40 protein-coding genes and 1 pseudogene are annotated in these 41,723 nt (G+C 65.5%); 14 read left to right on the plus strand and 27 right to left on the minus strand.

Features of this window, described 5'->3' with window-relative positions; genetic code table 11:
* The 5 genes and pseudogenes from ABWP50_RS06725 to ABWP50_RS06745 form a co-directional block, all read right to left on the minus strand.
* A pseudogene (locus ABWP50_RS06725) lies at positions 1–608 on the minus strand (hypothetical protein); the annotation flags it as partial.
* Complete coding sequence (gene tatC / locus ABWP50_RS06730) at positions 605–1,393, minus strand: twin-arginine translocase subunit TatC (RefSeq protein WP_353217227.1); 789 nt, start codon at positions 1,391–1,393, stop codon at positions 605–607. The pseudogene ABWP50_RS06725 and the gene tatC, both read right to left, overlap by 4 nt.
* Positions 1,390–1,866, minus strand: a complete 477-nt coding sequence (tatB, locus tag ABWP50_RS06735; protein ID WP_353217228.1) for a Sec-independent protein translocase protein TatB — start codon at positions 1,864–1,866, stop codon at positions 1,390–1,392. Before tatB ends, tatC begins: the two co-directional genes overlap by 4 nt.
* Before the next feature lie 54 nt (positions 1,867–1,920).
* Positions 1,921–2,157, minus strand: coding sequence for a twin-arginine translocase TatA/TatE family subunit (locus tag ABWP50_RS06740; RefSeq protein WP_353217229.1), 237 nt, complete (start codon positions 2,155–2,157; stop codon positions 1,921–1,923).
* A gap of 87 nt (positions 2,158–2,244) precedes the next feature.
* The gene (locus tag ABWP50_RS06745) at positions 2,245–3,267 is read right to left on the minus strand and encodes an NADP-dependent oxidoreductase (protein WP_353217230.1); all 1,023 of its coding nucleotides are present in this window, start codon (positions 3,265–3,267) and stop codon (positions 2,245–2,247) included.
* Between the two features lie 32 nt (positions 3,268–3,299).
* Here ABWP50_RS06745 and ABWP50_RS06750 point away from each other — a divergent pair, with 32 nt between their 5' ends.
* Positions 3,300–3,725 carry a VOC family protein gene (locus ABWP50_RS06750; protein ID WP_353217231.1) on the plus strand — a complete coding sequence of 142 codons (426 nt, stop codon included), beginning with the start codon at positions 3,300–3,302 and terminating at the stop codon, positions 3,723–3,725.
* Positions 3,726–3,738: 13 nt separating this feature from the next.
* Here ABWP50_RS06750 and ABWP50_RS06755 read toward each other — a convergent pair whose 3' ends face one another.
* The 10 genes from ABWP50_RS06755 to ABWP50_RS06800 form a co-directional block, all read right to left on the minus strand.
* Complete coding sequence (locus ABWP50_RS06755; protein WP_353217232.1) at positions 3,739–4,029, minus strand: type II toxin-antitoxin system RelE/ParE family toxin; 291 nt, start codon at positions 4,027–4,029, stop codon at positions 3,739–3,741.
* Positions 4,022–4,267: a type II toxin-antitoxin system ParD family antitoxin gene (locus tag ABWP50_RS06760; RefSeq protein WP_353217233.1), complete on the minus strand. Its 246-nt coding sequence runs from the start codon at positions 4,265–4,267 to the stop codon at positions 4,022–4,024. The genes ABWP50_RS06755 and ABWP50_RS06760 overlap by 8 nt, the downstream gene beginning before the upstream one ends.
* A 68-nt stretch (positions 4,268–4,335) precedes the next feature.
* The gene (locus tag ABWP50_RS06765; RefSeq protein ID WP_353217234.1) at positions 4,336–4,866 is read right to left on the minus strand and encodes a P-loop nucleotide/nucleoside kinase family protein; all 531 of its coding nucleotides are present in this window, start codon (positions 4,864–4,866) and stop codon (positions 4,336–4,338) included.
* A complete protein-coding gene (locus tag ABWP50_RS06770; protein ID WP_353217235.1) occupies positions 4,866–5,363 on the minus strand; it encodes a CinA family protein in 498 nt (165 codons plus the stop codon). Before ABWP50_RS06770 ends, ABWP50_RS06765 begins: the two co-directional genes overlap by 1 nt.
* Before the next feature lie 43 nt (positions 5,364–5,406).
* A complete protein-coding gene (locus ABWP50_RS06775) occupies positions 5,407–5,715 on the minus strand; it encodes a type II toxin-antitoxin system RelE/ParE family toxin (protein WP_353217236.1) in 309 nt (102 codons plus the stop codon).
* Positions 5,712–5,957, minus strand: coding sequence for a type II TA system antitoxin, ParD family (locus tag ABWP50_RS06780; RefSeq protein ID WP_353217237.1), 246 nt, complete (start codon positions 5,955–5,957; stop codon positions 5,712–5,714). Before ABWP50_RS06780 ends, ABWP50_RS06775 begins: the two co-directional genes overlap by 4 nt.
* A gap of 55 nt (positions 5,958–6,012) precedes the next feature.
* Complete coding sequence (locus ABWP50_RS06785) at positions 6,013–9,324, minus strand: error-prone DNA polymerase (protein WP_353217238.1); 3,312 nt, start codon at positions 9,322–9,324, stop codon at positions 6,013–6,015.
* On the minus strand, positions 9,324–10,853 hold the full coding sequence (locus tag ABWP50_RS06790) for a DUF6504 family protein (RefSeq protein ID WP_353217239.1): 1,530 nt from the start codon (positions 10,851–10,853) through the stop codon (positions 9,324–9,326). Before ABWP50_RS06790 ends, ABWP50_RS06785 begins: the two co-directional genes overlap by 1 nt.
* Positions 10,774–11,619, minus strand: a complete 846-nt coding sequence (locus ABWP50_RS06795; RefSeq protein ID WP_353217240.1) for an ImuA family protein — start codon at positions 11,617–11,619, stop codon at positions 10,774–10,776. Before ABWP50_RS06795 ends, ABWP50_RS06790 begins: the two co-directional genes overlap by 80 nt.
* A 441-nt stretch (positions 11,620–12,060) precedes the next feature.
* Positions 12,061–12,672, minus strand: coding sequence for a 2-hydroxychromene-2-carboxylate isomerase (locus ABWP50_RS06800; protein ID WP_353217241.1), 612 nt, complete (start codon positions 12,670–12,672; stop codon positions 12,061–12,063).
* A 41-nt stretch (positions 12,673–12,713) separates the two neighbouring features.
* Between ABWP50_RS06800 and ABWP50_RS06805 the strand changes: the two genes are divergently transcribed.
* Together ABWP50_RS06805 and ABWP50_RS06810 are read left to right on the plus strand one after the other, a co-directional pair.
* On the plus strand, positions 12,714–14,207 hold the full coding sequence (locus tag ABWP50_RS06805; protein WP_353217242.1) for a hypothetical protein: 1,494 nt from the start codon (positions 12,714–12,716) through the stop codon (positions 14,205–14,207).
* Positions 14,208–14,242: 35 nt separating this feature from the next.
* Entirely contained in the window at positions 14,243–14,635 is a 393-nt protein-coding gene (locus ABWP50_RS06810; protein ID WP_353217243.1) for a hypothetical protein, read from the plus strand.
* 114 nt (positions 14,636–14,749) lie between these two features.
* Here ABWP50_RS06810 and ABWP50_RS06815 read toward each other — a convergent pair whose 3' ends face one another.
* From ABWP50_RS06815 to purB, 3 genes are all read right to left on the minus strand, one after another.
* On the minus strand, positions 14,750–16,285 hold the full coding sequence (locus ABWP50_RS06815; RefSeq protein WP_353217244.1) for an acyl-CoA synthetase: 1,536 nt from the start codon (positions 16,283–16,285) through the stop codon (positions 14,750–14,752).
* 310 nt (positions 16,286–16,595) lie between these two features.
* Positions 16,596–16,925: a hypothetical protein gene (locus tag ABWP50_RS06820; RefSeq protein ID WP_353217245.1), complete on the minus strand. Its 330-nt coding sequence runs from the start codon at positions 16,923–16,925 to the stop codon at positions 16,596–16,598.
* Positions 16,926–16,959: 34 nt separating this feature from the next.
* The gene (gene purB, locus ABWP50_RS06825) at positions 16,960–18,270 is read right to left on the minus strand and encodes an adenylosuccinate lyase (protein ID WP_353217246.1); all 1,311 of its coding nucleotides are present in this window, start codon (positions 18,268–18,270) and stop codon (positions 16,960–16,962) included.
* A gap of 45 nt (positions 18,271–18,315) precedes the next feature.
* Here purB and ABWP50_RS06830 point away from each other — a divergent pair, with 45 nt between their 5' ends.
* Positions 18,316–20,532 carry a primosomal protein N' gene (locus tag ABWP50_RS06830; RefSeq protein ID WP_502951002.1) on the plus strand — a complete coding sequence of 739 codons (2,217 nt, stop codon included), beginning with the start codon at positions 18,316–18,318 and terminating at the stop codon, positions 20,530–20,532.
* On the opposite strand, the gene ABWP50_RS06835 is transcribed toward ABWP50_RS06830, so the two are convergent.
* Entirely contained in the window at positions 20,517–21,365 is an 849-nt protein-coding gene (locus ABWP50_RS06835; protein ID WP_353217247.1) for a LytTR family DNA-binding domain-containing protein, read from the minus strand. The two genes, ABWP50_RS06830 and ABWP50_RS06835, sit on opposite strands and share 16 nt — an antisense overlap.
* An 89-nt stretch (positions 21,366–21,454) precedes the next feature.
* Between ABWP50_RS06835 and ABWP50_RS06840 the strand changes: the two genes are divergently transcribed.
* Complete coding sequence (locus tag ABWP50_RS06840) at positions 21,455–21,952, plus strand: DUF2306 domain-containing protein (RefSeq protein ID WP_353217248.1); 498 nt, start codon at positions 21,455–21,457, stop codon at positions 21,950–21,952.
* 13 nt (positions 21,953–21,965) lie between these two features.
* On the opposite strand, the gene ABWP50_RS06845 is transcribed toward ABWP50_RS06840, so the two are convergent.
* Both ABWP50_RS06845 and ABWP50_RS06850 read right to left on the minus strand, forming a co-directional pair.
* Positions 21,966–23,504 carry a lipopolysaccharide biosynthesis protein gene (locus ABWP50_RS06845; RefSeq protein WP_353217249.1) on the minus strand — a complete coding sequence of 513 codons (1,539 nt, stop codon included), beginning with the start codon at positions 23,502–23,504 and terminating at the stop codon, positions 21,966–21,968.
* Entirely contained in the window at positions 23,494–23,919 is a 426-nt protein-coding gene (locus tag ABWP50_RS06850) for a flavin reductase family protein (RefSeq protein ID WP_353217250.1), read from the minus strand. Before ABWP50_RS06850 ends, ABWP50_RS06845 begins: the two co-directional genes overlap by 11 nt.
* Between ABWP50_RS06850 and ABWP50_RS06855 the strand changes: the two genes are divergently transcribed.
* Positions 23,855–24,562 (plus strand): molybdopterin-dependent oxidoreductase, encoded by a 708-nt coding sequence (locus ABWP50_RS06855; RefSeq protein ID WP_353217251.1) that lies wholly within the window; start codon positions 23,855–23,857, stop codon positions 24,560–24,562. The two genes, ABWP50_RS06850 and ABWP50_RS06855, sit on opposite strands and share 65 nt — an antisense overlap.
* A 77-nt stretch (positions 24,563–24,639) precedes the next feature.
* Here the strand turns inward: ABWP50_RS06855 and ABWP50_RS06860 are convergent, their stop codons facing one another.
* The 3 genes from ABWP50_RS06860 to ABWP50_RS06870 all read right to left on the minus strand — a co-directional run bounded on the left by ABWP50_RS06860 (position 24,640) and on the right by ABWP50_RS06870 (position 28,735).
* Positions 24,640–25,518: a UTP--glucose-1-phosphate uridylyltransferase gene (locus tag ABWP50_RS06860; protein ID WP_353217252.1), complete on the minus strand. Its 879-nt coding sequence runs from the start codon at positions 25,516–25,518 to the stop codon at positions 24,640–24,642.
* Positions 25,519–25,698: 180 nt separating this feature from the next.
* Entirely contained in the window at positions 25,699–26,361 is a 663-nt protein-coding gene (gene pdeM / locus ABWP50_RS06865; RefSeq protein ID WP_353217253.1) for a ligase-associated DNA damage response endonuclease PdeM, read from the minus strand.
* A gap of 28 nt (positions 26,362–26,389) precedes the next feature.
* Entirely contained in the window at positions 26,390–28,735 is a 2,346-nt protein-coding gene (locus ABWP50_RS06870; RefSeq protein ID WP_502951003.1) for a ligase-associated DNA damage response DEXH box helicase, read from the minus strand.
* 128 nt (positions 28,736–28,863) lie between these two features.
* Here ABWP50_RS06870 and ABWP50_RS06875 point away from each other — a divergent pair, with 128 nt between their 5' ends.
* From ABWP50_RS06875 to ABWP50_RS06895, 5 genes are all read left to right on the plus strand, one after another.
* The gene (locus ABWP50_RS06875) at positions 28,864–29,871 is read left to right on the plus strand and encodes a ligase-associated DNA damage response exonuclease (protein ID WP_353217255.1); all 1,008 of its coding nucleotides are present in this window, start codon (positions 28,864–28,866) and stop codon (positions 29,869–29,871) included.
* Between the two features lie 32 nt (positions 29,872–29,903).
* Complete coding sequence (locus ABWP50_RS06880; RefSeq protein ID WP_353217256.1) at positions 29,904–30,926, plus strand: quinone-dependent dihydroorotate dehydrogenase; 1,023 nt, start codon at positions 29,904–29,906, stop codon at positions 30,924–30,926.
* Positions 30,923–31,327, plus strand: coding sequence for a GNAT family acetyltransferase (locus tag ABWP50_RS06885; protein ID WP_353217257.1), 405 nt, complete (start codon positions 30,923–30,925; stop codon positions 31,325–31,327). The genes ABWP50_RS06880 and ABWP50_RS06885 overlap by 4 nt, the downstream gene beginning before the upstream one ends.
* 58 nt (positions 31,328–31,385) lie before the next feature.
* The gene (gene ggt / locus ABWP50_RS06890) at positions 31,386–33,122 is read left to right on the plus strand and encodes a gamma-glutamyltransferase (protein ID WP_353217258.1); all 1,737 of its coding nucleotides are present in this window, start codon (positions 31,386–31,388) and stop codon (positions 33,120–33,122) included.
* A gap of 81 nt (positions 33,123–33,203) precedes the next feature.
* Positions 33,204–35,021, plus strand: coding sequence for an AMP-dependent synthetase/ligase (locus ABWP50_RS06895; protein WP_353217259.1), 1,818 nt, complete (start codon positions 33,204–33,206; stop codon positions 35,019–35,021).
* 389 nt (positions 35,022–35,410) lie between these two features.
* Here the strand turns inward: ABWP50_RS06895 and ABWP50_RS06900 are convergent, their stop codons facing one another.
* Together ABWP50_RS06900 and ABWP50_RS06905 are read right to left on the minus strand one after the other, a co-directional pair.
* Entirely contained in the window at positions 35,411–37,372 is a 1,962-nt protein-coding gene (locus tag ABWP50_RS06900) for a transglycosylase domain-containing protein (protein WP_353217260.1), read from the minus strand.
* Positions 37,372–38,964 (minus strand): peptide chain release factor 3, encoded by a 1,593-nt coding sequence (locus ABWP50_RS06905; protein ID WP_353217261.1) that lies wholly within the window; start codon positions 38,962–38,964, stop codon positions 37,372–37,374. The genes ABWP50_RS06900 and ABWP50_RS06905 overlap by 1 nt, the downstream gene beginning before the upstream one ends.
* 199 nt (positions 38,965–39,163) lie before the next feature.
* Here ABWP50_RS06905 and ABWP50_RS06910 point away from each other — a divergent pair, with 199 nt between their 5' ends.
* Positions 39,164–40,210 carry a D-alanyl-D-alanine carboxypeptidase family protein gene (locus tag ABWP50_RS06910; RefSeq protein WP_353217262.1) on the plus strand — a complete coding sequence of 349 codons (1,047 nt, stop codon included), beginning with the start codon at positions 39,164–39,166 and terminating at the stop codon, positions 40,208–40,210.
* A gap of 16 nt (positions 40,211–40,226) precedes the next feature.
* Complete coding sequence (locus ABWP50_RS06915) at positions 40,227–40,616, plus strand: RidA family protein (RefSeq protein WP_353217263.1); 390 nt, start codon at positions 40,227–40,229, stop codon at positions 40,614–40,616.
* On the opposite strand, the gene ABWP50_RS06920 is transcribed toward ABWP50_RS06915, so the two are convergent.
* Complete coding sequence (locus ABWP50_RS06920) at positions 40,606–41,340, minus strand: class I SAM-dependent methyltransferase (protein ID WP_353217264.1); 735 nt, start codon at positions 41,338–41,340, stop codon at positions 40,606–40,608. The two genes, ABWP50_RS06915 and ABWP50_RS06920, sit on opposite strands and share 11 nt — an antisense overlap.
* 87 nt (positions 41,341–41,427) lie before the next feature.
* Between ABWP50_RS06920 and ABWP50_RS06925 the strand changes: the two genes are divergently transcribed.
* On the plus strand, positions 41,428–41,723 hold a 296-nt coding region (locus ABWP50_RS06925), incomplete at its 3' end, for an abscisic acid-deficient protein Aba4 family protein (protein ID WP_353217265.1).

The following is a 41,723-nucleotide window of genomic DNA, read 5'->3' on the forward strand; positions in this document are numbered from 1 at the left end:
GCAACATAGCCATCCGGCGTCAGATCCGCGAGGATCGCCACCGCCCGGCGGGTAATGCGCACCGCCGCTTCGCCCGGCTCCTCTCTGCCCCGGCACGGAATCAAATCCGGATCGTGCAGGAAAATCAGATCGGCATCGGATGAATAATTCAGCTCATGGCTGCCCAGCTTGCCGAGCGCCAGCGCCGTCAGCCCGCGCGGCCCGACCGAAACATCGGCGCCGCGCTCCGCCAGTGCAGCGGTTATGGCGGCATGAATGGCAAGATCAACAAATTCCGACAAGGCCGCCGTGACCTGCTCCAGCGGCCATAACCCGGCCAGATCGGCCAGCGCCGTGACCAGAGCGACATCGCGGCGGGCCGTGCGCAGGCGCGGCATGATCGGCTGCGACTCATCACCGGCCCGGGCCATGGCATCGGCAAAGGCAGCGCTTGGCCCAGCTGCCGCGAATCGCGCCAGTGTGGCCGCGCGGCTGCGAAGCAGGCCTTTCAGGAATGGCGCGTCGGCCCATGCAGCCGCAGCGGCAATTGCCAATTGCGGCGCCAAGCCAGCGGGCAACAGCGCAGCCAGATCGGGCGGCACGGCCCGGTCTGGCAGCTGGAATTTCATTCGGCCGTCACAGCCGCCTTGGCGCGCCGCCGTTCGGTGAACCAGATGGCGATGATCGACAATTCATACAGCAAGATCAGTGGGATGGCCAAAGCCACCTGGCTCCACAGATCGGGCGGCGTCAGCACGGCTGCGGCCACGAATGCCGCCACCACCGAATAGCGCCGGCCGGAAATCAGCATCGCCCGGGTGACGATACCGGCGCGTTCCAGCAGCATCAGCAGCACCGGCAGCAGGAAGGCGATGCCAAAGGCCAAAATCAGGCTCATCACCAGATCGAGATACTCGCCCATCGCCGGCAAGGCTTCGCGATTGATGCCATTTTCGCCGCCAAGCTGCTGGAAACCGAGGAAAAAGCGGAACGCCGCCGGCATCACGCCATAATAGGCCAGCGCCGCGCCGCAGGTGAACAGGATCGGCGTCGCCAGCAGGAACGGCAGCAGCGCCTTTTGCTCGCGGCGGTACAGGCCCGGCGCCACAAAGCGCCAAAGCTCGTTGGCAATCAGCGGGAAGGCAATGCAAAACCCGGCAAAGGCTGCCACGCGGATTTCGACGAAAAACGCCTCATAAAGCTTGGTGTAGATCAACCGCGCATCGCCCCCCGATGCATTGACCAGCGGTTGCACCAGAAAATCGAAGATGCGCGCCGCCTGGCTGAACGACACGCCAAACGCCACCACGAAATAGATCACGCAGCGCAGCAGCCGCCCGCGCAGCTCGATCAGATGATCCATCAACGGCGCCTTGCTGGCGTCGATATCGCTGTGATCGGTTTCCGCGTTCATGCGGCGTCGCTCTGCGGGGTGGCGGCATCGGCAGTATCAAGGGCCGGCTCACCAACAACGATCTTCTTGGCGCGCGGCTTGCGCGGGCGCTTGGCTGGCGCTGGCTTGGCAAGATCGACAGCCTGCACTGCATCTTGGTCCGCCGGCGGTTCCTGGCTTAGCATCACCGTTGGCCAGGGGTCATAGGATGTATCGGTTGCCACCGGGCCAGCAAGATTGGGCAGGCTGTTTTCGGGCAGGGCGGTCGCCTTCATGATGGCTTCGTTCTGTGCCGCCCACAGCTTCTGCATTTCTTCCAGCTCGGTTTCGCGCATCATGGCGTCAAATCCGCTGCGCAGATGCCGGCTCATGGCGCGGCCCTTGGCCACCCACTGGCCCACCCAGCGCATCGCCTTGGGCAGGTCTTTCGGGCCGATGACCAACAAGGCCACCAGCCCGATGACCAGAAGTTCAGACGAATCAATGCCAAACATGGGGCGATGCCAGAATCCTTGCGGCCTTCCTTGCGGTGAGGCCCCTGCAACAGATCAGCGCGGAGCTTCCTCGCCCAGCTTGCTGGGCTGGGGTTGGCCGCCATTGGTCACTTGCGGCGGCGGCGCGGCGGCTCCGGGTGACGGCGGCACGGCATCATCGTTCAGCCCCTTCTTGAAGCTGTTGATACCCTTGGCAAAATCACCCATCAGATCGGAGATGCGCCCGCGGCCGAACAGCAGCACGACGACCAATATGACCACCAGCCAATGGGTGAGGCTGAACGAACCCATGACAATTTTCCTCGGCGAAAAAGACCTACAGCCGCCTTCTACGCCCATGCCTGCCGATATGCCAGCCCAGCCCTTACGGCAGCGCCGTCACAGCCGGATCAGCCGCCGGCCAAAGCTCTGGCCGGTAAACAACCCGCAGAACGCTGCCGGCAGGCTGGCCAGGCCATCGAAAATCTCTTCGCGGTATTTGACGCTGCCCGCCAGGATCAGCGCGGCCAGTTCCGCCTGGGCGGCGGGGAATTGCGGCAGATCATCAAACACCACCAGCCCCTCCATGCGCAGCCGCTTGCCGATGAATTCGCGGGTGTGGTGGATGCCAGGCGCGTCCTGCGGGGTAAGGTTGTAATCCGCCACCTGCCCTGAAATCACGATGCGGCCCTTCATGCGCATCACCGGCAGCGCGCGATCGACGCTGGCATTGCCGACATTGTCGAACAGCACGTCCCAGCCGTCTGCGCTGGCTTCGGCAAAGCGCGCGTCAAAATCGGCAGCCTTGTAATCCAGCGCGTCATCAAAGCCGCATTCGTCGACCAGCCAGCGGCATTTCTCGGTGCCGCCAGCAATGCCGACCACTTTGGCTGCGCCCCACAGCTTGGCCAGTTGGCCGGCGGTCGCCCCCACCGGGCCAGCGGCGCTCGTCACCAGCACGCGCTCGCCGGGCTGCATATTGGCCACACGCTTCAGCCCGAACCATGCCGTCATCCCTGGCACCCCCAGGATGCCGTTCCACAACGACAGCGGCACGCCCAGATCGGGAATTTTCGACAGATAGCCGCGGCCACCCGACACCATGTGCGTCGCCCAACCGGTGCCCATCACCAGATCGCCGGCCGCGAATCGCGGGTGGCGGCTGTCCAGCACTTCACCCACCGCAAAGCCATCGACCATCGCGCCGGCCTTCAGCGGCGGCGCGTAGGACGCGCCCGGCGATAGCCGGGAACGTGTGCCGGGATCACAGCTGATGAAACGATTGGCAATCAGTAGCTGGCCATCGTCCAGCGCCGGGATCGGCAGCGTCTCCAGCTGGAAATCCGCCGGCGTCGGCACGCCAATGATGTGCCGCGCCAACACGATGCGTTGCATTTCAGTGGCCATATTGCTTTCAGTCATGCCATCATCTCCCCAGATCAACGGAGTGCACCATGGACCAACGCATCAGCATCGTCACCCTCGGCACTGACGATCTTCCGCGCGCCGTCGCGTTTTGGGAAGCCATGGGCTGGCCGCGCAAGGCCCGCAAATTCGCCGCCATCGCCATGTTCCAGTGCGGCGGCCTGGCCTTTGCCCTCTACCCGTTCGACAAACTGGCCGAAGATTGCGGGATGACAGACAGGGGGCAGGGTTTCGGCGGCTTCACCCTCGCCCACAATGTCGCCAGCAAAGCCGAGGTGGACGAACTCCTCGCCCGCGCCGTCGCCAATGGCGCCACCCTGCAAAAACCGGCCCACGACGCCTTCTGGGGCGGCTACTCCGGCTATTTCTGCGATCCCGACGGCCATCCGTGGGAAGTGGTCTACAACCCGTTCATGCTGCCAGGGCCGGATGGAGCAGTGACATTGGCGGATTGAGCCCCCCCCCCCCTCACAAGCGGCGCGATGCGTCCATGCGCTGATGCAGGATGCGGATGATAGCGATGCCATCGTCCTGCACCCGGAAATAGATGATGTGCTGTTCGACAGCACGTCGCCGATAGCCGGGTCGGATATGGTCGCATGCAGGGGCCTGATAGGGCGCGGCGGCCAGAGCCGCGCACGCCGCCTCGATCAGATCGGTGTAGCGCATGGCCTGCGCCAGCCCCCAGCGGTCCACGGTATCATCAAACAAGGCTTCAAGATCGCGCTGTGCCCTGGGGCTCAGCCGATACTCAGCCATACTGGGCGGCCTTGCGCTGCTTGAAGGCGGCAAAGTCGAAGCGTTCGGCCGGCCCGCTCTGTTCGCCGTCAATCAGCGCCTGTCTGATCCAGTCCGTCTCCACTGTCCGTTCCTGCGCGCGGCGGATCAGATCGCGGATGGCTTCGCTGTCGTTGGTGTAATGCCCAGCCGCGATTTGGCTGGCTATCCAGTCATCTTGCTGCGCGGTCAGCGTGATGGTCTTGCGCACGGTGGCCATTTCCTGCACTCCTTACCATAATATTGGTGCAGTTTTGCATATTCACGGCATGGTCGCAATCGTGCAGATTACGCTTCTGTTCCGCCAGCAACGCCGGCTCGGGCAGCGGCAATGATGCGGTTGACCGCGTCGGCCACGGCGGTTTGGGCAGTGTCGATCACCAGATCAACCTCCGGCCAGGGTTCAAAGGCAAGGGCCACCACATGCGCCCAGCTGGGCAGGGCATGGCCGGCAATTTCAGCTTTGCGCTGCTCGACTCGGCGGCGATGCTCGGCCCGGTCACTACAAATAATCTCCACCTCCAACAACGCACCATTGCAGCCTGCGGCTCGCCAACCAGCGCGGCTAGCGGCAACCGGGTTCACACAATCGGCCACCACGCCCATGCCCAGCGCAAGATTGGCCGCCGCCAGCGCATAGGCAACGCCATATCCGGCCGCACCGAAATCGGTGCCCGGTGCATGGCGCAGCAGCGCCTGCTCAATCTCATCAACCCGCAGGTAGAAAAGGCCCAATTGCCGGACCGCCGCCTTGGCGATGGTGGATTTGCCAGTGCCCGGCAGCCCGCCGAAGATGATCAGAGGTGACCGTTCCAGCATCAGGGCACTGCCGCCCCCAGCTGCTCCCCCAACAACTCCAGCGCCGCGATCGCAAACACCACCATGTTCCCCTGCCGGTCGCTCGATCCCGTCGCAATCGTTCGCGCCACTTGCACCGGGCCGCTGACGGCCACCACATCGTGCCCGGCGGCATGGCCATAGGGGTTGCCGTTCGGCCCGGCCGCACCAGTTTCGCCGATCCCCCAGCTGGTGCTGTGCTGCTTGCGGATGGTTTCGGCCATAAGCAGCGCGAATGGCTCGGTGGCGGACATGAAGCCGCGCACATCCTCGCGCTTGAGGCCAAGCAGCCGGTGCCGGGCGCGCGGCGTGTAGACCACCGCGCCGGCGATATAGAAGGCCGACGCGCCCGGCACGGCCAGCAGCGCCGCCGAAATCAGGCCGCCCGCCGACGATTCGGCCACCGCGATGGTCTCCCCGCGCGCTTTCAGCCGTTCGGCAATGGTGGCGGCGGTGGCGAACAGGGTTTCCATGGTCATGGGCGCAGCTTCGGTGGTTGCAGCCATGAAGGCAAGACCCGGATCAAGGCAGCGGATGTAACAGACGAGCGAGCAAATCCATGCATTCATGCAGGATCGCCAGAATCAGCGTCGGGCCGCCGTCCATCGGCAAGGCGAAGGTCAGATGGCGGCCGCAGCGGGCAATGCGCACATCAGGGTGCACGGCTGGCAACGCCCGGTGGCGGTGCGGATGATCGACAAGCTGCTGAATGGCCTGCTCGATTGCTCCGGCATAGCTGCGCGCTTGTTCGGTGCCCCATTCATCGCGCGAATAACGGATAACGGCGCGCAAATCGGCTTCCGCGGCCTGCGGAAGCCGCCAGGCCGTCAAGCTCGATCAAGCTCTTGCGCAACGATGTCGGCAAAGCTGCTGGTGGAAATGGCACCGCCCAATGCTGCTGAAATCCGCTGATCGATCAGGGCTTTCAGTTCGGCCAAGGCCGGCCCGTCAACTTCAGAATCGGGGAACAGGCGCTCCAGTGCAAATTGGCGAATACTCTTGCCTTCCAGCGCGGCGAGCGCCTTCAGGCTGTTGTGCTGCTGGTCGCTGAGATCGATGCTGAGGCGGCTCATGTGCGCAATCTGCCACAAGGCGTGCATTTGTGCAAATGTGGTTTTGTGCGGCCCATCAATGAAAATCCCGGCTTTTCGGGATCACGCGCACATCGCGGGGATGGCCGGCGCGGTTGGCGGGTTTGGGCGGCGGCGGTTTGCGGTTTGAGGGCCCGTGCACCAGATCCTCGCTGGCCCGCGCCAGCGGCGGCGTCGCGTCGTGCGCGTCCGACAGGCGGTCCAGCACCGCGCTCATGTCGGTGATGCGCGTCGCCATCAGGTGCATGACGCCTTCCGGGCTGCGCTGCACTTCACCGTCCACCTGCATCAGGCGGCTGGCCATGATCGCCCGGCGATAGCGTTCGAACAGGCGTGCCCACACCACCACATTCACCACGCCGGTTTCATCCTCCAGCGTGATGAAGATGGCGTTGCCGCCGCCTGGCCGCTGCCGCACCAGCACCACGCCGGCCACTGTCGCACGGCGGCCGTTTTTTGTGGCCTGAAACTGCGCAGACGTGCGCGTTTCGGGCAAAAAACGCCGCAAAAGTGCCAGCGGATGGCCACGGAGGGACAGCCGCAGCACCTGATAATCGGCCGCCACCTCCTCCCCCGGCGCCATCAGCGGCAGATCGGCCGCCGCCTCCACGCCCAGATCGCTGGCATCGGCGGCGGCAAACAGCGGCAGGCTGTCCACCGGCGTGCGCAACGCCTGCCAGCCGGCATCGCGGCGATTAAGCCCCAAGGACGCGCAGGCATCGGCATCGGCGAGCAGTTTCAGCCCCCGCGCCGGCAGGCCGGCACGGCCGAGATCCTCCAGGCTGCGCACCGGGCGCGCCGCCGCGATGCGCTGTGCCCATTCCTCGCGAAAGCCGCTGATCTGGCGCAGGCCCAGCCGCAGCGCCAGCCCGGCATCATGGCGCCCGCCCACCTGTTCGCCCGCCCCTTCAAGGGTGCAATCCCAGGCACTGTGGTTCACATCCACCGGCAGCACCTGCACACCGTGCTCAGCGGCATCGCGCACGATCTGCGCAGGGGCATAAAATCCCATCGGCTGCGCATTCAATAGCGCGGCAGCAAACACCGCCGGGTATCGGCATTTCAGCCAGGCCGACACCCACACCAGCCGGGCAAAGGCAATCGCGTGGCTTTCGGGAAAGCCGTAACTGCCAAAGCCCTTGATCTGATTGAAGCACCGCCGTGCAAAATCAAGATCATAGCCGCGCGCCGTCATGCCGCCGACCAGTTTCTCTTCGAAATAATCCATGCCGCCGACGCTGCGAAACGTCGCCATGGATCGGCGCAGGCGATTGGCTTCGGCCGGGGTGAATCCCGCCGCGGTGATCGCCAGCTTCATCGCCTGTTCCTGAAACAGCGGCACGCCCAGCGTCTTGCCGAGCACGATTTTCAGCTCATCAGGGTCATGCGGCGGGCCGGGCGCCGGCAGATGCACCGCTTCGCGCCCCTGCCGGCGGCGCAGATAGGGGTGCACCATGTCACCCTGGATCGGCCCGGGCCGCACGATCGCCACCTGGATGACAAGATCATAAAATTCCGCCGGCTTCAGGCGCGGCAGCATGTTCATCTGCGCCCGGCTTTCAACCTGGAATACCCCAACTGAATCAGCGCGCTGGAGCATGTGGTACACATCCGCAGTGCCGCCGCGCGGCGTGTCGCCGGGCACGCTGTCCAGCGACCAGGCCTGGCCAAGCCGGGTTTCAATGAAATCGAACGCGCGCCGGATGCAGCTGAGCATGCCCAGCGCCAGCACATCCACCTTCATCAGGCCCAGCGCGTCGATATCGTCCTTGTCCCATTCGATGAAGGTGCGATCGGGCATGGCGGCATTGTGGATCGGCACCAGTTCATCCAGCCGGGTTTGCGTGAGCACAAAGCCGCCGACATGCTGCGACAGGTGGCGCGGCATGCCCATGATTTCGCTCACCAATCGCCCCAGCCGCGCAATGGCCGGATTGTCGGGATCGATGCCGGTTTCGGCAAACCGCTCCCGCTCCATCTGGCTGGCGTAACTGCCCCACACCGTGGACGACAGCCGGCTGGTGAGATCTTCGGACAGGCCGAGCACCTTGCCAACCTCCCGCACGGCGCTGCGCGGGCGATAATGGATCACGGTGGCCGCGATGGCCGCGCGTTCCCGGCCATAACGTTCGTAAATCCACTGCATCACCTCTTCGCGGCGTTCGTGCTCGAAATCGACATCGATATCGGGCGGTTCCTTGCGTTCTTCGGAAATGAACCGTGAAAACAACAGATTATGCTCGGCCGGATCAACGGCGGTAATGCCCAGCACAAAGCACACCGCGCTGTTGGCGGCGCTGCCGCGGCCCTGGCACAAGATGCCCCGGCCCTGCGCAAAGGCGACGATATCGTGCACCGTCAGGAAATAGGGGGCATAGCCAGCCCGCGCGATGATGCGAAATTCTTCGGCCAGCAGCGCCGCCATCTTGGGCGGAATGCCATCCGGCCAGCGTTCACGCGCCTTTTGCTGCGTGAGTGTTTCCAGCCAGCCTTGCGGGCTGTAGCCGGCCGGCACCGGCTCGTCGGGATAATCATAGCGCAGCTGATCAAGATTGAAATCGATGCGGGCGAGCAACCGCGCCGGCTCGGCCAGCGCCTGCGGCACATCACGAAACAGGCGCGCCAGTTCGGCGGCAGATTTCAGATGGCGTTCGGCATTGGCCGCCAGCCGCGTGCCCGCCGTGTCCAATGTGCAGCCGTGGCGGATGCAGGTGATCACATCGTGCAGCGGGCGCTGCTGCGGCGCGGCATAGAGCGGCGCATTCAGCGCCAGCAGCGGCACGCCGCACGCCTGCGCCTGCGCCGCCAGTGCCGCCAATTGGCGCCGATCATTGCCGCCATGGCCCATGCTGGCGCCCTGCCACAATCGCCCCGGGCAGGCGTGCGCCAGTGCCGCAAGCTTGCTGTGCTGGCTGCTGCCCGGCGGGAGCATGATCAGCAGCAGCCCATCGGCATGATCGATCAGATCGGGCAGCGACAGGTGGCAATCGCCCTTTTCGGCGCGGCGGTTGCCCAGCGTCAGCAGCCGCGTCAGCCGGCCCCAGCCGGTGCGCGTTGCCGGATAGGCGATAACATCGGGCGTGCCATCGATGAACACCAGCCGCGCGCCGACAGCCAGTTTGAAGCGAGGCGGCTCGCGGCCAGCCTCCTTGGCAGCTTCGGCAAGATCGCGCACCGCCACATGCGCGCGCACCACGCCGGCCAGCGTGTTGATATCGGCGATGCCGATGCCGGCATGGCCCAGCGCCGCCGCTGTCTGCACCATTGCCGCCGGGCTGGAAGCGCCGCGCAGGAACGAATAATGGGTTGCAGCCGCCAGTTCGGCAAAGCCGGGCGCCAGCAGCCCCATCAGGCAAACAGGCCGTGCAGATACCAGCCCGGCGCCGCGGTTTCGCGTTCATAGAGGCCGTGGCGGAACAACCAGAAGCGGCGGCCGGTAGCATCTTCCACCCGCCAGTAGTCGCGGGTCAGGCCGGCGCCGTCCTTGCGCTGCCACCACTGCGCTGCGATGCGTTCCGGGCCTTCATGGGCGGCGACATCATGCACCCGCCCGCGCCAGCGAAATCGGCGCGGCGGGCCATCGGGCACCTCGGCAAGCACTTCGATAGGCTGCGGCGGATCGAACAGGCGAATCGGGCGGGCGGGCGGTTCCCCCGGCACCAGCGACGGCCAGGCTGCCGCCGGACAATCCCGCGCCGTTGCACCCGGCGGCGGGCAATCTGCCAGGCTGCCGAGGAAACTGGCCTGTTCGGGAATATGGGTATCGGCGTGCTCCAGGCGGCGCAGGCGGCCGCGCCCCAGCCGGGCTGTCAACCGGTCAACCAGTTCGGAAAGCTGGGTTTCGGCCAGTGCGCCGCCATCCAGTCCAAGCTGCGATTCGTCCAGCGGCGCGGTGATCGGCACCGCCAGCCGCACCAGATCATAGCCAAAGCCCGGATCGAGCGGATCATTGAGCGCCGCAATGCGTTCATCAAACAGCCGCAGCACGGCCCGCGCATCGCGCTGCGGCTCGGCAGTGTCCACGGCCAGCTGCGCGACATGGCCGTCGCTGCGATACAGAGCCAGGGCAAAGTGCCGGCCGCCCTGGCCGCGCGCACCCAATTGCGCGCCGCAGCGCAGCAACAAACGCTCCAGCACGGCCCGCACCGCATCATGCTGCACAATCGGGCTGGCAAAGCGCTGCTCCGCCATCACCTCGGCAGCCGGTTGCAGCGGGTCCAGCGGCTGTGCCGCCGCCTCGGTCAGGGCATCCAGTGCAGCCAGCAGCGCCTCGCCAAAGCGCGACGCAACGGCAGCGCGCGGCAGCCGCGCCAGATCGCCGACACAGCGCAGGCCAGCGCGGCGCAGGCCGATCTGCACCGGTTCGAGATCGGACAGCGCCGCCAGCGGCAAGTGCGCCGTGCGCTCCACGCCAAAACGCGCCAGCGCCAGCGCCGCAGCCGGTGTGGCCGCCAGCGCCGGCTGCACACTGAAACCCAGGCGGTGCAGGCGGGTGACGATGTCGGCAACCAGGCTGGCTTCGCCGCCAAGCAGATGCGCGCAGCCGCTGATATCGATCACAAATCCGTGCGGCGGCCGCGCCGCCACCATCGGGGACCAGCGCGTCGCCCCCTGCGCCAACCAGTCAAGGCACGCCGTATCAGCCGCCGGATCGTGCGGCAGTGCCCGCAGGCCGGGCAGGCGCGCGCGGGCATCGGCCAGCGCCAGGCCGGGAACAATGCCTTCGGCCAGCGCCGCTTCATTCACGGCACGTATGATCTGGCGGCCGCGATCATTGGCAATCAGCGCCAGCGGCGTATCAGCCGGCGCGGCGCCAGCCCGCACCAGCCGCTCCGCCGGCAACCACGGCAGCGCGAGCGCCAGGATGCGGCGATGCATCGTTGGAGGGGCGCCGGGCAAAGCCAGCGCCGATCGGGGTGATGCCAAAGCGGATGGCATCGGTGTCATGGCGGCTTTCACCGCTTTGGAAGCTGCAACGGTCACGGTTCCACTCCAGCACTTGTTTTATGTCGGCAGGGCCACCGCGTTGACGGGTCAGGCTGATGGTCAGGCGCGGCGGCCCCGGCGCACCGGCCGCCAATTGCCGCGCCGGGGCCGGCTGCGCCTCCCAGCGGCTGCTGCAGGCGCTGGGCCGGGGTTGCCCACTGCGCAGCAGCAGCGTGAACACGCCGTGGGCTGCGGCCGCCAATTGCAGCCGCCGCGTCACCGTCAGATCGATGGCCTTGGCCTCGCCATGGCTTTCGATCACCAGCGTGCCCAGCGCCGCGCAACGCTGCGCTTCGCCAGCCGCACGCAGCATCGGCACCACCCCGCCCGCTGCCACCAGCCACAGCCGCGCCGGATCGCCGCCCAGCTCGGCCAGGCCAGCGCCGTGGAGCATGCCATTGTCGTCCCAGCCATCCGCCACCCACAGGATCGGGCCGGGCCGCGGGCAGGCCAGCGCCAGCATCAGCGCGAACGCCGTGGCCCCAGCCCCCGTCCCTGCCCCGTAAATCTCGTGACACGCCGCCAGCGCCAGCCCGCCTTGCAGCACCGCATCCAGCCGGCCGCCATCCAGCGCCAACCGGTGCATCGGCTTTGCCGGCGCCAGCGGTGGCAGCAGCGGTAGCGGCGGGGGTGGCAACAGGGAGGGGGCGGCAAACATGGGGCAAAGGACGACTCGACTGGACGGAATGTTCCGTCTTTGTTCTAGTTGCAGTCAGCAGCCCGTGCGAGTCAAGCGGCTCTGTTGTGGCAGGTCAGTGTTGCGCTCAGTCCTGAATGCAGCGCGGAGCCAGGCTTGCCCGGACTTGCTATGCCTGCCCCTGCCCGGCACCGGGTTACAGAGGATGGCTGGCAGCTGTCGCCTCGATTGCATTGAAGAAATCGGCGGTGCGCGCACGCTGATGCGCAGCCTGTCCTACACAGGCAATGCCTGTCACCATTGCGTTATCCGATGGTCATACGCGGCGCAAAGGCGGGGACAAAAGGCGGGCTGAAACACGCGAGATGCGTCAGAAGCGTTTAATGTAACCGCCCGAAAATGGCGTGAGATATGTTTGGGGCCTTGTTCTTTGACAGTTAAATCGCGGCGCAAAACAGCGCGCTACCCCGCCCGCGCCGCCGCTTCGCGGACCAGAATGATGCGATCCTGGCCGAAATACATGTCGTCCTTGGCAACATAATAGGTCGGGCTGCCAAAGCCGCCGCGGGCGATGAGTTCGTCGGTGTTGGCGCGCAGCCGGGCCTTCAGATCGGGCGAATCGGCCAGTTCCAGCGCCGCCGCCGCGTCGAGTCCGCCGGCCGCAGCAGCGTCGGCCAGCACATCGGCCTGGCTGATGTCACGGTCTTCGCCCCAGTAGAGCTGGAAGATGCGGCGGGCGACCGCTTCGCAGGCACTGCTATCGGCAGCGACCAGGCACAGCCGCATGGCCCGCGCGCTGTTCACCGGAAAGATGCTGGGCGTCCATTTGATCGCCAGCCCCGAACGGCGGATCCAGTCGTGCATATCCTTGGTGAAATAGCGCGCCTTGGGCACCACGGGTTTTGCGCGCATTTCATACACGCTGGGGTTGACCGTGTTGAACACGCCGCCGACCAGGAACGGCCGCCAGACGATATCAAACCCGTCTTCTGCTGCCGCCGCCACCAGCGCTTCAAAGCCGAGATAGGTCCACGGACTGGAACAATCGAAAAAGAATTCCACCTGTGCCGTCATGACCCTCTCCCCAAACCCGCATATGCAGTTAGTGTGCACGTATGATGCATGTCTTCAAACCGGCCTTTTTACTGGCACCGCTGGCTGCACTGCTGATTGCGGCGGCCCCGACTGCGCCCGCAGAACCGGCACCAATCGAAGATCGCTTGGCGCAAGTGGCCGCGCTTGTCGATGCCGGCAAAAGCGAGGAGGCGCTGGCCATTCTCGATCCGTTGCTGGCCAGCAGCGATCTGCCGGCTGACAAGGGCCGGGTGGAAGGGCTGCGCAGCTTTGCGCTGGCCCGGCAGGGCAAATTCGTGCCCGCACGCGCTGCCATAGAATTTGCCGCCGATGCGGCGCTCAACCCGTCGCTGCTGATCCTGCGCCAATTGTTCGTGCTGCGCGCTATCACCGGCGATGTGCCCGCCGCTGGCCAGGCGCTGCAGTTGATTGCCGTGTCCAATCCCAAATGGCTGAACGAATTGCCGCCTGAACTGATCAGCCAGATATTGGCGGCAACCACCGACAAGAACCGCCAGTTCGATCTCGCCCTGACGCTGGAAACCGCTGGATACACGGCGCCCGGCCAGACAATAGGCTCCGGCGACAATCTCAAGCTGCTGGTGATCAACGGGCTTGCCAGCCGCGACCGGCTTGATGAAGCGCAGCCGCTGGTCGACAAGCTGGTCAACACGGTCAGCCTGGCACGGCTGGCCATCGACAGGCGCTATCAATCGCTGTGGCCGGCGCTGGAAAAGCGGCTTGGCCCCGGCGCCGATCTGGCAGACGGCGTCTATCTGGCCGCCAGCAAGGCCGCGCTGGATGCGCAGCCGGCCGATGCCACGGCCCGGCTGGGCTATGCCAGCGCTCTCAATATCGTGTCGCGGGAACGCGATGCGCTGGCGTTCGCCGACACTGCCAAAACCGCCGAGGCCATGGCCAGCCTGCAGGGCAACGGCCTGTGGCTGGTCAATCTGTCCGCCCAATTGCTGATTGATCTGGGCCAGATCGATGAAGGACTGGCGCGCTACAATCTGCTGGCCGGCCTTGATGCCGAAGGCCGGCCGGAGCTTGCCGGCCTGCTGATCAACCATGCGCTGGTGGCCGATCAGGCTGGCCGCTGGGCGGCGGCGCTGGCTGCGGCCGATCTGGCCGAACGCAAGGCCGGCAAGGACATGAACGATTATGGCATGTTGTTCCTGGCCGCCGTTCGGGCCTGCGCGCATCACCGCCAAGGCAATGCTGCCGCCGCCGCCGCCGCGCTGGCGCCGCTGTTGGCCAAGCCCGATGCCAATGACGATGCTTATGGCCAGGCGATGCTGTGCACCGGGCGCATCGATGCAGCGGCGCGTGCCATGGCCGCAAAGCTGAATGATCCCGAGCGCCGGAGCGACGCGCTGTTTGAGTTGCAGACGTTCATCATTGCCGACCAAAAGGAACTGCCCGGCCGCCGCAGCCGCGCCGATCTGCGTGCCCTTAAGGCGAGGCCCGACGTGAAGGCCGCATTCCTGAAATGGGGCCGTGATCTGCCGGCCGCAGTGGCGCCGCCGCGGTGAACGGCCTGGCGGTGGCGGCTGACCGGCGACCACCTGTGAATTCGCAATTGCCCGGCTTGGTGCTCACTCTGGCGGCGGCTGCGCTAGCAGCGCTGGTGCCGGGTTTGTTTGCCGGGCTGATAATCATCGCTGGGTTCAGGGACGAAAATTGGGGGACGGCACTGACGATTGCCCTGTTCGCTACCGCGTTCGGCTTGCCTTATGCACTGCTTGCGGCAGTTGTCGGGCCAAGATTGGCCACGCGTGCATCAACCGCCGCCGGGCGCATCGCCGTGTGGCTGGGCACCGGGTTTGTGTGCGGATGCTGCATCGTGGCAATCCCGTCGGTGCTGCTCGGCACGGCGCGCGGGCTTGATATCATGGGCTTTTATGGCGGGCTTGGCATGTTGGGGAGCACCGTGCTGATGGCCATGCTGAGCCGGCGCTGACGATCACGACTACGCCGCCACCGGGCCTGATCTGCCGGGCCGGCCTCCAAACCAGTAACAGGGTTCAGGGGTCACCCCTGCCCGCCGAAGGCTCTCGCTCGTGCTAGCTGCGGTTTACCGCCGAAACCGGTCGCGTAATTCGAATTTAAGCACTTTGCCGGCCGGATTGCGGGGCAGCACCGTGACGATTTCCAGCCGGGTCGGCAGCTTGTAGCGGGCCAGTCGTTCGGTCGCCCAGGCGCGCAGGATTTCGATATCCAGTGCAGCGCCGGGCTTCAGCGCGGCGACGGCGGTAACGCTTTCGCCCCATTTTTCATCGGGTTCGCCAAAAATCGCCACTTCGGCAATGGCTTCGTGGGCATAAAGCACGGCCTCCACCTCGGCCGGGTAGATATTCTCGCCGCCGCTGATGATCATGTCTTTCAGGCGGTCGCAGATATACAAAAAGCCATCATCATCCAGATAGCCGATGTCGCCCGAATGGAACCAGCCTTCGGCATCGATGGCCGCCGCCGTGGCTTCGGGTTTGTTCCAGTAACCGCGCATGATGTTGGGGCCGCGCATGATCACTTCGCCGCGTTCGTGCGGCCCCAGCGGCGTGCGGCCATCTTCGCCAACGACGCGCAGATCGACAAAGAACATTGGCTTGCCGGCCGAACCCAGCTTGGCCAGCGCGAAATCCGGGCCGAGATAGGTGCCCGACGGCGCGGTTTCGGTGAGGCCATAGCCCTGATTCAGTGGAATGCCGCGCGCGCCATAAAGGCGCAGCAAAGGCTCCGGCACTGGCGCGCCGCCGCACATGATCACCCGTATGCTGGAAAGATCGGCCGTGGCGAAATCTGGCTGCTGGGCAATGAACAGCAGCATCGCCGGCACAGCGAACGTCGTGGTGACGCGGTGAGCCGCAACATCGGCGAGGAACCGCACCGGATCGAAGCCCTTGTGCAGGATGACATGCCCACCCTTTTGCCAGCAACTGAGCGGAGTGACGTTGAGCCCGCCGATATGGAACAGCGGCGCCATCACCAGCGAGATATCTTTCTCGCTGACATCGGCGCCCATTGCGCCATTGATATTGGCCCACCAGAAATTGCCGTGGGTGAGCATGGCACCCTTGGGCCGGCCAGTGGTGCCCGATGTGTACATGATCACCGCAACATCATCGTCGGCCGTGGCCACGCCGTCAGCCAGCGGCGCGGCATCACCGACGAATTCGGCAATCGGCTGCCATCCATCGGCCGGGCCATCGGCCGACAGGTAACGACGGCAGCACAGGGACAGGCGCACGCCGTCGATCACCGGCCGGTGCGGGCCATCCACCACCAGCGTGTGCACACCGGCATCGTTGATGATGTAATCAAGTTCGGGCCCAGTGAGGCGGAAATTCAGCGGCACAAAGATCGCGCCCAGCCGCGCGGCGGCAAACAGCAGATCGAAATACAGCGGATTGTTCAGCCCGAGATAGCCGACCCGGTCGCCCCGGCAGACGCCGCCGGCCTTCAGGGCCGCCGCCAACCGATTGATCGCATCGCCCATTGCCCGGTAGCTGCGGGTAGCGCCCTCAAAGCTGAGCGCCGGCCGATCCGGCGTCTGCATCACACGCCGGCTGAACCAGCTGTTCAATCCGATATCGGCCTTCACCATCGTCATCACCCTCCCCAGCGCGTGAGCGGCGTTGTGGCCGGCTCGCGGCGCGGCGTCAATCTGCTGGTTCTGGCCAGTTCGGCGCTGGCGGCCAGGTGCGGGGCCAGATCAGCAACCACGCACCATGCGGGCGACCGCCAGCGGGTCAAGCGGCTGCCGCGCCAGCCAACACCCCGGCCGCGGCCAGGATTTGACACTGTTGACGCATCTGGCCGGGTTGCTGGCTGGGGTTCTGAGCCCGTGCAAAGGTGTTGGGTTCAAGCCCCATGCCCGGCAGGGTGACATTCTCTGGCGCTGCAGGACCGGCCCGCCGGGTTTATTTGGCGCTGGCGAGGTCGGCGGCAACCGCTTCCAGCATGGCCTCGGTCAGCTGGCCGCCCGCCATCGGCAGCAGCTCCTTGAGGCTCATCGTCTTGAATTGGTCCAGCATCGGATGGCTGGACAGGCCAGGAATGCGGGCATCGATCACGGCCTTGGCCTTTTCATTGGCGAGCAGTTGCTCGATCGGCGAATCAAGGCCGGCAGCGGGGGCAGCAGCGGGAGCAGCAGCAGCGGGGGCGACCGGCGCAGCGGGCACCGGCGGCGCGGTTTGAGCCAAGGCAGCAGCCGGCAGCGCAGCGAGGGTGAGGGCAATCAGCAGTTTCATCAGGAACACTCCAACGGCAAAAAGGGATCGGATATCAGGTAAACACGCGCGCGAAGATCGTGTCGACATGCTTGAAATGATAAGCAAGGTCGAACAGGCCTTCAAGCTCGGCATTGGACAGGTGGGCCGTCACGTCAGCATCGGCCTTGAGCAGATCCAGCAAGCTCAGGGCGCCATCGGATTCCCACACTTTCATGGCGCCTCGCTGCACCAGCCGATAGCTGTCGTCGCGGGTCAGGCCGGCCTGGGTCAGCGCCAGCAGCACGCGCTGCGAATGGATCAGGCCGCCCATCTTGTTCAAATTCTTCGCCATCCGCTCCGGATAGATCAGCAATTTGTCGATCACGCCGGTCAGCCGCGCCAGCGCGAAATCCAGTGTGATGGTGGCATCCGGGCCGATATAGCGTTCAACCGAACTGTGGCTGATGTCGCGCTCATGCCACAGCGCGACATTCTCCAAGGCTGGAACCACCGCGGAACGCACCATGCGCGCCAGGCCGGTGAGATTCTCCGTCAGCACCGGGTTGCGCTTGTGCGGCATGGCGCTGCTGCCCTTCTGACCGGGCGAAAAATACTCCTCCGCCTCCAGCACTTCGGTGCGCTGCAGATGGCGCACTTCGGTGGCCAGCCGCTCGATGCTGCTGGCGATCACGCCCAGCGTGGCAAAGAACATCGCATGGCGGTCGCGCGGGATGACCTGGGTGGAGACCGGCTCGACTGACAGGCCGAGCTGCGCTGCCACATAGTCCTCCACCTGCGGATCGATATTGGCGAAGGTGCCGACAGCGCCGGAAATCGCGCAGGTGGCGATATCGGCCCGCGCTGCCACCAGCCGGGCGCGGCAGCGGTCAAATTCGGCATAGGCCTGCGCCAGCTTGAGGCCAAAGGTCGTCGGCTCGGCATGAATGCCGTGGCTGCGGCCCATGGTGGGGGTGAATTTATGCTCCAGCGCCCGGCGCTTGATCGCGGCGAGCAGGGCGTCCATGTCGGCGAGCAGCAGATCCGACGCGCGGGCGAGCTGCACGGCGAGGCAGGTATCGAGCACGTCGCTCGATGTCATGCCCTGGTGCATGAAGCGCGCTTCCGGACCGACCTGCTGCGCTACCCAATCCAGAAAGGCGATCACGTCATGCTTGGTCACCGCTTCGATGGCGTCGATGGCGGCGACATCGATGACCGGCTTGGTCGCCCACCAATCCCACAGCGCCTTGGCCGCGCTTTGCGGCACAACGCCCAGATCGGCCAGCTTCTGGGTCGCATGGGCTTCGATCTCGAACCAGATGGCCAGGCGGCTTTGTGGCTCCCAGATGTGGACCATGTCGGGGCGGGAATAACGCGGGATCATGAACGGCCTTTCGTGTCGCCGCGCGCCTAGCATGGCGGCGGTGACTTGCCTATCTACAGGCTGGTGTTCCCGGCCAATCCTGCCCATCCTCAGCGCGTTCGCGTTATCCCGTTTCAGCATGGCCTGGGGCCGCTGGATTATGCCGTGCCGGCCGGCATGACGTTGAACGCCGGGGACGCCGTGGAGGTGCCGCTGGGCCCGCGCCGCATCATCGGCGTAGTTTGGGATCTGGACAGCGCCGCAGCGCCCGAAGTGCCGGCCAGCAAATTGCGCGCCGTGGCTGCGCGGCTGGATCTGCCACCACTGGCTGCACCGCTGCGCCGCCTGATCGATTGGACCGCCGATTATTATGTCGCGCCGCTGGTGCAGGTGGTGCGCATGGCGTGGCCATCGGTGGCGTTCCTGCCGGCGCGGGCGCTGACGGAATATCGCCTGAGCGGCCCGCCGCCGGCACGCATGACGCCGGAACGGGCCAAGGCGCTGGAGCTTCTGGCCGGGCGTGGCACTGGCACCTTGGGCAGCGCCCGCGATCTGGCGCGCATCGCCGGCGTATCCGAGGCGGTGATTCGCGGCCTGGTGGCGGCGGGCACGTTGGTGGCCGAAACTGTCTCTGGCGATGCCAGCCCGCCGCTGCCTGATCCCGATCATGCCGCGCCTGTGCTGTCGCCCGATCAACAGGCCGTAGCCGCCACGCTGGTGGACGCCGTGGACGCCGCGCAGTTCGCGCCGTTCCTGCTGGAAGGCGTGACCGGATCGGGCAAGACCGAAGTGTATTTCGAAGCCATCGCCGCTGCCATAAGGCGCGGCGGGCAGGTGCTGGTGATGGTGCCGGAAATCGCCTTGACTGCGCCGTGGCTGGATCGGTTTGCGGCACGGTTCGGCTGCCAGCCGCTGGCGTGGCACAGCGATCTGAAAACCAGCGAGCGCCGCGCGGCCTGGGCTGCCATCGCCGATGGCCGCGCCCGCGTGGTGGTGGGGGCACGATCAGCGCTGTTCCTGCCCTATGCCCGGCTGGCGTGCATCATCGTCGATGAAGCGCACGAAGCCAGTTTCAAGCAGGATGAAGGCGTGCATTATCACGCCCGCGACGTGGCGGTGATGCGCGGCCGCATGGAAGGCCTGCCGGTGGTGCTGGCCACGGCCACGCCGGCCATCGAAACCCAGGTGTTGGCCAGCCGCGGCACCTATCGCCATCTGCACCTGCCCAGCCGATTTGGCGGCGCACAACTGCCGCAGGTGCGGCTGGTGGACATGACCCGGCATCCGCCAGCGCGCGGCGCGTGGCTGTCACCGGTGCTGGGCGCAGCGATCAGCGAAACACTGGCGCTGGGCGAGCAAAGCCTGTTGTTTTTGAATCGGCGTGGGTATGCGCCGCTCACGCTGTGCCGTGCGTGCGGGCATCGTATCCAATGCCCCGATTGCACGGCGTGGATGGTGGAACATCGGCTATCGCGCCGGCTGGCCTGCCATCATTGCGGGCATCAATTGCCGGTGCCGGCATCCTGCCCGGAATGCGGCGCCACCGATCATCTCGTGGCCTGTGGGCCGGGCGTTGAGCGCATCGCCGAGGAGGTGCAGCGCACCTGGCCCGATGCCCGCATCGCCGTGGTGACCAGCGACACCATCACCAGCCCGGCCCGCGCCGCCGCGTTGGTCACGGCGGTTGAGCAGCGCAGCATCGATATCATCATCGGCACCCAGATGGTGACCAAAGGCTATCATTTCCCCGATCTGACGCTGGTGGGCGTGGTGGATGCCGATCTTGGCCTGCAAGGCGGCGATCTGCGCGCTGGCGAACGGAGCTGGCAGCAGATCGTGCAGGCTTCGGGCCGGGCCGGGCGCGGCCACAAGCCGGGCCGCGTGCTGATTCAAACGCACCAGCCCGGCGCGGCGCTGATGCAGGCGCTGGGCAAGGGCGACGCCGCGGCGTTTTTTGCCGCCGAAATCGCCGCGCGGCGTGATCTGGGGCAGCCGCCGTTCGGGCGGCTGGCGGCGCTGATCGTGTCGTCAACCGATGCCGATGCCGCCCGGCTGGGCGCGCAGGCGCTGGGGGCGGCGGCGCCAGTTCGGGATGGCTTGCTGGTGCTTGGCCCGGCGCCCGCCAGCATGGCCATGCTGCGCGGCCGCCACCGCCACCGGCTGCTCATACAGGCCCGGCGCGAGCTGCCGCTGCCGGCCATCTTGCGCGATTGGCTGGCGCGCGTGCCGTTGCCGGCATCGGTGCGGGTGGTGGTGGATGTCGATCCCTACAGCTTTGTCTGAAGCCAGCCGGCGGCGCGCAACGCGGGCAAGTAGGTTTCGCTAATGGCTTGCTGGCTGCCATCGGCCAGCACCAGCAGCCAGCGCCGGCCGTCCCGGCGCACGCCGGCGACGTGGCGGCGTGCCACCCAGGCGCTGCGGTGGACCTGCGCGCCGGCAAGCTCGGCCAGCTCAGGCAGCGCATCGCCGAAGCGAAACAGCACCAGCGGTCGCAGGTAGTCCTTCGGGCCGCCCGTCAGCACCAACCGCAGATAATGATCTTCGGCGGTGACCATCAGCACATCGGCCAGATCGGGCAGGCCGGCACGCTGGGCCAGCAGCGGAGTGGCGGCAGGCACCGCAACGAGCGGTTCGGCAGTCGCTTTGGCAGGTGGGGCAGCACCGCGCGGACTGCGCAAAACGGCGGTGAGCACCGAAATCGATCCGCCCACGATCACCGCCGTGACGTAGAGGCCGAACCACGGCAGCGCCACTGGCCGACCGATCGCCCGGAACATCAGATCAATTTCCAGCGGCATGGTGGCATTGAGCAGCAGTGCGCCCAGCAGCGCCGCCAGCGCCGCCATGCGGCGATTGGTGACGCGCGGGCCGATCCAGCTGTACCACAGCCACCATTTTGCGCTGTTCCAGCCGATCAGCACCAGCCAGAACACCAGCCGGCTGGACGCTGGCAGGCGAAGCGTATCGAACGGCCCGGTGATCAGGCACACCAGCACGGCAAACAGGGTGGCCGCAATCAGCGGCCGCAGCGGCGGCGCGGCATCACGCGAGAAAGAAACGGTCGATTCCACGCAGCGTGAATCCGGTTTGGACGGGTTTGACGAAGTGGCTGGCATGATAAGCGAAACCGGCGTTGCGGCAAGAGGCGGCAAGCGGTCACAACCGGGCCATCACCTCCGCCTCAGCCAATCCCGAAAGGCCCGCCATGCTTGCCAATTTGTCCCCGCTGCTGATTGCTCATCTTGCCGCCGCTTGCCTGGCCATGCCGCTGGGCCTGTATCAGATGGTCGCCCGCCAAGGCGCGCCCGGGCACGCGCTGGCCGGCCGGCTGTATGTGCCCGCCATGCTGGTGTGCAATCTGGGTGCGTTGGCGACGTTCCGGCCCGACACCAGATTTCTGCCGTTTCACATACTGGCATTTGTCGGCCTGTATTCATTGATCTCCGGCATGCTGGCGCTGCGCCGCTGGCTGGCACACCGCAATCCGGCTGATCTGAAAACCCACAAGATCCAGATGGCCTACAGCTGGCTGGGCCTGATGATGGCAGCGTTCAGCCAGGTGCTCACCAACCCGCGCTTTGGCATCATGGAGGGTTTTGAACCGACGCAGTTCTGGATGATGCTGATCGGGCTGAATGGCGCGCTTTATGCGGTGGGCAGCTGGTGGCTGTTTGGCCGGCTGCTGCGCCGAAAACTGGCGTGATCAAATGGCGTGATCAACTGGCCTGATGGCCGGGCAGGATCGGTGCCAGCGGCAAGCCGGCGGCATCGGCTTCCAACTGCTTCAGCCCGCGGCCGAGCAGCAGACGATCGGCGCCCTTGAAGCCGAACCGCCACATCACAAAGCCAAAGGTGCCCAATATGGCGAAAAATCCGATGGTCAGTTGAATGGGCTCAGGGGTGCGCAGCACCAGCATCCCGGCGCCAAATGCCGGCAGCGCCGCCAACAGCAAGGACCAGCGCCAGCCGGACACCGGATGGCCCAATCGGGCAGCCAGCAGCCGCGATTTGGCAACGGATTGCAGCAGCGCCGCCGCGGCCAGCGCCGCCGCCGCCCCAACCGCGCCGCCCAATGGCCCATCCAACGGCACCAGCCACAGCGTCAGGCCGGCCTGGACCACCAGCCCGATTACCGACCAGGTGAGATTGCGGCCGCGCGCCACATAAATCAGCGCACCTTCGGCCACGGCGGCTTGCGCTGCCAGCAGCTCCACGGCCAGCAACACCGCCAGCACCACCACACCGCTGGCAAAGGCCGGGCCAAACAAACCCATGGCTGCCTGCCCGACGATCCCCAGCGACAACACCGCCGCCAATTGCACCGAAGCCACCCAGAAACTGATCTGGCGCACATGCGCCGCCACCTTGACCAGATTGCCCGCCGCCAGATTGCGAGTCAGCACCGGGCCAAGAATGGGATCGAAGCTGGATTTCAGCCGTTGCGGCAGCGATGCAATCTGCTGGGCCACATAATAAATACCAATTAATTCAGCGGAGGCAAAGCGCCCCAGAATGAAGATATCCAGCCGGCGGGCGCCCCATTCGGCCAGATCGGCGCCGGCCAGCGGGCCGTTGGCACGCACCAGCCGCCACAGCCGCGCTGCATCGAACCGCCATCCCCGGGGCCAACCAAAGCGCCGCACCGCCGGCGCCAGCGCCGCCAGAAACGCCGCCAGCATCGACAGCACATAGGCAATCAACATACCGTCCCCTTTCCAGGCGGTGAACGCCAGTGCCAACGCAGCGATCGACAACATCCAGGGTTCGATGATCGACCGCGCCCGCACCGTCGCAGCAACATCGTGATGAAAGGCGAGCCCGGCCAATGCGATATCGGCCAGCGCAATGAACGGGATGATCAGCGCAAACCAGCGATCGAGCGGGTGCAGGCGCGCCGCCGGGAACAGCAATTCGGGCAGCGCCACCAGCACAGCGGCCCCCAGCAGCCCGGCCAGCAGCGCCACCAGCAAGGCATCGGCCACCGCGCCGGCCTGATCATCGGGGCGGCGGGCCAGATCTTCGGCCAGGCCGCGCTTCAGGCCCAGGGTGGCCAACATGGCAGCCAGTTCGACGACCATGGTGGCATAGGCAAATCGCCCGAGCGCTTCAGCGCCGTAGAGCCGCCCGGCAATGAACAGAAAGGGAAAGCGCGCCGCCAGACGCAGCACATACCCAAAAAAGCTGGTGCGCCCGCCTTTTGCCAGTGCCGCGGTTTCCGCGGCGTCCCGGCTGGAGGCGGCGGGTTCAGCCAACATGCACCCGGCGATAGCGGCCATGCAGATACAGCAAAGGCTCCCGCGCGGCATCCAGCGCCAGCCGCTCGACCCGGCCGACGATGATGCGGTGATCGCCGCCATCGTGATCGGCATACAAGCTGCAGGCAAAGGCGGCTTTGGCGGCGGCCAGCACCGGCACACCATCCCAATCCAGCCAGTCGTGCGCGCCAAACCGGTCCACATCGCGCTGGGTGAAGCGATTGGCCACCGATTGACCATCAAGATCGAGGATGTTGATCGCAAATCGACCCGATTGGCGCAAAATCGGCAGCGCCGATGCGCCATTGGCCGGGCAGAACAGCACGAGCGGCGGATCGAGGCTGACTGAGGTGAAGCTGTTTGCGGTCAAGCCCACGCGTTCCCCGCTGGGCGACTGGCTGGTCACCACGGTCACCCCCGTCGCAAAACAACCAAACGCATCGCGCAGCAATCGTGCATCGAAAGGGGCGCCTTCATGGTTTGGCGCGGAAACGTCGGTTGGCTGCAAGGTCATGCGGCGTAGTTATCGCGATTTCGCGCCTCGTCAATGTTATGAATGGCCGCTACCGCACTATCCTTGGTGTTTGCTGTTCAACACCCTCCCCGAGGATCCGCCGATGTTGCCCCTGTCCCTGCTGTTGCTGAGCCTTGCTGCTGCGGCGGATATACCAGCCGCCTTGCCGCTTGATGCCGCCACATTGGCAAGGCTGCCGCAGGTCCAGGCCGATTTTGCCGCGCATGGTAAAAGCCACAGCTGCACCGGAGTCCGCTTGAGTGATCTGGCAGCAGCGGCGGGCCTGCCAACCGGCGCAGACGTGCGCGGCCCCGCGCTGACATTGGTCATCATCGCCCAGGCCGAAGATGGCTACCGGGCAGCATTCAGCCTTGGTGAAATTGATACCAAGCTGGGCAACAGCCCGGCTATTGTCACCGGCAATTGCGACGGCAAAGCCTTGAGCCCGGATGACGGCCCGCTGCGTCTCGTTGTGCCAAACGAGGCTCGGGCGGCCCGGTCAGTTCGGCAATTGCGCAAGTTGCTGGTGGTGCAACTACCCTGACAGCCCGGTACCGGCGGCCGGAGCAGGGCTGGCGGTTGATCAGCGTTGGCGATGGCCCCGCGCTTTGCTGCACGCTTTTATAGCGCGAGGCCCTTCAACCACGTGCGCAGTGCCGGCCCGATGTCATCGCGTTCCAGCGCCAGCGCCACGTTGGCCATCATATGTCCGGTCTTGTCCCCGCAATCAAAGCGGGTGCCAGTGAAGGTCAGAGCATGAAACGGCTGCACGCCGATCATTTCGGCCATTGCATCGGTCAATTGAATTTCGCCGCCAGCGCCGCGCTTGCCCTGCGCCAGCACATCCATCACCTCGGGCTGCAAGATATAGCGGCCGATGGCGGCCAGCCGCGACGGTGCCGTGCCAGCGGCAGGCTTTTCAACCAGTCCTTTCACCTCGGTAATCAGGCCATCAACTGCGCCAGGATCGACGATGCCATAGCGGTGGGTGTGTTCGTCCGGCACTTCCAGCACGGAAATGATATTGCCGCCAAGCTGCTCGTAGGCTTCGTGCATTTCCTTCAGCGCCGGGCTGGCCGGATTCCACAGCAATTCGTCAGGCAGCAGCACGGCAAAGGCTTCGTTGCCGACAACATGCCGCGCGCACCACACCGCATGGCCCAGGCCGGCCGGATCCTGCTGGCGCACATAAACCATCCGGCCCGGTTCGATCTGGGTGGCTTCCAGGATTGCCAATTCCGCTGACTTGCCGCGCTTGACGAGGGAATCGACCAGTTCGCGCGCGATATCGAAATAATCCTCCAGCGCGCCCTTGCCGCGCGCTGTCACGAACACCAGCCGCTCGATCCCGGCGGCCAAAGCTTCGTCAACGGCATATTGCAGCAGCGGCTTGTCCACCACCGGCAGCATTTCCTTCGGCATTGCCTTGGTCGCCGGCAGGAATCGCGTGCCTTGGCCGCCCACCGGAAACACGGCGGTTTTCACTGGTCGAAATGTCATTCTTGCCCCTTTTTCACTGCCCGGCGCATGTGCTTCGCTGTAGCCCCGGTCAAGCTAATCTTCGGTAAACTTGTGCTACTTTTCATCACATACTGCGCCAACCCGCCGGGCGATGCGCCAAATCGTTGCCGCCGCGTTGCAGCAGCCCATATTCTGGCGGCGGGCCGCGCGGGCCGGCATTCAAGCCACTGGAAACCGCAGCAGCCGATCCCCGTCCATCACCAGCGCAGTTGCCGGCCCAGCCAAAGCGGCACGGATGGCCGGATCGGCGATATCCAGCCCGCCGGTAAAGCTGCCAAACGCCGGCAGGATCAATTTGGCGGGGCCAGCGGCAAAGCAGCGCCGGGCGATGTGGCGACCGCGGTGGCGGATCACCAGCTTGGGATGGAAATGGCCCGACAATTCCGGCGCTGCGTCGTGCGGGTCGGCCTGATGACGCAGCGTAAGCGGGCCAAGCACGGCCTCCTCCAGCACACGCCCGCCCAGGCTGGCCGCAGCGGCCTCGTCGTGATTGCCGGTGATCCACCACCAATCGAGATTGTGCGTCATCAGGCCCAGCGCATGGCGCGCCGCTGGCTGCAGACGGTCCGGCCCGCCTTGATCATGAAAACTGTCGCCCAGGCACACCACCCGCTGCGCGCCGGTCTGCGCGACTGCCGTAATCAGCATGTCCAGTGTGTCGGCGCTGTCATGCGGCGGCAGGAACAGCCCGCGCATGGCAAAATGGCTGGCCTTTTCCAGATGCAGATCGGCGACAAACAGCGTCTGGCCCGCCGGCCAATACAGCGCGCCGCTGGCCAGCGGCTGGAACATCGCCCCGGCAAATTCAAACACTGCGCCCATGTCCGTGCGCTACGCTGCTGACGCGGGATCAGGCAACCCGCATCGCTTCGGCAATCAACGCTTCGGCCTCTGCCAGCAGCGCCGAATCGGCGCTCTCCCCTACCCGTTCACGGCCGATGGTCAGCAAGGATGGCACTGCCAGCGGTGACACATGCGCCAGCCGCACGTGCGTCATCTGGCTGTGCGCACGCTCCAGCAGCGCCGCCAGCCGGTCAATATCGGTCAGCTTGCCGCGCGCATCGGTCCACGCTGCCGCCAGCAGCAAATGGCCGGGCTCGTGCCGGCGCAACACATCATAAATCAGATCGGACGATACGCTCATCGCCTTGCCGGTCTTGACCACGCCAGGCTGGGTGCGTTCGATCAAGCCGCCAATGATCGCCACTTCGCGAAAGGCCCGGCGCAGAAATGGCGACGCCGCCAGCCACGCGCCCAATTCATCCTCCAGCACCGCCGGATCAAACAGCGCGCGCGGATCATCGACTGGATCAAGGCTCCAGCACGCCATGGCATAATCGCTGGCCACAAAGCCCAGCGGATTGAGCCCGGCGCGTTCCATACGCTGGGTGATCAGCATGCCCAGCGTCTGGTGCGCGGGGTGGCCGGCAAAGCCATAGGCCACCAGATACCAGCGGCCATCACGCTCGAATGTTTCCACCAGCACATCGTCCAGCCCCGGCAGCCGCGACACGCGCGCCTGAATGGCCAACCATTCGCGCACATCGGCCGGCATTTCCGGCCAGCGATCCGGCGTGTTCATCAGGCCGCGCACCCGCATCGCCAGCCGGGTCGTCATCGGCATGCGGCCACCGGCATATACCGGGACCTTGGGATTGCCGCGCCCCAGCTTCACATGCACGTCGGCGCCATCAAAGCCGGTCACCTCCAGCACCTGGCCGGCAAACATGAAGCTGTCACCCACCAGCAATTGCCCGGCGAAATATTCCTCGATCTGGCCCAGCCGGCGGCCGCCGCGGCCTTTGCCCGATCCGAACTGAATATTCATCGCCACGGCTTCGACGATGGTGCCGCTGTTCATCCGCCATTGCCGCGCCAGCGCCGCCGATCGCAGCCGCATGCGGCCATCAGGCTGCACCACCAGCCGCTGGTAGCGTTCATAGGCCTTGAGGGCATAGCCGCCAGTGGCCGCATAATGCAGCACCTCATCAAACACAGCGCGGGTCAGCCCGGCGTAAGGCGCCGCGCTTTTCACCTCGTCATACAGCGCGGCGGGATAAAATGGCCCAGCCGCCGCGCAGCCCACCACATGCTGCGCCAGCACATCGAGCGCGCCAGCGCGAAAGCCGTCGGGATCAAGCTCCCCCGCTGCCACCGCATCGCGCGCCGCAAACGCCTCCAGATATTCAAAGCGATTGCCCGGCACGATCAGGCACTGGCTGGCTTCGTCCATGCGGTGATTGGCGCGGCCGGTGCGCTGGAGCAGGCGCGATGCACCTTTGGGCGCACCCATCTGGATGACCAGATCAACATCGCCCCAATCCAGCCCAAGATCGAGGCTGGCCGTGGCCACGATGCCGCGCAATTTTCCGGCGGCCATCGCAGCTTCGACCTTGCGGCGCGCTTCGGGGGCCAGGCTGCCGTGGTGAATGCCGATGGGCAGCGCCATATCGTTTTCCGCCCACAAATCGCGAAACACCAATTCCGCCACGGCGCGGGTGTTGACGAACACGATGGCCAGCCGGGCCTGCTCGATGCGGCGCATCACGGCGCGCGCCGCCCAGCGGCCATTGTGACCGCCCCACGGGATGCGATCGTCGATCACCAGGATATCGATGGCCGGCGCGGCGCCGCCAATGGCGCGCACGACTTCCACTTGGGTTATATCGGCATCGGGGGCCAGCCAGCCCGCCCAGCTTTCGGGATCGGCGATGGTGGCCGACAGGCCGACCCGCTGCATGGCCGGCGCGAGGCGTTGCAGGCGCGCGAGGCACAGCGACAATTGATCGCCGCGCTTGCTGGTGCCGAAGGCGTGGATTTCATCGATGATCACGCGGCGCACGCCGGCCATCATGGTGGCGGCTTCGGGTGCGGAGAGCAGGATGGCCAGGCTTTCGGGCGTGGTCAGCAAAATCTGCGGCGGACGCACCTTCTGGCGGGCCTTGCGATCGGACGGCGTATCACCCGTGCGGGTTTCCACGGTGATATCCAGGCCCATTTCAGTGATGGGGTTGATCAGATTGCGCTGCACATCCACCGCCAGCGCCTTCAGCGGCGAGATATACAGCGTGTGCAGGCCATCATGGGCCGTTGTCGCCAGATCGGCCAGCGTCGGCAAAAATCCGGCCAGCGTCTTGCCAGCCCCGGTGGGCGCAGTGAGAAGTGCATGCCGGCCCTGTGCGGCGGCAGCGATCATCGCCAGCTGATGATCACGCACCTGCCAGCCGCGCTGCGCAAACCAATTGGCGATGATCGGGGGGAGTTGCACAGCTGCGACCCATGGCAAGGGTGACAGGAACAAAGCAAGCCGCCATCGTGGCACAGATGAAAACTGACCCTGACTGGATCCAACCGCTGCCGGCGGGGCTGTATTTGCCCGGGATCGACACATGGATCGATCCGTCGCGCCCGCAGCCCCGCGCCATCATCACCCACGGCCATGCCGATCATGCCCGCGCTGGCCATGGCCATGTGCTTGCGACACCGGAAACACTCAGCATCATGCACCAGCGTTTCGGGCCGCAGCCAGGCGGGCAGGCGCTGGCCTATGGCGAACGTCTGGCGCTGGGCGATGGCCTGACCTGCATGCTGCTGCCTGCCGGCCATGTGCTGGGTTCAGCCCAAGTGGTGCTGGAAAAAGCGGGAGCGCGCATCATCGTTTCGGGCGATTACAAGCGCCGCGCCGATCCGACCTGTGCTGCTTTCGAGCCGCTGGCCTGCGACATCTTCATCACCGAAGCCACCTTCGGCCTGCCGGTGTTTCGCCATCCCGGTACCACCGATGAAATCCAGAAACTGCTGGCCGCATTGGCCGCCAATCCCGATCGCTGCGTCGCGGTGGGGGCCTATGCGCTGGGCAAGGCGCAGCGGGTGATCGCGGAGCTGCGCCGCGCCGGGCATGATGCGCCAATCTATCTGCACGGCGCGATGACGGCGCTGTGCGCGCTGTATGAAGCGCACGGCGTGGCGCTGGGCGATGTGCGCCCGGTTGGCCTGCTGAAGGGAGATGCGCTGAAAGGCCATATCATCATCGCGCCGCCATCGGCCCTGCGCGATGTGTGGAGCCGCCGCTTGCCCGATCCGATCACCGCGATGGCATCGGGCTGGATGCGGGTGCGCCAGCGTGCCGTGCAGAGCGGTATCGAACTGCCGCTGGTGATTTCCGATCACGCCGATTGGGATGAATTGACCGCCACCATCACCGAATTGAACCCAGCGCAAGTGTGGGTGACGCACGGCCGCGAGGAAGCGCTGGTGCACTGGTGCGCGCTGCACCAGCGCCGCGCCCGTGCGCTGGCGCTGGTTGGCCGCGACGATGAAGATGGGGATTGAACCGCCGGGCCGGCCCTGTCATGCGCCAAGCCATGTTTGCTTACCTGCGCCCCCTGCTGTTCGCGCTTGATCCCGAAGCAGCGCACAATGTCACCATGGCCGCGCTGAAATCGGGCCTGATGCGCCAAGCGCCGGCCGATGATCCGATTTTGGCTACCACTCTGGCCGGCCTCAGCCTGCCCAACCCGATTGGCCTGGCCGCCGGGTTTGACAAGGATGCCGAAGTGCCGGATGCGATGCTGCGCTTGGGCTTTGGCTTTGTGGAATGCGGCAGCGTGTGCCCGCGTCCGCAGCCCGGCAATGCCAAACCGCGCCTGTTCCGGTTGGTGGAAGATGCCGCGGTGATCAACCGCTTTGGCTTCAATTCCAAGGGCATGGACTTTGCTCATGCCCGGCTGTCCGCCCGGATGGGCAAGCCGGGCATCGTCGGCATCAATCTGGGCGCCAACAAGGACAGCGAAGACCGCACCGGCGATTATGTCAGCGGCCTGCGCGCGCTGGCGCCGCTGGCGTCTTATGTGACAGTCAATATTTCGTCCCCCAACACGCCGGGCCTGCGCGCGCTGCAAGACAGCGCCGCGCTGGCCGATCTGATCGCGCGGGTGATGGCCGCGCGCGGCGCGGCCCAAGTGCCGGTTTTCGTCAAGGTCGCGCCCGATCAGGGTGAGGCTGATTGGGCCACCATCACGCGCGCTTGCATCGATGGCGGTGTCGATGGCTTGATCGTGTCCAACACCACCATTTCGCGTCCTGCACTCGCCAGCCGCCATGCTGGCGAAACGGGTGGGCTGTCGGGCAAACCGCTGAAGCCGCTTGCGTTGGCGGCGTTGCAGCGCTTTCGCAGCGAGACCGGCGGCGCGCTGCCACTGATTGCCGTGGGCGGCATTTCCTCCGGTCAAGACGCCTATGATCGCATCCGCGCCGGTGCAGGTGCCGTGCAGCTGTACTCGGCGCTGGTCTATGAGGGGCCGGGGCTGGTGACACGCATCAAGGCTGAGCTGGCCGCCCTGCTGCGCCGCGATGGCTTCGCCAACGTGGCCGAGGCGGTGGGATGATCGCGCCGCTGGCCGCAGAGGCGGTTCCGGCCGCGATTGCCCTGTGGGCCGCGGCTGGATTAACCCGGCCATGGAACGATCCGCTGGCCGATGCCCATCGTGCGCTGGCGGGGCCTGCTTCGACCATCCTGGCCTGCCATGCCGGCGGGCGCCTGGTCGGCACCGTGATGGTGGGCCATGATGGCCATCGCGGCTGGGTCTATTATCTGGCCGTGGCCGATGATTGCCGCCGGGCTGGCCATGGCCGCGCGCTGATGGCTGCGGCGCTGGATTGGCTGCGCGCCGCCGGCATGCCCCGGCTCAATCTGATGGTGCGCACAGGCAATGATGCCGTGCTGGGCTTTTACGAGGCGCTGGGATTCCGCGTTGCCGACGTGCAGGTGCTGCAACAAGACCTGTGAAGCGCCGAACGGTTTAGGCACTTTTCATGAAATGAAATCAGCTTAAGGTGCGATCATCATGACGATACGCTGCTTTCTCCTCACCGCTTCCCTTCTGGCCACTGCTGCCGCTGCGCAGCCGGTCCCCACGGATGCTGACAGCGGGCCGGTGATGGCGGCTGCCAGTGCCGGCGCTGGCCCGTTCAAGGCGGTGGTGTCTGCCGCCAACCCGCTCGCCAGCGCCGCCGGGCTGGAAATCCTGAAAGCCGGCGGCAGCGCGGCCGATGCGGCCATCGCCACCATGCTGGCGCTGACGGTGGTGGAACCGCAATCCAGCGGCATCGGCGGCGGCGGCTTCATGGTCTATCAGCCGGCCAAGGGCGCGCTGGGCACCATCGATGGCCGCGAAACCGCGCCGGGCGTGGCCAGCCCGCGCCAATTCCTGGATGACGCCGGCAAGCCATTGTCGTTCATGAAGGCCGCCACTGGCGGGCGCAGCGTGGGCGTGCCGGGCAACGTTGCGCTGGCTGCGCAGGCGCACAAACGCTGGGGCAAATTGCCGTGGGCCGCCGTGTTTGCGCCGGCGATCCGCTTGGCCGAAGGCTTTGTGATGTCGCCCACGCTGGCACGCTTCATCGCCTTTGGGCAGGACAGTTTGAAACAGGCCGGCCCGGAAGGCCGCGCGCTGTATTTCGATGCCGCCGGTGCGCCGCTGCTGGCCGGCACCCAGTTTCGCAACGAAAAACTGGCCGCCACGCTGCGCAGCATTGCAGCGCAGGGGCCTGATGCCTTCTACAAGGGCGCGATTGCGCAGGGGATCGTGCAGACGGTGACCACGGCGCAGGCCAATCCCACCGCCATGACCATGGCCGATCTGGCCGGCTACACCGCCAAGCTGCGCGATCCGGTGTGCGGCCAGTACCGCCAATACAAGATCTGCGGCATGGCCCCGCCGTCTTCGGGCGGCGTCGGCGTGCTGGCGATGCTCAAGCAGCTGGAACGCTTTGATATGGCGGGCCTGGGCAAGGACAATCCGGTGGCCTGGCATTTGTTCGGCGAAAGCCAGCGCCTTGCCTATGCTGACCGTGAAAAATGGATCGGTGATCCGGATTTCGTGGCTGTGCCCGCCAACGGCCTCGCCGATCCGGCCTATCTGGCGGCGCGTTCGGCCTTGATCAGCCCGGGCGGGCGCATGGCCAAGGCCACCGCCGGGATGCCCGCCGGCGCGCCCATGGCCCGTGTCAATGCAGCGGACAATGAAGTCGCCGGCACCACCAATTTTGCCGTTGCCGATGCGATGGGCAACATCACGACCTGGACCAGCACGGTGGAAAAAAGCTTCGGTTCCGGATTGGTATCGGGCGGTTTCGTGCTCAACAACGAATTGACCGATTTCAATTTTGCGCCCGAAGATCAGGGCGTATTGACGGCCAATCACGTCAAGGCCGGCAAGCGCCCGCGATCGGCCATGTCACCCACCATCGTCTATGACAGCAGCGGCAAGGCCATTCTCGCCATTGGCGCCGCCGGCGGCGTCACTATCGTCGCGCAGGTAACCAAGGCCATCATCGGCGTGCTGGATTGGGGGCTGCCCGTGGAGCAGGCCATCGCATTGCCGCAGCTGATTGCCATCGGGGACCGTTTTGCTGTGGAAAAAGGCACGATGCTGGAAACCATGATCCCGGCGTTCACCGCGATGGGCCATAGCCCGGTGGCCACGGCGTTGCCACTCAAGCTGAACGGGGTGCAGCGTGTGGCAGGCGGCTGGCGCGGCGGCGCCGATGCGCGCGGCGAAGGCCGACCGGCCGGTTACTGAAAACAAACAGTCGGCAGCGACAAACGCTGCTGCGGGGAGAGGATGATGCTGCCGAAATTGCCGCCACTGCGGCCTGCCGCAATGGCGGAACGCATCAACCAGACGCCAAATCTGGTTGCGATGTTTCTGGACCGTGCCGATGCCCATCCGGCGCGGCCCTTTCTGTCGGCCAAGCAAGCAGGCCAATGGCGGGCCACCAGCTGGGCGCAGGCGCGGGATATTGTGGCCAGCCTGTCGGCGGCGTTGATTGCGGCCGGCATCAAGCGCGGTGACCGCATCTGCATCGTATCGGAAAATCGCCCGGAATGGTGCCTGGCCGATCTGGCGATCATGGCGGCCGGCGGCATCACCGTGCCGGCCTACACCACCAACACCGAAGCCGATCACACCCATATCCTGTCCAACAGCGGCGCGCGCGCGGTGGTGGTGTCCGGGCCGAAACTGGCCAAGAATCTGTTGCCGGCCGCGCTGGCCACCGAAGCCTGCCGCATGGTGATCGCCCTCGAGCCACTTCAGGACGTGCAAGGCTTGGCCATCCATGATTGGGGCAAATTGATCGCGTCACGCAGCGCACACATCACCGAAGACCGCGCCGCCGTGCGCGCCCGCGCCACCATGAGCCGCGAGGATCTGGCCTGCCTGATCTACACCAGCGGCACCGGCGGCGTGCCGCGCGGCGTGCGCCAGCATCACGGCGCGATTCTGCGCAACATCGCCGGCGCCATCACCGTGATCGAACAGGATTTCCCCGATCCGCCTGCCGAGGCCGTGGGTGAGATCTTCCTGTCGTTCCTGCCGCTGTCCCACGCTTATGAACACACCGCCGGCCAATATATGCCGGTGGGGATGGGCGGCCAGATCGTCTATGCCGAGGGGCTGGAGAAACTGGCCAGCAACATCGAGGAAGCCCGGCCAACCTTCATGGTGGTGGTGCCGCGCCTGTTTGAAGTGCTGCGCATGCGCATCGCCAAACAGATCGAGAAGCAAGGCGGCCTGGCCATCACGCTGCTCAATCAAGCGCTGGCGATCGCCCGCAAGGAAGCCCGGAACGAGCCGCTGAGCCTGATCGAAAAGGCCATTGATCTCGCGCTGGAACGCACCATCCGCAAATCCATCCGGGCCAAATTCGGCGGCCGCCTGCGCGGCATGGTGGCCGGCGGCGCACCGCTCAATCCCGAAGTCGGCATTTTCTTCACCGCCATCGGCATCCCGATCCTGCAAGGCTATGGCCAGACCGAATCCGGCCCGGTGGTCAGCTGCAATCGCCCGCGCGCCCGGCTGAAAATGCACACGGTCGGCCCGCCGCTGGACGGTGTGGAAGTGAAGATCGCTGCCGATGGCGAGATACTGGTGCGCGGCGAGCTGGTGATGGACGGCTATTGGATGAACGACGCCGAAAGCCACAAGGCACTGAAAGACGGCTGGCTGTACACCGGCGACATCGGCCATCTGGACACGGATGGCCACCTGGTGATCACCGATCGCAAGAAAGACATCATCATCAACGACAAGGGCGACAATGTCGCGCCGCAGCGCGTTGAAGGCATGCTCACCCTGCAGGACGAGATTGCGCAGGCGATGGTCTATGGCGACAAGCGCCCTTATCTGGTTGGCGTGGTGGTGCCGGAAGCCGAATGGGCGCTGGGCTTTGCGCGTGACAAGGGCCTGCCGGCCGATCTGCACAAATTGCAGAACGAACCCGAATTTGTCCGCGCCCTGCAAGCCGCCGTCGACCGCGTCAACGGGCGGCTGAGCGTCACCGAAAAAGTGCGCCGCGTGATCATCGCCGATGAACCGTTCAGCACCGACAATCAGCAGCTGACACCATCGCTGAAAATCCGCCGCCATGTGCTGCGCCAGGTTTATGGCGCGCGGCTGGACCGGCTGTATCGCGATTGAGTGGCTGCCAAAGCGCCCGGCAGCCCGCTGACACGCGAACTGCTGACCCTAGGGGCGGCGCAGTCAAACAGGGCGGGGTGGAAGAGGACGAGGAATAGGGCCGCCGGCGGCGTTCTTGCCTGGCTCTCTGTCCTACACGGGCCTTGCCTGTCATGATGGCGAGGCTGGGCTGTCGGTTGCGGCCGGCAGCGGCGGCGGGGTGTGATTCTTTGAAAATCTCGGGTTTTCAACGCCTAATCCCGCCCGATTCGTCAAAGGCGTCAAAAGTGGCGCGGATTTTGGAGCGGGGGCGAAGGCAAGCCAAGCCCCGGATCAAGTCCGGGGCGACGAGGAAAGAGCAAGGGAAGGGGCCGCCGGCGGGACGTCGAATGGGCCTTGGCAAGGCTGGTTTACGGTTGCGGCGGTTCCGGTGGGACGGGCAGGGTTTCGGCTGGTGGTGGTTCCGGCGGTGCCGCCAGGGTGCCATCCAGATTGAGTTCCATGCTGTCGGCATCGAGGACCAGTGCCTCCATATCGATGGTGACGGGTGCCACTTCAGCGACGCGCTGCAGCTTGCCTTCGGCTTGCAGGGCTGCGGTCATGAAGCCTTTCCACAGCCGCGCCGGCAGGCCGCCGCCGACCAGGCTGGCGGCCATCGGCGAATTATCATCGTTGCCCACCCACACGCCGACCACGAGATCGCCGGCAAAGCCGATGAACAGCGCGTCGCGGTGATTTTGGGTGGTGCCGGTTTTGCCCCAGGTGGGCATCGACAGGCGCGCCGCGTTGCCGGTGCCGTTGCGCACTGCGGTTTCCAGCAGTTGCAGCATGTTGGTGCGCACTGGCCAGGTTGCGGCGGTGTCCTCGGCGGGCGTGACGGCTTCGGGCGGCGGGTCGCTGCGCCACAGGCCGGTGGCACGCACCGGGTAGCGGCCACTGGCCACGGCGGCAAAGGCGCGGGTCATGTCGATCAACGGGATCGGCGTGGTGCCCAGCGCCATCGCCGGATAGATGCTGACGCCGCCGGTGATACCGAGTTTCTTCACCTGCGCCGCCACTGCCTTTATGCCGACCTGCTGCGCCAGCTTCACAGCGGCGATGTTGGAGCTGGCGGCAAAGGCAGTGGCGAGGCTGATCGGCCCGCGAAAGCGCAGATCGTCGTTTTTGGGCGCATAGCATGCGCCTGGCTGCTGGCCCGGTTCGCAGATTTCGATGGGTTCATCGACGATGGTGTCACCGGGGGTCAACCCAGCCTCCAGCGCGGCGAGATAGACGAACAGTTTGAAGGAGCTGCCCGGCTGGCGCTGAGCCTGGCTGGCGCGGTTGAAGCTGCTGGCCTGGTAATCGACGCCGCCCACCATCGCCACGACGCGGCCATCCAGCCGCATCGCCACCAGCGCCGCCTGGGTGACATTCAGGCCGCGGGCCCGGGCCAGGCCATCGGTGATCATGTCTTCGGCCATGCGCTGCAGTTTGGGATCGAGGGTGGTTTTCACCACCGTCTCGCCATAATCGGCAGCCGTGGCGTCGCGGGCTTCGGCCAGCACCCAATCGGCAAAATAACTGCCGGTTGGCAGCACCTTGCGCCCGGGGCGATAGTCGGCCGGGCGGGCGCTGCGCAACTGGGCCGGGGTGATGGCGCCGGTTTCGGCCATCGCCGCCAGCACCTGAACCGCTCGGGCGCGGGCGCGATCAAGGTGGCGCGACGGCGCCAACCGCGATGGCGCCTGCACCAATCCAGCCAGCAGCGCCGCTTCGCCAAGCGCCAATTGTTCGGGTGTCTTGTCAAAATAGGTGCGCGCCGCTGCCCTGATGCCGTAGGCGCCGTCGCCAAAATACACCGAACTCAGGTAATTTTGCAGGATCTCGTCCTTGGACAAGCGCGCTTCCAGATAGAGCGCGATGATGATTTCCTGCAGCTTGCGCTTGATGGAGCGTTCGGATGACAAGAAGCTGGTCTTGGCCAGCTGCTGGGTGAGCGTCGATCCGCCTTGGCGCACGCCGCCGGCCTTGGCATTGGTGACGGCGGCGCGAAAAATGCCGATGGGATCAATGCCGAGATGGTCGCGGAACCGGCGATCTTCGATGGCAATGAACGCAGCGGGCACATAGGCCGGCAGGCGGGCGATGGCCACCGGCTCTTCCTTGTAATCACCGCGCCGGGCTATCGGCTTGCCGTTCATGTCGGTGATGATCAGGCTGGGCTGCTTGGCGGGTTCCAGCGCCCGGCCGAGCGGGGCCGTGGCCACCAGCCAGGCCAGCAACGCCGCGAAGGCCGCGGCCAATCCAGCCAGCAGCCACCAACGCAGCGGGCGAATCCGGCTCCAGATGCTGGCCCAGATATCGGCTGTTGCACTGGGCAGGCTGGCCATCAGGCGCGTTCCCGCGTTGCCGAAAAGCGGATGGCCGGATAGCGGCCGGCGACGAAATTCAGATCCCAATTGTCCCGCGCCATGAACACCGGCGCGCCGTCCCGGTCTTCGGCCATGGCGCTGCGATGTTCGTCCATGAAGGCTTTCACGTCGGCAGGCGTGCCGCTGATCCAGCGCGCCGTTTCGTAGGGGCTGGCTTCGAAACTGGCGGCAACGCGGTATTCCGCTTCCAGCCGGCTGATCAGCACCTCCAGCTGCAATTGCCCGACAACGCCGACGATCCATTGGCTGCCCAGCGCCGGCTTGAACAATTGGGTCACGCCCTCTTCGGCCATATCGACCAGCGCAGTTTTGAGCTGTTTGGATTTGGTGGGATCGTCCAGCCGCACGCGGCGCAGGATTTCGGGCGCAAAATTGGGGATGCCAGTGAAGGTGACATCGTCCTTCTCCACCAGCGAATCCCCAACGCGCAGCACGCCATGGTTGGGGATGCCGATGATATCGCCGGGAAACGCCTCGTCGGCGATTTCACGGTCCTGCGCGAAGAAGAAAATCGGTGAATTGATGGCGATCAGCTTGCCAGTGGCCATTTGGCGGAGCTTCATGCCGCGCCGGAAGCGCCCCGATGCCAGCCGCAAGAATGCAATGCGGTCGCGGTGCTGCGGGTTCATATTGGCCTGCACCTTGAACACAAAGCCCGAAACCTGCGCGCCCATGGGATCGACAGCGGCCGGCAGCGCCGGCTGCGGGCGCGGGCTGGGCGCCAGCCGGGCGAGCGCGTCGATCAGATCGGTAATACCAAAATCCTTGAGCGCCGAGCCGAAAATCACCGGCGTGAGGGCGCCAGCCCGATATTGTTCGACATTCAGCGCCGCATAGCCGCCTTCGGCCAGTTCGGCCTGTTCGCGCAGCCGGCTGGCCATCGGCCCGGCCAGCGCATCGATGCGCGGATCATCCAGGCCATCGACCTGCACGACATCGCCGGCCAGCCGGCTGTCACTGCCATCGGGGCGGTGAAAACGCTTCTGCTTGAGATCATAAAGCCCGGTGAACTCGCCGCCCATGCCGGCCGGCCAGTTCAAGGGCGCGACTTCGAGCGCGAGCATGTCCGCCACTTCATCGAGGAGATCGAACGGGTCGCGGCCTTCACGGTCGACCTTGTTGATGAAGGTGATGATCGGCACATCGCGCAAGCGGCACACTTCGAACAACTTGCGGGTTTGCGCTTCGATGCCCTTCGCCGCGTCGATCACCATCACGGCGGAATCCACGGCCGTCAGCGTGCGATATGTGTCTTCGGAAAAATCCTCGTGGCCCGGCGTGTCGAGCAGATTGAAGGTGATGCCGCCGCGTTCAAAGGTCATCACGCTGGAGGTGACCGAAATGCCGCGCGCCTGTTCGATCTTCATCCAGTCCGACCGGGCGCGGCGGTTCTGGCCGCGCGCGCGCACTTCGCCGGCAGCGTGGATGGCGCCGCCGAACAGCAGCAGCTTTTCAGTCAGGGTCGTTTTGCCGGCATCGGGATGCGAAATGATCGCAAAGGTGCGGCGGCGCTCGACCGCGCTGGCGAGGGGGGAAAAAGGTACGTTCATACGGAAAGCCAGCAACAGCAGGTGGTTGGGCGCATGACAGAAGTGTGCGCAAAGGGCAATGGCTAGGCATATATGGGCCCTTCGGTCAGGCTTTTGGCGCACAAATGCTGCGACATGGCGCACCACCGCCATTCGCCCCCTTTGCAGCGAGACCGCAATTGGGTTAGCAATACATTCTCGGGTGGCGGAGGCAAAACACTTGTTGATCAAGGCCGTGGCGCGTTTTCTTGCAGTGCTGATGGTGGTATCCGCATCATCGGTTTTTGCAGCCAGCCTTTTTTCCGCGCCGCGCTATGCCGCCATCCTGATCGACAATGGCACCGGAGAGGTGTTGTACGCCCGCCGCGCCGATGAAGCGCGTTATCCGGCCTCGATCACCAAGGTAATGACCTTGTATGTGGCCTTTGAAGAAATGGCAGCTGGCCGGCTGCATCCGGATGATGAGCTGCGCATTTCACGCCATGCCTTCGGGCAAGCGCCGTCCAAGCTGGGCCTGCGCATCGGCGCGCGCATCAGCCTGCGCGATGCCATCGGTGTGATTGCCACCAAAAGCGCCAATGATATCGCCGTTGCCCTGGCCGAACATATCAGCGGCAGCGAAGCCGGCTTTTCGGCCCGCATGTCGCAAACCGCGCAGCGGCTGGGCATGACCGGCACGGTTTTTTACAATGCATCCGGCCTGCCCCACCCCGATCATACCAGCACCGCCCGCGATATCGCACTGCTGTCGCGCGCCATGCTGCGCGATTTTCCGGATCAATATCCAGCCTTCAGCCAGGCGCATTATCAATATCATGGCCAGGCGGTGGCCAATCACAATCATTTGTTGCGCACCATGCCTGGCGTGGATGGGATCAAGACAGGCTTTACCAACGCGGCCGGCTTCACGCTGGCGGCATCGGCGGTGCGCGAGGGCCGCCGCCTGATCGCGGTGGTGTTGGGCGGGCCAAGCCGGCTGGGCCGGGACAACAATGTCGGCGATTTGCTCAACATTGGTTTCGATGTGCTGGCGGCGCGCGCCCAGGGCCTGATGTTCACCGTGGCCAGCCGCTTTGCTGAACCAGACGATTTGCCTGATGCCGTGATGGACGGGCTGGGCGGCGACATTGCCGCGCTGGATGGGGAGGCCCCACTGCCGGTGCGCGCCGTGCAGCCCGTGGACGTGGCCAGCGCGATCACCACATTGGGCGAAGACGGACTGTCGGCGCCGCGGCTGGCCGGTGGCGCAACCCTGCCACGCCACTGACAGCAACGCAGCGCACATGACCATCACCCGCATTGCATCGGGCGCGCCGTGGGAGGCCAAGGTTGGCTATTGCCGCGCCGTGGTCGCAGCGCCGTTCGTGTTTGTTTCAGGCACCGTCGGCCGCAATCCCGAAACCGGCGAATTGCCCACCGACGTGACGGCCCAGTGCGCCAATGCGCTGGCCATCATCGCCCGCGCGCTAGCGCAAGCCGGCAGCGATTTCGCCCATGTCGTGCGCGTCACCTATTACGTCCCCAACCGTGCCGATTTCGAACCCTGCTGGCCGCAGCTGCGCGCCGCGTTCGGGACCAATCCGCCGGCCAGTACGGTGATCTTCGCCAATCTGATCGATCCCGCCATGAAGATCGAGATCGAGGTGACGGCGGTGTTGCGGGCTACGGCCTGACAAACCGGTAATAGAAGCGATTGGTCTTGCCCCTCAGCGCCGGATCGAACACCAGTTTGGCGGGATCATCGCCTGCCATTTCCAGGATGGGCACGCTGCCGGCAAAGCGAAAACCCGCGCGGGCCATGTCGGATTTCACCACTTCGGCATCGATGCGGTGGGTCTTGTCGGCTTGGGCGCGGCTGTCCATGCCGGGCACGCCATAATGGTCGATGATGATCACCACGCCGCCTGGCTTCAGCGCCTGGAACAGCTTGGCGTTGTAGGCATCGACATCGGTGCGCGGATATTTGAACTTCTCGCTCTGCCAATAGAGATCATGGTAGGTCAGGTGGAAGAAGGCGGCGTCCAGACCGTCAGGCATCTTGGCCTCGCCCGGCGCGCCGACGATCAGCTCGACATTCCTCTGGCGTTGCTGCAGATCGGCCCAGCCGGCGGCTGTCTTTGGATCGTTCATGTAATTCACTGGCTCGATGGCGATCACCCGGCCTTTGGGACCAACATGACGCGCCAGCAATTCGGTATAATAGCCCTGCCCTGCCATCACATCCATCACCCGCGCGCCGGGGCGGATCAGGCTTTGCGCCAGCACCGCGGCCGGCATGCGCCCGGCATCGAGCGCCACCATCGCCTCTGGTCGGCCGGGCGCCATCACGATATCGCTTGGCGCTGCCGCCATCAGAGCAAATGCAATGCCCGCCAGCGCTGAAACATGTTTGATCATCAGTGGTCCTCCCCGAAATGATGATGCAATGATATCGCAGCCAGCCTGGCTTGACCATCATCGGCAGGGCATTCACTGTCAGCCGCGATGACGACCGACAGCCTGTTTCAGATCGCCAGCGCCGCCGTGTTGCCCGGCTGGCTTGCGCTGGCAGCAGCGCCGGTGGCGCGAGCGCGCTGCGTGTTGATTGCACGCATTATCGCCGTGCTGCTGTCCGGGCTTTATGTGTCGCTGTTGGGGGCTGGTCTGGCTGGCGAGGGCCCGCCGCCGGGCGCCGGCTTTGACACGCTGGACGGGGTGCGGCTGCTCCTGTCCTCCCCGCAGGCCTTGCTGGCCGGCTGGGTGCATTATCTGGTGTTCGATCTGTGGGTGGGCAGCTGGCA

It is taken from the genome of Sandarakinorhabdus sp., from assembly GCF_040398645.1.
GTDB lineage: Bacteria > Pseudomonadota > Alphaproteobacteria > Sphingomonadales > Sphingomonadaceae > Sandarakinorhabdus.

Excerpts from the sequence above, each read along its gene's own strand:
- ABWP50_RS06755 (WP_353217232.1), bottom strand. The coding sequence starts at position 4,029 with ATGGCTGAGTATCGGCTGAGCCCCAGGGCACAGCGCGATCTTGAAGCC.
- ABWP50_RS06770 (WP_353217235.1), bottom strand. The coding sequence starts at position 5,363 with ATGACCATGGAAACCCTGTTCGCCACCGCCGCCACCATTGCCGAACGG.
- ABWP50_RS06845 (WP_353217249.1), bottom strand. The coding sequence starts at position 23,504 with ATGTTGGCTGAACCCGCCGCCTCCAGCCGGGACGCCGCGGAAACCGCG.
- ABWP50_RS06780 (WP_353217237.1), bottom strand. The coding sequence starts at position 5,957 with ATGAGCCGCCTCAGCATCGATCTCAGCGACCAGCAGCACAACAGCCTG.
- ABWP50_RS06915 (WP_353217263.1), top strand. The coding sequence starts at position 40,227 with ATGACCATCACCCGCATTGCATCGGGCGCGCCGTGGGAGGCCAAGGTT.
- tatC (WP_353217227.1), bottom strand. The coding sequence starts at position 1,393 with ATGAACGCGGAAACCGATCACAGCGATATCGACGCCAGCAAGGCGCCG.
- ABWP50_RS06765 (WP_353217234.1), bottom strand. The coding sequence starts at position 4,866 with ATGCTGGAACGGTCACCTCTGATCATCTTCGGCGGGCTGCCGGGCACT.
- ABWP50_RS06760 (WP_353217233.1), bottom strand. The coding sequence starts at position 4,267 with ATGGCCACCGTGCGCAAGACCATCACGCTGACCGCGCAGCAAGATGAC.
- ABWP50_RS06840 (WP_353217248.1), top strand. The coding sequence starts at position 21,455 with ATGCTTGCCAATTTGTCCCCGCTGCTGATTGCTCATCTTGCCGCCGCT.
- purB (WP_353217246.1), bottom strand. The coding sequence starts at position 18,270 with ATGATCCCGCGTTATTCCCGCCCCGACATGGTCCACATCTGGGAGCCA.
- ABWP50_RS06750 (WP_353217231.1), top strand. The coding sequence starts at position 3,300 with ATGGACCAACGCATCAGCATCGTCACCCTCGGCACTGACGATCTTCCG.
- ABWP50_RS06905 (WP_353217261.1), bottom strand. The coding sequence starts at position 38,964 with ATGAACGTACCTTTTTCCCCCCTCGCCAGCGCGGTCGAGCGCCGCCGC.
- ABWP50_RS06835 (WP_353217247.1), bottom strand. The coding sequence starts at position 21,365 with ATGCCAGCCACTTCGTCAAACCCGTCCAAACCGGATTCACGCTGCGTG.
- pdeM (WP_353217253.1), bottom strand. The coding sequence starts at position 26,361 with ATGGGCGCAGTGTTTGAATTTGCCGGGGCGATGTTCCAGCCGCTGGCC.
- ABWP50_RS06860 (WP_353217252.1), bottom strand. The coding sequence starts at position 25,518 with ATGACATTTCGACCAGTGAAAACCGCCGTGTTTCCGGTGGGCGGCCAA.
- ABWP50_RS06920 (WP_353217264.1), bottom strand. The coding sequence starts at position 41,340 with ATGATCAAACATGTTTCAGCGCTGGCGGGCATTGCATTTGCTCTGATG.
- ABWP50_RS06885 (WP_353217257.1), top strand. The coding sequence starts at position 30,923 with ATGATCGCGCCGCTGGCCGCAGAGGCGGTTCCGGCCGCGATTGCCCTG.
- ABWP50_RS06800 (WP_353217241.1), bottom strand. The coding sequence starts at position 12,672 with ATGACGGCACAGGTGGAATTCTTTTTCGATTGTTCCAGTCCGTGGACC.
- ABWP50_RS06785 (WP_353217238.1), bottom strand. The coding sequence starts at position 9,324 with ATGGGGCTGCTGGCGCCCGGCTTTGCCGAACTGGCGGCTGCAACCCAT.
- ABWP50_RS06820 (WP_353217245.1), bottom strand. The coding sequence starts at position 16,925 with ATGAAACTGCTGATTGCCCTCACCCTCGCTGCGCTGCCGGCTGCTGCC.
- ABWP50_RS06790 (WP_353217239.1), bottom strand. The coding sequence starts at position 10,853 with ATGCATCGCCGCATCCTGGCGCTCGCGCTGCCGTGGTTGCCGGCGGAG.
- ABWP50_RS06870 (WP_502951003.1), bottom strand. The coding sequence starts at position 28,735 with ATGATCGCTGCCGCCGCACAGGGCCGGCATGCACTTCTCACTGCGCCC.
- ABWP50_RS06880 (WP_353217256.1), top strand. The coding sequence starts at position 29,904 with ATGTTTGCTTACCTGCGCCCCCTGCTGTTCGCGCTTGATCCCGAAGCA.
- tatB (WP_353217228.1), bottom strand. The coding sequence starts at position 1,866 with ATGTTTGGCATTGATTCGTCTGAACTTCTGGTCATCGGGCTGGTGGCC.
- ABWP50_RS06815 (WP_353217244.1), bottom strand. The coding sequence starts at position 16,285 with ATGACGATGGTGAAGGCCGATATCGGATTGAACAGCTGGTTCAGCCGG.
- ABWP50_RS06740 (WP_353217229.1), bottom strand. The coding sequence starts at position 2,157 with ATGGGTTCGTTCAGCCTCACCCATTGGCTGGTGGTCATATTGGTCGTC.
- ABWP50_RS06895 (WP_353217259.1), top strand. The coding sequence starts at position 33,204 with ATGGCGGAACGCATCAACCAGACGCCAAATCTGGTTGCGATGTTTCTG.
- ABWP50_RS06875 (WP_353217255.1), top strand. The coding sequence starts at position 28,864 with ATGAAAACTGACCCTGACTGGATCCAACCGCTGCCGGCGGGGCTGTAT.
- ABWP50_RS06745 (WP_353217230.1), bottom strand. The coding sequence starts at position 3,267 with ATGACTGAAAGCAATATGGCCACTGAAATGCAACGCATCGTGTTGGCG.
- ABWP50_RS06805 (WP_353217242.1), top strand. The coding sequence starts at position 12,714 with ATGATGCATGTCTTCAAACCGGCCTTTTTACTGGCACCGCTGGCTGCA.
- ggt (WP_353217258.1), top strand. The coding sequence starts at position 31,386 with ATGACGATACGCTGCTTTCTCCTCACCGCTTCCCTTCTGGCCACTGCT.
- ABWP50_RS06795 (WP_353217240.1), bottom strand. The coding sequence starts at position 11,619 with ATGTTTGCCGCCCCCTCCCTGTTGCCACCCCCGCCGCTACCGCTGCTG.
- ABWP50_RS06900 (WP_353217260.1), bottom strand. The coding sequence starts at position 37,372 with ATGGCCAGCCTGCCCAGTGCAACAGCCGATATCTGGGCCAGCATCTGG.